Source organism: Tardiphaga sp. 172_B4_N1_3 (assembly GCF_052076035.1).
In the GTDB taxonomy this organism is placed as follows: Bacteria; Pseudomonadota; Alphaproteobacteria; order Rhizobiales; family Xanthobacteraceae; genus Tardiphaga; species Tardiphaga robiniae.
The window spans coordinates 2222333-2280003 of record NZ_CP197238.1 but is presented as its reverse complement, the minus strand read 5'-3'; the positions used below and the strand labels follow the sequence as shown (position 1 = coordinate 2280003).

The following is a 57671-nucleotide window of genomic DNA, read 5'->3' as shown; positions in this document are numbered from 1 at the left end:
CTGGCGACACTGCCGTTCCGCTCCGAGATCGCCCGTCAGCGATTCCAGAAGGCGCAATTGCGTGCCGCAGAAGAGACGCTGCGGCTTGCCGCGGACGTCAGACGTACCTACTACCGCGCCGTCGCTGCCAACGAACTTGTCGGCCTGCTAACGGACGCCAAGTCGACGGCGGAAGCCACAGCGCAACTCGCGCAGAAGCTGGGCGAGACCGGGTCGCTGAACAAGCTCGATCAAGCCCGCGAGCAGGTATTCTACGCGGAGACGACCGCCGATCTCGCAACGCTCCGCCAGGAGGCCACGAGTTCGCGCGAGCGCTTGATCCGTCTGCTCGGTCTCTGGGACATCGACATCGGCATCAGGCTGCCGCAGAAGCTGCCGGGTCTGCCGCGTCAGCCGCTGTCGCTGCCAGGGATCGAAGTCGATGCCATCGCACATCGTATTGACCTGCAGATTGCGCGCATTGAACTGGCCGCACTCGCCCGGTCGCTCAATCTGACCGAAGCAAGCCGGTTCGTGACGTTGCTCGACGTCGCCGGCATCGACCGTAAGACGCGTGATCCGGAGGGGCCGCCGTTCCGCGAGCGCGGCTTCGACGTGCAGTTTCAGATTCCGATTTTTGACGGTGGTGAAGTGCGCGTTCGACAGGAGGCGGAGACTTACAATCAGGCCTTCAACCTGTTGACCGAGAAGGCGGTGAATATCCGCTCCGAGGCGCGCGATGCCTTCAGGGTCTATCGCTCGACCTACGATGTCGCCGGTCACTACCAGCGCGAGGTGTTGCCGCTGCGCAAGATCATCTCGGAGGAGATGCAATTGCGCTTCAGCAGCATGCAGGTCGATGTATTCGCGCTGCTGACCGAGGCCCGTCAACGTATCGCAGCTTTGCGCGCCGCCATCGAGGCCAAGCGCAATTTCTGGCTCGCGCAGTCTGAACTGCAGACCGCGATCAATGGCGGCGGCCGCGGCGAACCATCATCCGAAACGAGATCCGCGACGGCCGTGCAGGCGTCCAGCGGAGGAGGGCACTGAAATGGAGAAAACCATGTTGTCCCGGCGAAACTTTCTCGGCACCACCACGGCGCTTGCCAGTGCGGCTGCGGTCACCGGCCGCGTGCAGGCCGCGAATATTCCCGAAGCGCCCATGATGGACAAGGTAACGATGCAGCCACCGCTGCATCCGCCGAGCGGGTCCGACTACAATCCGGTGGTTACGCTCAACGGCTGGACATTGCCGTGGCGTATGAATGGCGACTGGAAGGAATTCCATCTGGTCGCCGAGCCCGTCGAGCGCGAATTTGCGGACGGCATGAAAGCCTATCTGTGGGGCTACAACGGCCAGTCGCCGGGGCCGACGATCGAAACTGTCGAAGGCGACAAGGTTCGCATCTTCGTCACCAACAAGCTGCCGGAACATACGACCGTGCATTGGCACGGCGTGATCCTGCCGAGTGGCATGGACGGCGTCGGCGGCCTGAGCCAGCCGCATATTAAGCCCGGCAAGACCTTCGTCTACGAATTCGAGATGAAGCACAGTGGTACGTTCATGTATCACCCGCATTCGGACGAGATGGTTCAGATGGCGATGGGCATGATGGGGATGATGGTCGTGCATCCTCGCGACAACAGCTTCCGGCCCGTCGATCGCGATTTCGTCTTCATCATGAGCAGCTATCTCATCGATCCCGGCACCTATCTGCCGAAGGTCAACGAGATGACCGACTTCAATATGTGGGCGTGGAACAGCCGCGTCTTTCCCGGCATCGATCCGTTGCCGGTTCGTCTCGGCGATCGCGTGCGGATACGCGTCGGCAATCTCACGATGACCAACCATCCGATCCATCTGCATGGCCACAAGTTCGCGGTCAGTTGTACCGATGGCGGATGGGCGCCTGACAGCGCGCAATGGCCAGAAGTCACCACTGACGTGCCGGTAGGCGCGATCCGGGCATTCGACTTTGTCGCCGACAATCCCGGCGATTGGGCGTTCCACTGCCACAAGTCGCATCACACCATGAATGCGATGGGGCACGACGTCAGAAACCTGATCGGCGTCTCCAAAAAGGATCTGACGAAGGCAGTCGGCAAGCTCGCGCCGGATGCGATGGTGATGGGATCCACGGGCGGTGCCATGGGCGAGATGGAGATGCCGATGCCTGACAACACTCTGCCGATGATGACGGGATCAGGTCAGTTCGGTCCGATCGAGATGGGCGGCATGTTCAGCATCATGAAGGTGCGGGACGGACTCGCGCGCGACGATTACCGCGATCCGGGTCCTTACGATTTCCCGAAGGGCACGGTGGCCTATGAGATCGAAGCACCGCAGAGCGAAGCTCCACGACAGACGGGCGTGAAGGACAAAACCATCAAAGGCCAGGGATCGAAGCCGATGGACATGAAGAAGGGCATGAAAATGAAGGGAATGTAGGGCCAGGACTGCACATCGTCATCACAGACAACAATCAACACGGAAAACTGAAATGAACGAGACTCGAAAATACATTGGTCGCGGCGTCATGCTGGCCGCGATGGCTTACTCGGCCGCTGCTGTGGCCCACGACAAGCACGGAGGATATTCGGCCGGCGAACCCGGCGATCCCAAGAAGCCGGCGCGGGAGATCGTCGTCAGCATGAACGAGATGGATTATTCGCCTGCGGTCGTTGAGGTGAAGCGCGGCGAGCAGATTCGCTTCGTCATACGTAACGTGGGGACAGAAGCACATGAGTTCCTGCTGGCGACCACGGCAGAAAATCTGAAGCATGGCGAAGCGATGAAGAAAAATCCCGACATGGAGCATGACGAGCCCAATGGCCTGCGTCTTGCCGCCAAGAAGTCCGGGGAAGTCCTGTGGAAGTTCTCGAAGGCAGGGACGTTCGAATATTCATGCCTGATCCCGACGCATCGTGAATTGGGGATGACCGGCAAGGTCATCGTGAAATAGCGCGATGCAAACAGCTCAAGTTCACGCAAAGGACTGCACTATGAAGACCAATGGATCTGTCGCGCTTGTCGCGTTTGTTGCGCTCTCAATGTTCTGCGTCGCGGGTTACGCGCAGGATGCTGCGGTGCGCGGAGAAGTGAAGAAGATCGATGAAGCGGCAGGCAAGATCACGCTGAAGCACGGTCCGATCAAGAGCCTCGATATGGACGAGGGCATGACCATGGTCTTTCGCGTGAAAGACCCGGCGATGCTGAAATCGGTCAAGGTGGGCGACAAGGTGAAGTTCGATGCCGGTCGCGTCGATGGTCAGATCGTCGTGACCTCCATCCAGAAATCCAAATAGCCGCGGGAAGATGGCGTCTAGGCTGAGCCTGGAACCGCCATCTATCCCATCGCCTAATGGCTGACGAAATGACGTGGGCGGCCTCTCCCCGGGGCAAGGGCGCCCCGATATCGATGGAACTTGATCGGTGGCGCGTGATTCATTTCTTGCCCGATTCGCCGGGAGGCGCTAACCCCTCGCCATGGGAAAAAGACTGATTCCGCCGGAGCCGGCTGAAATTCACGAAGTGCAGCTGCGGGACGCGCTCGAGGAGCGCTATCTCGCTTACGCGCTCTCCACGATCATGCACCGGGCGCTGCCGGATGCGCGGGACGGCCTCAAGCCGGTGCACCGCCGCATCCTCTATGGCATGCGCCTGCTGCGGCTCGATCCGGGTACGCCGTTCAAGAAATCCGCCAAGATCGTCGGCGACGTGATGGGCTCGTTCCATCCGCATGGCGACCAGTCGATCTATGACGCGCTGGTGCGCCTCGCGCAGGATTTCTCGTCGCGCTACCCGCTGGTCGACGGCCAGGGCAATTTCGGCAATATCGACGGCGATAGCGCGGCAGCCTATCGTTATACCGAAGCCCGCATGACCGATGTTGCGCGGCTGCTGCTCGAAGGCATCGACGAAGACGCGGTCGAGCTGCGCCCGAATTACGACGGCCAGACCAAGGAGCCGGCCGTGCTGCCGGGCGGTTTCCCGAACCTGTTGGCCAATGGCGCGCAGGGCATCGCGGTCGGCATGGCCACCTCGATCCCGCCGCACAACGTCGCCGAGCTCTGCGACGCCGCGCTGCATCTGATCGACAAGCCCGACGCCAAATCGAAATCGCTGATGCGCTGGGTGAAGGGGCCGGACTTCCCGACCGGCGGCATCATCGTCGATTCCAAGGAAAGCATTGCCGAGGCCTATATGACCGGGCGCGGCTCGTTCCGCACCCGCGCCAAGTGGCATGTAGAAGAGGGCGCCCGCGGCGCCTGGAATGTCGTGGTCACCGAAATTCCATGGCTGGTGCAGAAGTCGCGTCTGATCGAGAAGATCGCCGAGCTCTTGAACGACAAGAAGCTGCCGCTGATCGGTGACATCCGCGACGAGTCCGCCGAAGACATCCGCGTCGTCATCGAGCCGAAGACGCGCAATGTCGATGCCGGCCTGGTGATGGAGTCGCTGTTCAAGCTCACCGAGCTTGAGAGCAAGATTCCGCTAAATCTCAACGTGCTGGTGAAGGGGCGCATCCCCAAGGTGCTCGGCCTTGCCGAGTGTCTGCGCGAATGGCTCGACCATCTGCGCGACGTGCTGCTGCGCCGCTCCAACTTCCGCAAGAACCAGATCGAACATCGGCTGGAAGTGCTCGGTGGTTACCTGATCGCCTATCTCAATATCGATGAAGTCATTCGGATCATCCGCACCGAGGATGAGCCGAAGCCGGCTTTGATGAAGGCGTTCAGCCTCACCGAATTGCAGGCCGAGTCGATCCTGAACATGCGGCTGCGCAGCTTGCGCAAGCTCGAAGAATTCGAGATCAGGAAAGAAGACAAGGAGCTCCGCGCGGAGCTCAAGGGCATCAACGCGATCCTGAAGTCCGAGACCGAGCAGTGGGCAAAAGTCGGCGAGCAGGTCCGCAAGGTGCGCGATATCTTCGGACCAAAGACGCCGCTCGGCAAACGCCGCACGGTGTTCGCCGATGCGCCGGAGCACGATCTCGCAGCGCTCGAAGAGTCGCTGGTCGAGCGCGAGCCCGTTACGGTGGTGATTTCGGAGAAGGGCTGGGTCCGCACGCTGAAGGGCCAGGTCGCAGATCTCTCCAACCTGACCTTCAAGACCGACGACAAGCTCGACAAGGCGTTCTTCGCCGAGACCACGTCGAAGCTGATGCTGCTGGCCACCAATGGACGGTTCTATTCGCTCGACGTGTCGAAGCTGCCGGGCGGTCGCGGCCATGGCGAGCCGATCCGCCTGTTCATCGACATGGAAGGCGATGCCGCCATCGTTTCGATGTTCGTGCATAAGGGCGGCCGCAAGTTCCTGATTGCTAGCCATGACGGTCAGGGCTTCCTCGTCAATGAGGACGACTGCGTCGGCACTACCCGCAAGGGCAAGCAGGTGCTGAATGTCGAGATGCCGAATGAAGCTCGGGCGCTGACGGTGGTCGGCGAAGGCAACGATCAGGTCGCGGTCATCGGCACCAACCACAAGATGGTGATCTTCCCGCTCGATCAGGTGCCCGAAATGGCGCGTGGCCGCGGCGTGCGTCTGCAGAAATACACCAGCGCCGGTCTGTCGGATGTTGCCACTTTCGTGGCCAAGGAAGGCCTGACCTGGAAGGATTCGTCCGATCGCGAGCATCGTCTGACCTGGAAGGAACTGGCGGACTGGCGCGGTAACCGTGCGGACGCGGGCCGTCTCGCGACCGGTCTGCCGAAGTCGAACAGGTTCGGCCGGGTGATCGAGTAACCTCGCGCGTTATGACGGTCACCATCTTCCACAATCCCTCCTGCGGGACATCGCGCAATACGCTCGCGATGATCCGACAGAGTGGGATTGAGCCGGTGGTGATCGACTATCTCAAGATGCCGCCGGATCGCGCCCGGCTAGTCGCGCTCATCGGCGCCATGGGCGGAGGCGTTCGGGCGCTGTTACGTGAGAAGGAAAGTGTCTATGGCGAGCTTGGGCTTGCTGATCCCTAGCTCGGCGATGACGCACTGATCGACGCGATCATCGCGCATCCGATCCTGATGAACCGACCCATCGTCGAGACGCCGAAGAGCACGCGATTGTGCCGGCCGGCAGATGTGGTGCTGGAGCTGCTCTAGGGGTCCAACTCGCCGATCAAACGACGGCCTCATCCTGAGGAGCCGCGCTCTTGTGCGGCGTCTCGAAGGATGGCGGCAAGGTTGGTGTCAACGAGCCCATGGTTCGAGACGAGTGCAAAAGGCGCGCTCCTCACAATGAGGGCTGCAGATCTCGGCGCCAGATGGGCCGCGGCAACTACGTCACCGGCGCGAACTTGAACAGCTTCTCTGGGTTGGTCACCAGCAGTTTGCGTTGAACCGCAGGATCCGGCGCGTAAAGCGGGATCAGATCCACCAGCGTGCCGTCATTGGGCATGATCTTGACATTCGGATGCGGCCAGTCGGTGCCCCACAACACGCGGTCCGGCGCATTGTCGATCAACTGCTTTGCGAACGGCACGGAGTCATGGAATGGCGCTGCGCCAGCCGAGGCGCGTTCGAGACCTGTAATTTTCATCCAGCACTTATCGTCGCTGGCCTGCAGATCGAGCAGTGCCTTGAATTCGGGATCGTCGAGGCCCTTGGCGGCGCTGATCGTCCCCACGTGATCGATCACGTAAGTCACCGGGAGCGCTTTCAGGATCGGCACGAACTCACGGACTGTGCCGGCTTCGAGATAAATGTCCACATGCCAGCCGATGGCGGCGACGCGGTCGACCAGCGTACGGAAGACCTTCATGTCGCCGACGCCGCCAAGTCGTTTGAGGAAGGCGAAGCGGCAGGCGCGGATGCCGCCTGTGTCGAGCGCCATGAGATCGGCTTCCGACATGCTGTTGTTCACATTGGCGACGCCCCTGTACCTGCCGCCGCTCTGCGCGATCGCGTCGATCACCACGCGGTTGTCAAACCCATGGACGGTCGCATTGACGATGACGGCGCGTTCGACGCCGATCGCTTCATGCAGCTTGCGAAACATCTCAAGCGGAGCATCAGGCGGCGAGTAGGGGCGCTTGGGCGAGAAAGGATACACCGCGGCAGGGCCAAAGATGTGTGTATGTGTATCGACGCTTCCGGCGGGCGCGCGAAATTTTGGAGGAATTGTATTGAGATCGGGGCCGGCAATGGTGGGGATTGCGGGTTCGTCGGCAGCCCGCGCTATTCGGCTTCCAATCAGATTTGTGAGGCCAAGTGATGCCATAGCGGCCAGAACGTCACGTCGGTGCATTTAATCTCCTTGCGTCTGCATGCGCTGCGGCATGCACCAGACGTGAATCATCGGTGCATGTGTCGCCGTAGAGCGGCACCTGAAAATTTGTTGGCTGTCGAAACGATATATGTCTCTGCGGGAATGCGAGCAGCGCTCATGGCCGGATGATGAATCTCTGCAGCGTTTCACTCTTAAAGTTATTTGTTGGAATCCAGAGCGCGCATGACGTGCAACGGAAACAGACCGCATCAAAACTAGTGGGGGTAAATTTATGAAACAAATGAGAAATTCGGGATAATAGCGCTATCTCATGCATATATTGCAAATCCGTAAGGTCGCCTGAATTCGAACAGCTTGCTATCGAATTGTAATAGGCGTATCGCCGCAGCCCGACGAAGCGGCGCGTCGATCGCGCGAAGAATGATAGTTCGGAGGAAATCCCATGGCGTACACCAATCGCAGGACCATCTTGCAGGCAGCTGCTGCGCTCCCAGCTCTGGCTGCAGCGGGGCGTGGTGCGTTGGCTGCGGAGCCAGCTGCCAGTGAGGCGCCGAAGAAAGTCGCATCGGTTGCTCCGCCGCATGTGACGCAGATTCTCGCGCACTACATTGTCAACGCCAAATACGATGACCTTCCGGCAAGTGTCCGTAAGGAAGGCGTGCGGACGCTGTTGAACTGGGTCGGTGTCGCCATTGGCGGTTCGCATCATCAGACGGTGGACATCGCGGCGTCGGCGCTGGCGCCATTCTCCGGTCCGGCGAAGGCCTCGCTGTTCGGGCGCAACGAACGCTTCGACATCATGAACGCCGCTTTCATCAATGGTGTCTCGAGTCACATCTTCGATTATGACGACACCCATCTGAAGACGATCATTCATCCGGCTGGTCCAGTCGCATCTGCGATTCTGGCGATTGCGGAAATGAAGTCGGTGTCCGGCAAGGATTTCCTCAATGCGCTGGTGCTCGGTATCGAGACCGAATGCCGGATCGGCAATGCCGTTTATCCGAACCACTATGACGTCGGCTGGCACATCACGGGCACCGCCGGCGTATTTGGCTCGGCCGCCGCGGCTGGCAAGCTGCTCGGTCTTAACGAACAGCGGATGATCTGGGCGCTGGGGCTCGCGGCCTCGCAGCCTGTCGGCCTGCGGGAGTCCTTCGGTTCGATGAACAAGAGCTTCAATCCTGGCCGTGCTGCCAGCAACGGCATCTTTGCCGCTATCCTTGCGTCAAAGAATTACACCAGCTCCGATGGCATGATCGAGGCCAAGCGCGGCTGGGCCAATGCCATCAGCACCAAGCAGGACTATGCCGAGATCACCGAGGGGCTCGGCAAGCGTTATGAGTCAGCGCTCAACACCTACAAGCCGTTTGCCTGCGGCATCGTCCTGCATCCGCTGATCGACGCGGCGATCCAGCTCAGGAATGAGAACAAGCTGACGCCGGATATGATCAAGCAGGTCGACGTGAAGGTTCATCCGCTGGTGCTCGAGCTTACCGGCAAGAAGACCCCCAGGGAGGGGCTCGAAGGAAAATTCAGCGTCTACCATGCGGTTGCCATCGCCTTTATCGAAGGCGCCGGCGGCGAGAAGCAGTTCAGCGATGGGGCGGTGCGCGACGCGAAGACGATCGAATTGCGCGGCAAAGTCGTTCCGACTGTCGATCAATCGATCAAGCCGGAACAGGTCGAGATGTCCGTCGAGTTGAATGACGGGCGCGTGCTCAAGAAGCGGATCGAGCACGCCATCGGCAGCCTCGAGAAGCCCATGAGCGATACCGATCTCGAACGCAAGTTCAAGGATCTCGCTGAAGGAATCTTGCCGCACAAGCAGGCGGCAAAGGTCATGGAGCTGTGCTGGAAGGTGGAGGGCTTGGCGAGCGCCGGAGATATTGCAAGGGCAGGCGCGCGATCCACTGCCTGACAGCCGTTGCCCGCGATGAAGCATTGAGGCCTTCGCGAGGTGGCCTGAACGTACGTCAATCGTCACGCCGTCAGTATTGTGAGCAGAAACCTCGCCGCATCCCTCCAGGGAGCCTTGCGGCCAACACTCCTTAAAGGATGCCATGTCCCAGCGTCGTACGCCTTCACGCCGTCGCGTTCTCCAGTCTGCCAGTGCTCTCGCCGCATTAACGCTTTCGCCGTCCATCATTCGCAAGGCTGCAGCAGCGGATGCGGATGTCACCGGGCGTCTTGCGCGCTACATGGTCTCGGCGCGCGACAAGGCGCTTCCTGATGTGGTGATGACGGAATGCAAACACCGCATCCTCGATACGTTCGGCGCGATGGTCTCTGGTGCGCGGATGCATCCGGGCAAGATGGCCCTGAAATATGTTCGCGGGCTCGGCGGCGAACAGCAGGTGTCGGTGATCGGATCCAGTTTCCGCACTACCGCCGTCAACGCCGCGCTGGCCAATGCCATGTGCGCGCATGCGGACGAGACCGATGATTTCGAGCCGGTCACCAAGGCGCATCCGGGAAGCGCTGTCGTGCCGTCCGCGCTGGCGATGGCGGAAAAGGAAGGTGGCCGGTCGGGCATCGAATTCATTCGGGCCGTAACGCTCGGATATGATCTCACTTGCCGGCTGCTGATGGCGCTTGGACCGGATCTCGTCCGTGGTTCGCACCGCAGTGCGGAGGGGACCAGCTCCACCTTCGGTTCTCTTGGTGCAGCGGCGTCGCTGGCTCGGCTGGACGAGAAGGGTATGCGTTATGCGATCTCCTATTCCTCGCAGCAGGTGGCTGGTCTGTGGAGCTGGGTGAAGGACGAGGATCACGTCGAGAAGGCTTTCGACTTCGCGGGCATGGGCGCCCGCAACGGCCTGACCGCCGTGACCATGGTTCAGGCCGGTTTGACCGGCGTTCATGACGTCCTCGATGGCACGCATAACCTGTTCATTGCGCTGTCCACGGATCCGAAGCCGGAAGAGATGCTCGCCGGTCTCGGCAGCCGGTTCTACGTCACTGAAACGGCGATCAAGACATTCTCGGTCGGCTATCCGATCCAGTCGCCTCTCGACGCCATCCTGACTCTGCGCAAGCAGAATGGCCTGACACCGGGCAATGTGAAGAGCATCCTTGTCAAGATTCCGACCGATGCGACAGGGATCGTCGGCACCAGCGCGATGCCCGACGTCAACTGCCCGCATCTGGTGGCGGTCGCGCTCGTCAAGGGTGCCGTGTCGTTCGTCGACAGCCATGACCAGGCGCTGATGAAGGATTCCAAGATCCTTGAGCAGCGCGCCAAGGTAACCGTGGTCGGCGACAAGGCTCTGATGGACCCTGCCGCGCCGCGCGGCGCCATCGTCGAAGTGACGATGATGGACGGGAAAAAGGTCGAGCACTTCACCAAGTTCCCGCCCGGCACCAAGGAAAATCCGCTGAGCACCGACGCCGTCAGTGCGAAGACCCGTGACTTGATCGCGCCGGTTCTCGGGGCCGAAAAGGCGAAGAAGCTGATCGATCAGATCAACAATCTGGAGAAGGTCAAGGATATCCGCTCGCTGCGGCCACTGTTCACGGCCTGATACCCGATACGCGAAGCGCTGGGATCAATTTACCCCAGCGCTTCTTCCTTGACGCGGCTCGCCAGCACCTTGTCGATGCGGCGGCCGTCGAGGTCCATGACCTCGAACCGCCAGGCATGCGAGACGATCTCGTCGCCGACCTCGGGAATCTTGCCGAACTCCTGCAACAGAAATCCTGCAAAGGTCTGATAGGGGCGCGACTGCGCGGGCAATTCGATGCCGAGCAGCGCGGCGAATTCCACCGCGGGCATCCAGCCGGAGATGAGGTAGGAGCCGTCCTCGCGTTTGTGGAAGGCGACCTCGGCCGGGCCTTCCTCGGTGTGAAAGGCGCCGACGATCGACTCCAGAATATCCGCTGATGTCACCACGCCCTGGAACACGCCGTATTCGTCATGTACGAGGCCGATATGGAATGGCGAGTCACGCAGGATCGCCACCACGTCGCGCGCATCGACCGTGTCGGGAATGACCGGAGCCTCGCGCACGAGCGCGCGGATGTCCGGCGTCTTGCCGCTCAAATACACATCGAGCAGATCCTTGGCCTGCACGATGCCGATGGCGGAATCGCCGCCGCCATCGAACACCGCAAAGCGCGAATGCGAGCTGCCCGCAAGTTCGGCCTGGATGGTCTCGATGGGATCGGCAAGATCGATCATCGCCACTTCATGGCGCGGTGTCATCACGGCGCCGACGGGCAGGTCACCGAGGCGCATCACGCCTGCGATCATTTCCTTTTCGCCGGGCTCAAGTACGCCGGCGGTTTCCGCTTCGGTCACGAGCGTGCGGATTTCGTCTTCGCTGACCTTCTCTTCGGCTTCACCGCGCTGCCCAAGTAGAAACAGGATCGCCTTGCCGGAACGATCAAGCAGCCATACCAGCGGAAGCGAGATTTTTGCGAGCAGCACCATGGCCGGCGCAACGCGCACGGCCACCGCTTCGGGATCGCGCAGCGCGATCTGCTTCGGCACGAGTTCGCCGATGATGAGCGAGGCGTAAGTAATGATCGATACGACGATGCCGACGCCGAGCGTATCGGCGAGGCCTTTCGATAGACCAAGGTCAAGCAACAATATCGTGAGACGCTGGCCCAGCGTCGCACCGGAGAAGGCGCCTGACAATACGCCGATCAGCGTGATGCCGATCTGCACGGTGGAGAGGAACTTGCCGGGATCGGAGGCCAGCGCCAGAGCGCGGCGAGAGCCTGTCACACCTTTTTCAACCAGAGCGGCGAGGCGGGCAGGACGGGAGGATACGATCGCCAGCTCCGACATTGCGAGCAGGCCGTTGACGACGATCAGGATCGCAACGATCCCGAGTTCGAGAGATAACACGCTTTATCCTTTTGGGTGATGTGCCCTTATTGTAGTCGATCCGCTGCTCCTGCGCCACGGTCGAGCGTGCGGCGCGACACATGGGCTCACACCCCTTGAAACGGAGATAGTTCGGCTGCGCGACAGCACCATCGCATTGATGCACTTGCTGTGACAATCAGAGATGGTATTCTGAAGCCGTCGCGGATTTGTACGCATAGACAATCGATGCGGGGCGGGTGTGCCGATGATGTCCTTTAATGGTCCGCTCCGACAATTTGATCGTAATCACGCTTGTATTTCGCACATATGCTCGAGCGTAATAAGCGGCATCGTTCTGGCTGGACTAATGTCACTGTCTGCCTTGGCTGCCGACAAGTCGCCGCTTAGCCCCGATATCCTAGCTCCGACATCGACGTCCTCCAAGATCTCGGCGATCATTGAGTTCGGTCTCGTGGCTATCGATAGTGCACTGGAACGTAAGATCCCGCGCCGGCTGGCGACGTTCGAAGATGATGGGCGCAGTTGTTGGAACAGGAGAATCCTTGGCCGCGATGTGAACATCGATTGCAGCTATGAGGGAACGATCGATCGCACCGGTCCGATCTCGCTCCGTACGGAGGCTGGCAAGCTGAATGCATCGATGCCGCTGTTCGGAAGTGTCGAAGGGCAGGGCATTGGTCGCTTCGCGCGGCTGCTGCATGGTGAGGGCGAGGGCGCGATGATGGTCTATGCCAGTGCGCGGCCGCGGCTTCGACCGGACTGGTCGGTGTCGCTGGACATGAGCGAAGGCTTCCGCTGGCAGGAGCCGCCGACGTTGCAAATCCTCGGTTTCCGGATCAACTTGTCGAGGTATGTCGAGCCCAAGATCCGCGCGCAGCTGTCGCGCGTGCAGGGCGATGTAGCGAAAAACATTGCTGCGCTGAATATTAAAGCCAAGGCGACATCCGCGTGGCAGCACGCGTTTGCGACGGTGCCGATTGTCGATCAGCCAGCGATCTGGCTGCAGACGACGCCACAGAGTGTCGCTTTCTCGGGCGTGCGCGCCGAAGGCAAGGTGCTGGAAGGCTCGCTCGAGATCGCAGGCACGACCGTTACGGGGATCGGAACGCCGCCACCGGACAATACGCCGACACCGTTGCCGGCTCTGGGCAGCGAGGTCAGCGATCCCGGCCGTTTCGAGATCATCGTGCCAGTCACCATCGACTACGCAGCGATCAAGCAGAAAGTGCAGGACGCTATCGCCGCCAACGCGGGCGGTGGGCCGAACATCAATGGCTTCGACATTTATCCGTCGGCGGGCAAACTCGTGGTCGGCCTGCGCGTCGGTGCGTCGTCCACAGACGCTGCTGGCGAATGGATCTATCTCACCGCGACGCCAAAGGTCGACGATGCGACGCAGATGGTCGCTTTTCCGGATTTGGCATTTCAGGCGGATGCGGCGGCAGCATCATCGGACATCGCCGCGATACTCGGCAATTCGGCCTTTCTGCAACAGCTGCGACAACGCCTCAGCGTCGGCTATCAGGCCGAGCGCGATCGTTTCATCGCATCGGCGAATGCGAAGCTGACGCGGCCGCTCGCCGACGGCTTTCGGAGCGAAGGACAATTGCAGTCGGCAGGTCTCGCGAACTTGCAGCTGCTATCTGACGGACTGCGGATTAACCTGCGCGCCAACGGCCGGCTGAAGTTGCTTTACGGGCTTTGATGCCGCGAAAGCGCGTTCGTTTACAACAAGAATGCTATAAATTTGACGAGGCGCCGATGACAATCCAGCTTCAACCCGCACTTCGAATAATCGCGGCATTGGCGACTGTAGGGTTCTCATTCCTCGCACAAAGCGCCTCGGCGCAAACGCCATTCTATCAGGCCTCCGCGCAGGAACTCACCGGTTCCCCCGGCACGTTGATCCGCTCCGAGCCGATGGCTTTCGCGCCGGTGGGCGCGCAAGCCTGGCGCATCCTGTATCGATCGACCGGTCTCGAAGGCCAGCCGACTGCGGTCTCTGGTGTCGCCGTCATTCCCGCAGGCGAGCCGCCGGCCGATGGACGGCCGATCGTGGCATGGGCTCATCCGACCACAGGCGTCGTCCCGCATTGTGCACCGTCGCTGGCGCTGTTCGTGTTTCAGCAAATGATGGGCCTGCGACCACTGATCGAGCGTGGCGCGGTCGTCGTCGCGACCGATTATCCGGGACTCGGCACTGCCGGACCACACCCTTACCTTGTCGGGACCAGCGAGGGCCGCGCGGTGCTCGATTCCGTGCGCGCGGCGCGGATGTTGCCGGGCTCCGGCGGCGCCCGCAGTTTTGCAGTGTGGAGCCATTCGCAGGGGGGCCACGCCGCGCTCTACACGGGCCTGCTGGCAAAGACCTATGCGCCGGAACTCAACCTGATCGGCGTTGCGGCGGCGGCGCCCGCCACCGACCTGATCACGTTGATGGGCGACGACTTCAAGACATCCGGTGGCAAGAACCTCACCGCGATGACTCTGTGGTCCTGGACGCGTGTCTTCGGGGCGCCGATTGACAAGGTAGTACTTCCGGCCGCTATTCCCACCGTCGACCGGCTAGCGAACGATTGCATCGAGTCGATCTTCGATATCATCGAACGCGGCGCTGCCGAGAAGACCCTTGAGCAGACGTTCCTCTCCGTGTCCAACATCGCCACGATCGACCCGTGGAAGACGTTGGCCGCGCGCAATACGCCGGGTGTTCTGCCAAAGACCATTCCGCTGTTTCTGGCGCAGGGTGCTAATGACGATCTCGTGCAGCCCGCGGTGACAAAAGCTTACTTCCAGCGCCAGTGCAAGGCCGGCAGCCGCGTCACCATGTTGCTGATGCCAAACGTCGGTCATGGCTTTGCCGGCCGCGATGCCGCCAATGACGCCGTTAACTGGATGAGCGAACGCTTTGCTGGCAATGCCGCGCCAAGCGACTGCTGAACGCCAACTCTGCGCAATATGTGATGTCGCTACGCGATGTCACCGTACACGCGTCATCATCGCGACGATGTGACCGCCGCGTGACGTTTGATAAGTCAACTATCCCGTCGGATAGGGCAGATACCTCCGCATCGCACTTGCGGCGGCGCGCCTTGATATTATTTCGCTTGATGTCGAATTGATATAGCGCATGATGCGGCGATATCGGATGTCGCCGCGGGGGTCTGGTTTTGAAGAATTCAATCGGTTTTTCTCGCGTTCTTTCTCGATTATATGACACTGGCAATGCCTTTGCGTCGTGTTTGTCGGTCGTAACGCCTGTTGTGGCTCTTCTCCTGCTCGCCGGCTGCGGCAAGAAGGAAGAGGCCGCTGCACCTCCGCCGCCACCGGTCACGGTCGCCAATCCCACCAAGAAGGTCACGACCGATTGGGATGAATTCACCGGCCGCTTCGATGCGATCGAACAGGTGCAGATACGCGCCCGCGTAACCGGCTTCGTTACCAAGGTTGCTTTCACGGATGGTGCCGTCGTCAAGGCCGGCGATCTGCTGTACGAAATCGATCCGCGCCAGTATCAGGCTGCAGCAGAGCAGGCGCAGGGCCAGCTCGACGATGCCAAGGCCAAGGTCGTGCTGGCGGAGAAGGAGCTGGAGCGCGCTACCACGCTGATCAAGACCCAGGCGATCTCCGAAAATATCGTCGATCAACGCAGCCAGGCAATAGCCGCCGCGCAGGCAGCGACGCTGCAGGCCGAAGGTGCACTGAAGCAAGCGCAACTCAATGTCGAATATACCAAGGTGGTTGCTCCGATCGCCGGCCGCGTCAGCCGTCATCTGGTGACAGTCGGCAACCTGGTGCAAGGCAGCGAGAGTGGCGCGACGCTGCTGACCTCGATCGTGTCGCTGAGCCCGATCTATGTCTATTTCGACACCGACGAAGCCACTTATGTCCGCAACAGCAAGCTGTGGTTTGAGGGCAAGCGGCCGAGTTCGCGCGATACGCCCAATCCCGTGCAGATCACGCTGGTCGGCGAAACCAAGCCGTCGCACGAAGGCAAGATGGATTTCCTCGACAATCGGCTCGATGTCGGCACCGGCACGCTGCGCGGCCGCGCCATTGTCGACAACAAGGACCTCTCCATCCTGCCCGGCCAGTTCGCCCGGGTCCGGGTCATTGCCAGCGGCGAATATGAAGCGCTGTTGATTCCTGATGCTGCGGTCGCCAACGACCAGTCACGCAAGATCGTGATGGTGGTGAAAGCCGATGACACGGTGGAGGCGCGGCCTGTGACACTTGGTCCGCTGGATGGCGGATTGCGGGTGATCAGGGAAGGGCTCAAACCTGACGATCGGGTAATCGTGGACGGAATTCAGCGCGCCCGTGTGGGCGCCAAGGTGGCGCCGAAGATGGCGGCCGCGACGCCCGCACCAGCAGCTGGCACAAAGCCATGAATCTGGGCAGCCTCTCCGTCAACCGGCCCATCCTGGCGATGGTGCTCTCCATCGTGCTGCTGATCGTCGGCGCGCTTGCTTACACGACCTTGCCGGTTGCGGAATATCCGCAGGTGGCGCCGCCGACCGTGGTCGTGACCACGCAATATCCCGGCGCATCGGCACAGACTGTGTCGGATACCGTCGCGACGCCGATCGAGCAGGAAATCAACGGCGTCGAGGACATGCTGTATATCTACAGCCAGGCCACCTCGAACGGCCAGCTCAACATCACCGTGACTTTCAAGCTCGGCACCGATCTGGATAAAGCCCAGGTGCTGGTGCAGAACCGCGTGGCCATCGCGCAGCCGCGGCTGCCGGAGGAGGTCCAGCGCAACGGCGTCGTCACCCGCAAGAACAGTCCCGACCTGATGATGGTCGTGTTCATGCTGTCGCCTAACGACACTTACGACCAGCTCTACATTTCGAATTACGCGCTGCGTCAGGTCCGCGATCCGCTCCTGCGCCTCGATGGCATCGGCGACATTACCATCTTCGGCGCGCGCGATTATTCGATGCGGCTGTGGCTGGATCCTGACAAGATTGCCACGCTGGGCATGACCGCAGGCGACGTGCTGACTGCCATCCGCGCGCAGAATTTGCAAATTGCGGGCGGCCAGGTCGCCGAACCGCCGATTGCAGATCGCGCGTTTCAGCCCAACCTGACCTTCACCGGTCGTCTGAAGGAGCCGAGGCAGTTCGAGGACATCGTGCTGAAAGCCGGCGACGATGGCCGTCTGGTGCGTCTCCGTGATGTCGCGCGCGTCGAGATAGGCGCGCTGTCGTCGACCACCAACGGCTTCCTGTTGCGCAAGGAAGCGGTGGCCATGCTGGTCTATCAGCGTCCGGGTTCCAACGCGCTGGCGACCGCGAAGAACATCGAAGAGGAGATGAAGAAGCTCAAGGCCGATTTCCCGAAGGGGCTGGACTACAATATCGGCTACAACCCGACCGAATTCATCGCCCAGTCGGTCTCGGAGCTGATCAAGACCATTTATGAAGCCATGGTGCTCGTGGTCATCGTCGTGCTGGTGTTCCTGCAGGGCTGGCGACCGGCGATCATTCCCATCATCGCTATTCCGGTGTCGCTGGTCGGCACATTCGCCGTGATGGCCGCGCTGGGCTTCTCGATCAACAACCTTACTCTGTTCGGGCTTGTGCTCGCGGTCGGCATTGTCGTCGACGACGCCATCGTGGTGGTGGAGAATGTCGAGCGCCATCTCGGCGACGGCATGAGCCGGCGCGACGCGGCGCTGCTGACCATGGACGAGGTCGGCGGCGCGCTGATCTCGATCGCGCTGGTGCTGTGCGCGGTGTTCGTGCCCACGGCATTTCTCGGCGGCATCTCCGGACAGTTCTTCCAGCAATTCGCCATCACGATCGCGGTCGCAACGGCGATCTCATGCTTCTGTTCGCTGACTCTGTCGCCGGCGCTGGCGTCGCTGATCCTGCAGCCGCATCACGAGAAGAAGCCGCCGGCGAGCTGGAATTTTCTGGCACGGGGATGGGCGGCGTTCACCGGCGTGTTCAATCGCGGTTTTGACCGCCTGTCGCATGCCTATGGCGGCCTCGCGGGCTTTGTCATTAAGCATTCGGCGCTGATGCTGATCCTGTATGTCGCCCTGATCGGCTCTGCCGGCTGGCTGCTTTATGCCACGCCGCAGGGCTTCATTCCGGCGCAGGACCGTGGCTATGTCATCGTGGTCGCGCAATTGCCCGGTGCCTCGTCGCTGGCGCGCACGACGGCGATCGTCAAGCAGATCGAAGGCATCGTGCTGGATACGCCCGGTGTCGCGCGCATGCCGGCGCTGGCCGGCCTGTCCGGTGCGACCTTCACCCAGGCCGGCAATGCGGCCGCCATGTTCCCCGTGTTCGAGAATCCCGAGGAGCGCGCCAAGAAGGGGCTGAGCGCGGGAGCCATTACGGCTGAATTGCGCAAGCGCCTCTCGGTGATCGAAGGCGCTTTCATCATCGTGCTGCCGCCACCCGCGGTGCCAGGCATCGGCACCGGCGGTGGTTTTGCCATGCGGATCGAGGATCGTCAGGGCAGGGGGGCGCAACTGCTGGCTGCAGCGACCGATGAGCTCGTCAATGCCGCGCGCCGGGCGCCGGGCCTGACGTCGGTGTTCTCGCCGTTCTCCGCCAACACGCCGCAGGTGTTCGTCGATATCGACCGCCAGAAGGCGCAGATGCTGGGCGTGCCCATGCAGAACGTGACCGAGGCGATCGAGACCTATTTCGGCTCAACCTATGTCAACGATTTCAACATTCTCGGCCGCACCTATCACGTCACCGCGCAGGCGGATTATCCGTTCCGCAAGGAAACGGCGGATCTGGCGCGGCTGCAGACCCGCAACAGCGCGGGCAATATGGTGATGCTGGGCAGTGTCGTGAATTTCAGCGACACGGCAGGTCCGGACCGCGTCGCGCGTTACAATCTGTATCCCTCCTCGGAACTGCAGGGCGACACGCTGCCGGGCACCAGCTCGGCCACAGCACTGGCGACCATGAAGAAGCTCGCGGACGACACGCTGCCGAGCGGCTTTGCCTTCGAATGGACCGATCTGTCCTATCAGCAGTCCACCGGCGCGAATGCGGGTCTCTATATTTTCCCGATCTGCGTGCTGTTCGTGTTCCTGGTGCTGGCCGCGCAATATGGCAGCTGGACATTGCCGTTCACGATCATCCTGATCGTGCCGATGTGCCTGCTCGCGGCCACCATCGGCGTACGCATCATGGGGCAGGACATCAACATCCTCACCCAGATAGGTTTCGTCGTACTCGTCGGCTTGGCCGCAAAAAATGCGATCCTGATCGTCGAGTTTGCCCGCGACATCGAGCAGGAAGGCCGCGATCAGCTCGAAGCTGTGATCGAAGCCTGCCGTTTGCGTATCCGCCCGATCCTGATGACGTCCTTTGCTTTCATTCTCGGCGTGCTACCACTTGTGATCTCGTCGGGCTCAGGCTCGGAGATGCGGCAGGCTGTTGGTGTCGCGGTATTCTTCGGCATGATCGGCGTCACGATCTTCGGCCTTGTTTTCACGCCGGTCTTCTACATCCTGATCCGGCGCCTGTTCCCCGGCTCTGTCGAGATCCACGCCAAGGAGCAAGGCGCGCATGGTTAAAGCGCCGCAGGATGGGTTTCGCAAAGGCTCAACCCATCCTACAAGTGTCTCATGGAAACTGCCGCACGCATTGAACTGATGAGTTGGCTGGTCGGCGAGGGTCTGACCGGCCTTCCGGAAAACGACCTGATCCGCGGCTTCTGCGAGCGCTGCCGTGCCGGCGGCATCGATGTATCCCGTGGCCTCGTCTTCATTGACACGCTGCATCCGATCTTCGAGGGCCGTGGCTTCCGCTGGAACGACACGGCCAGCAACGAGAGCGACGTGTTCGAATACGGCTCGACCGAGATCGGCGAGGCCGCCGCGAACTGGCGACGATCGGTGTTCTTCCACATGCTGGAAGAGGGGCACGACGAATTGCGGCTCGATCTGCATGCGCCCGGGATCGCCGACCGCTTCTCCATGGTCAGCAGCTTGCAGGAAGGCGGTCACCGCCACGGCGCCGTGTTCCTGCACAAGTTCGGCGAGGCTGGCTCGATGGGGCAGATGGATTGCCTCTATTCGTACTGGGCCACGCGCCATGAAGACGGGTTCGACGAGCGCCAGATGTCAGCGTTGCGCGAACTGGTGCCGATGCTCGGTCTCGCCATCAAGTCGGGAGCCCAGATGGAGATCGCGCGCACGCTTGGCCGCGTCTATCTCGGCCGCGATGCCGCCGAACAGGTTCTGCGCGGCAAGATCGCGCGAGGCGTCACCGAGCGTATCAATGCGGTGTTGTGGTTTTCCGACTTGCGCAACTCCACGGGGATCAGCGAGGCGATTGGACCGGACGAGATCATCCCGTTCCTCAATGACTATGCCGAAGCCTCGATCGCTGCGATCCATGATGTCGGCGGCGACGTGCTCAAACTTATCGGCGACGGCATTCTGGCGATGTTCACCGGCGACGACATGGTGAAGGCGAAGCGCAACGCCTTGCGCGCCGAACATCAGTTCCGCAAGAATATCGCCAAGCTGAATGCGAAACGACTAGCGGCGAACCGGCCGGTCACGACGGCCTATGTCGGTCTGCATGAGGGTGAGGTATTCTACGGCAATATCGGCAGCGACGAGCGGCTCGATTTCACCGTGGTTGGTCCCTCGGTCAATGAGGTGAGCCGCATCGCTTCCATGTGCTCGTCGGTCGATCGGCCGCTGCTGACCTCGTCCGCGTTCCAGGCCGGGCTCGACGCAGCTGGCCGCAAATATCTGGTCTCCACGGGCCGCTACGCCTTGCGTGGCATCGGCCGTGCGCAGGATCTCTACGCGCTGGATCCCGAGATCGATAGCGACGAGGTCGTGCGCGGTGGCTATGAGCGCTATCTGGCGCGTTAGCGGACCGCTGTGGTTTGCTGGCGCATCGTGTAGAGCACGATAGCGATCAGGCAGGCTGCGCCGAGGACGATGCCGAGTGCCAATGCGGCCTGCGGCACGATTGTGGCCGACAGGGATACGCCGATCGCAGCCCCCATCATCTGCCAGAATCCGAGCAGTGCCGAGGCGGCGCCGGCATGGGTGCCGAATGGCGACAGCGCCTGAGCTGTGCCGAGCGGATTGACCACGCCCATGCCCAGCAGGAACACGCAGGTCGCGGCGATGAAGGTGACGACGTTGCCGTGGAAATAGGCGGTCGCGAGCACCGCGATGCTGCCGATGAACGCGATCAGCAATCCATAGCGAATAGCCCGATCCAGCCCCAAGCGGGGAGCGAGGCGGGCGGCCAGCATGCCGGAGCCGAACACGACCAGCACGGTGCCCGCAAAGAACAACCCGAGCGCAATCGGTGTGAAGCCGTAGCCCTCAATGAGAACGCGAGGTGCTGCGGAGAAGATCGAGAACAGTCCACCCATGATCAGGCCCACTGTGGCGGCTGGGATCAGGAAATGGCGGTTCACCGAGAGCTTGAGATAGGTTGTACTGACGGCGAGCGGATTGAGCGGGATGCGCGTCGTGTTGTGGGTTTCGCCGAGCACCAGGACATAGCTGAGAGCCGACAACACAGCGAAGGCGCCGACGAATACAAATTCTGAACGCCATCCGAAAAAATAATCGAGTCCGCCACCGAGCAGCGGGGAGAAGCCGGGGGCTGCTGCCTGCGCGATCATCACCAAGGTGAGTGCGCGTGCCAGCGCTGCGCCGCTGAACAGGTCGCGGGCGATGGCGCGCGAGAGAACCGAGGTCGAACAGGCGCCCGCGGCCTGGATGGCGCGGCCGATCAGCAGCGAAGGAAGATCAGTCGAGACGCCACACCAGATGCTGCCGATAATGAAGACAGCGAAACCGGCCAGCACCGGCATGCGGCGCCCGTAACGGTCGGAGATCGGCCCGACCAGCAATTGCCCAAGCGCGAAGACCAGCAGAAACACCGTGATCGATGCCGTGACTGCGGGCGTCGTCACCTGCAACGATACCGCCATCTGTGGCAGCGATGGCAGCAGAATGTTGGTCGCCAGGGTGCCCATCGAGGCCAGCCCCGCGAGGACCGCGATCTGCAATGCTGTGGAGGATGCTTCCTGCGGCGGGGTATCTGCCATGGCGTCTGCCGTGCGGTCGGTCATATGATGGTCCTCATTTTATAAATGATGTACATCATATAAAGGGGGCTGCAAAGAGCAGGGCAGTCATGCGGTATTCCGGGAGGACGGGTGCCACCGCCGTGTTCCCGGCGGTGATTGGGGCTACTGGATCAGTTGCCGTACAGGTAATTCGGCAGCCACAGCGTCAGGCCGGGCCAGATATACATCAGCACCATGCAGATGATGACGATGAGCATATAGGGCATCATGCCGGAGAAGATCTGGTTCAGCGTCACATGCGATGGCGCGACGCCTTTCAGATAGAAGGCGGACATCGCGACCGGCGGCGACAGGAAGGCGGCCTGCAGGTTGACGAAGACGAGCACGCCCCACAGGATCGGGTCGATGCCGAAATGCTTCAGCATCGGCAGGAAGATCGGCACGAAGATCACGATGATCTCGGTCCATTCCAGCGGCCAGCCGAGAATGAAGATGATCGCCTGCGACAGGATCATGAACTGGACCGGCGTCAGGTTCAGCGACAGTACCCAGCTCTCCAGCAGCGCCTGTCCGCCGAGAATGGCGAACACCGCGGAGAACAGCGCCGATCCGACGAACAGCCAGCACACCATGGATGTGGTCTTGGCGGTCAGGAACACGGCTTCCTTGGTGCGCTTCCAGTCCAGCGTGCGCGCCTGGAAGGCGAGCAGGAACGCGCCGGCGGCGCCGACGGCGGCGGACTCCGTTGCCGTCGTGATGCCGAGCAGGATCACGGCCAGCACGATGGCAGTCAGGATGCCGAGCGGCATCACGGACGATGTCAGCAGCCGCAGCACCTCGAACTGGGCGGCGCCCATGGTCCAGTAATAATAGAACAGCATCAGTGCGATGATGGCCGCCGTGAAGGCGAAGTAGGTATAGAATTCCGGCGGCGGTCCGGCATCGACCGGCGCATTCGTCGGACTGTTTTGCAGATCGGCATTGCCCATCTGCTGGAGTACTTCCGGTTCACTCTCTTTTGCAGAGCCGGACTGGGCGGCGCCGAGCTCCTCCAGTTTTTCTTCTTCAGGTGTGGCGGTGCTGGCGTCGCCGGACTGAACCCGCTCGGTGATCGCGGCGGGTGCGGGGGCGTCGGGCTGCGGATGGATGACGACATACCACCACGCGGCCGATAGCGTGGTCAGCGCCAGGATCAGTGGCACCAATGCAAAACCGAGATTCTTCAGGATCGTCGCATAGGTGATCCGTGCGCCGTCCATGGTTAGCGCCATCGCGCGCGACGGTGCCACGGCTGCCGTCAGCAAAGCCGGCAGCATCTTGTGCGAATATGCTTGCTGCAGATCGGCGATCCACGGCCGGACAGGCACGCGTGTTTCGCTCTCGGGCAGATTCGGCGCGATCTTCGGGTTAATGAGCGCCCAGCCGATGATGTAGACGAGATAGAGGAAGGCCAGAAAGAAGCCCGGAAACATCGCAGCGGCATAGAGCTTCACGACAGACTGTCCGGCGACGGCGGCATAGACGATGATCATCACCGATGGCGGGATCAGGATGCCCAACGTGCCGCCGGCCGTGATCACGCCGGACGCCAGCTTGACGTCATAGCCGGCTTTCAGCATCGGGTTGAAGGCGATCACGCCCATTAGCACCACGACGGCGCCGACCAGACCCGACGCGATGCCCCAGAAGGTACAGACAATCAGGGTCGCGACTGCCAGCGAGGCCGGGACGCGGCGGAAGGCGAGCTGGATCGAATAGAACATTTTGTCGACCAGCGCGCCGCGTTCCATCACATAGCCCATCAACACGAAGAGCGGGATGGAGATCAGGACGTCGTTGGTCATGGCGCCATAGGTGCGCTGGACCATCAGATCGAAGATGTGGTTGTCGGCCCAGGATTCGCCTGCGCGGTAATAGGCGAAGAAGCCGAAAAACATGCCGAGGCCCATCAGCGTGAAGGCCGTGGGGAAGCCCAGCATGATTACGACGACGATGAGGACGAGCATCAGGAGGCCGAGTGCAGGATCGCTCATTTTTGCGTCTCCCCGCCCATGCCGCGCTGTCGTGCGCTCTCCTCGATCTCCTGCGCCTGGGCGATGGCATTCCTGCGCACGTCGTCATCGACGTGTTCGCTATGTGCGAGCTGTTCTTCGACGACATCGATCTCGGACACATCCTTGAGCCGGCCCGGCCACACGCCCGTCTTCAGGCAAATCGCGGCGCGGGTGATTTCGGCGATGCCTTGCAGCAGCAACAATGCGCCGGCCAGCGGGATCATCGCCTTGAAATGATAGACGGGCGGTCCGTCCGCGGTGACGTTGGAATGCTCGCGGATGCGCCAGCTGTCGCCCGCATAGTCCCAGCCCGCATAGACCAGCGCGGCAATGCCGGGCAGGAAGAACACGATGTAGAGAACGAGATCGAGCGAGGCCTGCGTACGCGGCCGCATCGAGCTGTATAGAAAGTCGCCACGGACATGACCGTTCTGCGCCAGCGTATAGGCGCCGCACAGCATGAATAGCGTGCCATAGAGCATGTTCGACGCGTCGAAGATCCATGCCGTCGGCATGTTCAGCATATAGCGCTTGAACACTTCGGCGCAGACGAGGCCCATCAATCCCAAAATGAGCCAGGCCGCGGCCTTGCCGGCGAATGTACTAATACCGTCGATAGATTGCAGGAAACGCTCGGCAGTCATGTCATTCAGGCCACTGATGCAGGAAACGTCGATGTAGATTTCGTCCGGCGCGGATGTATTGCAAGCGGCAACAGCAAAGCATCATCCGGGAAAGGGTCGTCCCGGATGATGCGAGATACGTATGCCGCGAGACGTCAGGTCTTCTTCTTCGCGTTCGGGCCGAAGTAATGGTTATAGGCCATGCGGCGATTCACGACCGTATCCTGCTCCCACTGTGTGGCGCGCTTGGCGAAGGCCTGCTGGGACTCGGAGATTTCTTTGAAGAGGGGATTTTCGGCCGACTTCTTGGCGACGACCTCGTCATAGACTTCGAGCTGCTTCTGCAGAATCGAGTCCGGCGTCTTGTAGAACTTGACCTTGTCCTTGCTCTGCATCTCCGCATAATCCTGCGAATAGCGGTCGATGGCCTTCCAGGACATTTCCTGCCCGGCCGCATCGGCGGCGCCCGCGATGATCGCCCGCAGCTTCTCGGGCAGGGCGTCATATTTGGTCTTGTTGAACAGGATTTCGAACTGCTCGGCGTTCTGGTGATAGCTTTGCAGCATGCAGGTCTTGGATACGTCGGGGAATCCAAGGATGCGGTCCGACGAAGCGTTGTTGAACTCGGCCGCATCGAGCAGGCCGCGATCCATCGCCGAGACGATTTCGCCGCCGGGCAATGCGTTCACTGCTGCACCAAGGCCGGTAAACACGTCGATGGAGATGCCGACGGTGCGGAATTTCACACCCTTGAGATCATCGGCCTTGGTCACCGGCTTTTTGAACCAGCCGAGTGGCTGGGTCGGCATCGGCCCGTAGGGAAGTGACACGACATTGGCACCGATCGACGCGTAGAGCTTGGCCAGAAGCTCCTTGCCGCCGCCAAATTTGTGCCAGGCCAGCAGCATGTTGGCGTCCATCGCATAGGCCGGGCCGGAGCCCCACAGGGCCAGCGCGGTCTGCTTGCCGTAGTGATAGACCATCACGCCGTGGCCGCCGTCGAGCGTGCCTTTGGAGACCGCATCGAGCAGGCCGAAGGCCGGGACTACGGCGCCAGCCGGAAGCACCTCGATCTTCAGGTCGCCACCGGTCATGTCGTTGACCTTCTTGGCGTAGTCGAGCGCGTATTCGTGGAAGATATCCTTGGCCGGCCAGGTGCTCTGCCAGCGCATGCTGATCGGGCCCTGCGCCTGGGCGATTGCCGGTGCGACGACGCTTGCAGCGGCACCGGCGGTGGCGACCTTCAGAAAACGGCGCCGAGACGGAGTCCTGTCCTTGGATGAAGCCATTGTGTTCTCCCCGAATGGTCGTCCTTTTGCGGACTGACCTTGTTGATTGGTGACAAGACAAAGGCTTGCTTGCAGCTTTGGCAAGAAAGTTCGCTTTGCTGCGACGCTTCGACGCGGCGCAACTACACTAACTATCCGTGCTGCGGTGCGGGGAGATTATGAGCGAGTGCGAACTACAGATGAACTACACCAAGCCTGTTAGACTTTCGTCGGAACGTATCCGGTCACATCGCCGACCATGTCCGGCTGCCGTTCCAGTGTAACCGCCGGAGAGGTCAGGATCACCACGGCCTGCCAGGCGAAACCCGCGACGGCGAGGTAGAGGCACGCCTCCGCGTGATAGAGCCCGCCGACAACGGCCGCGATCCCGGTTCCGATCGGACGGGCGCCGTAACTCAGGATGTTGATCGCGGAGACGCGTCCGAGCAGGCTCGGCGGCGTTACCGACTGTCGCAACGTCGCGGTGGAGATCACCCACAGGATCGGACCGACGCCGAGCAGGAAGAAGCTCAGGCCCGCCAAAGCCGGCGAGGGGATCCATGTGGTCAGTGCCATCACAACGGAGGCAACGAAGCCGGTGACGGGGCCAAGCGCGATCACGGTGCCGAACGGCAACCGTCTCATCACACGTGTTGCCAGCAGTGCGCCGATCACCATGCCGACGCCATACATCGCGAGTGTCACGCCGACGCCGGAGGCGGAGAGGCCGAGACGGCGAACCGCGTAAGGCACGAACACTGCCAGCACCATGAAGGATGCGGCGCTGAAGATGAACTGTGTGATGAAGACCGGTCGCAAATACTGGTGATAACAGACGAAGGACAGACCTTCGGCGATGTCCTGCACCGGATTGCGTCGCTGTACCGTCGTGCGCGTAGGCTCGTGGATGCCCGATAGCAAGGCGACAGCGATGATCGACAGCGCTGCGGCAAAGCCGAAGGCAGGCGCGGCGCCAGTGAAGCCGACAAGCGCGCCGCCGATGGCAGGACCGCTCGCAAAGGCGACGGTGCGCGCGAGTTCGATCCGTGCATTCGCCGCGCCGAGCAATTGCGGCACGACCAGCGATGGTACGAGCGACGGCGCGGCGACGCTGTAGACCACGGTGCCGCACACCGCGACGAAGCCGAGCAAAGCGAGCAGCGTCATCGTCATCGCGCCGAACCAGATCAGCCCCAGCGTCAGCAACAGCGCGATCGCACGCAGCGCCTCAGCTCCGGCCATCAGCGTGCGGCGCGACATCCGGTCGGCGAGCAGACCGGCGGGAATGGCGAACAGCACGAAGGGCAGGGTCAGCGCGGTCTGCAGCAATCCGGTCTGGCCTTCACCGACGCCGAGCGACAGCACCGCGACGATGGGCGCGGCCGCCAGCGCGATCTGCTCGGCCGACTGCGCCGCGAGGTTCGACCAAGCGAGGCGGTTGAAGGTGTCAGGCAGTCGATCAATGGGGGAGTGGGACATGGCGATTCCTGTCTGTGACAGCCACCATGGGGTCCGAACGAGCACGCAACCACCCGATTACTGAGCGCACGCCGTGACAGGCAGCGCCCACCAACCGGCTAGATGCAGTTGCAAATGAGTTGCAACAAGGGAGAGTTTGCTCTATGCAGCTCTGATGGATGCACTTTCGCCGAAAACCTCGCCCGATTCGTCAACGTCTCCAATCCCCGGCAGCGTTCCAGACGCGGCGGGCTGGCGCTCCGGCCTTGGCGGGGATTTCCGCCGCAGCCTCTCGGAGGTCAATTCGTCGATCCCGGTTCCGATCGGCGGCCACTGGTTTCGGCGGCTGCTGGCATTCGCCGGACCGGGTTACATGGTCTCGGTCGGCTATATGGACCCCGGCAACTGGGCGACCGATCTCGCAGGTGGCTCGAAATTCGGCTACACGCTGCTCTCGGTGATCCTGCTGTCGAACGTGATGGCGATCCTGCTGCAGGCACTGGCCGCGCGTCTGGGCATCGTCACCGACCGCGACCTGGCGCAGGCCTGCCGCGACAGCTTTTCCCGGCCGGTCAACATCATGCTGTGGCTGGCCTGCGAGACGGCGATCATCGCCTGCGATCTGGCGGAAGTGATCGGTACCGCGATTGCGCTGCAGCTGCTGTTCGGCATTCCGCTGATCGGGGGCGCGCTCATCACTGCGCTGGATGCCTTTCTGCTGCTGTTGCTGATGAACAAGGGTTTCCGTTTTCTGGAAGCTTTCGTGATCGCGCTGCTCATCGTCATCGCGGTCTGTTTCACGGTTCAGATTGTCGCTGCGGCGCCGCCCGTGGCTGCAGTGCTGAGCGGCTTCCTGCCGTCCACCGCGATCGTGACCAATCCCGAAATGCTCTACATTGCGATCGGCATCATCGGCGCAACCGTGATGCCGCATAACCTCTATCTGCATTCGTCGATCGTGCAGACCCGTGCCTATCCGCGCACCGATGAGGGCCGCCGCGACGCGATCAAGTGGGCGACGACGGACAGCACCATCGCGCTGATGCTGGCGCTGTTCATCAACGCGGCGATCCTCATTGTCGCCGCCGCGACGTTCCATACGTCAGGCCATGCTGATGTGGCCGAGATCGGTCAGGCTTACGAGCTGTTGTCGCCGTTGCTCGGTCTTGGCATCGCATCGACGCTTTTCGCGATCGCACTGCTGGCATCCGGCCTCAACTCGACGGTAACGGCAACGCTGGCCGGCCAGATCGTGATGGAGGGCTTTCTCCGGCTGCGTCTGCCGAACTGGGCGCGCCGGCTCCTGACTCGCGGCATCGCTATTGTCCCGGTCGTGGTCGTCACCGCGCTCTATGGCGAACGCGGCACCGGACAACTCCTCGTCTTCAGTCAGGTCATCCTGTCGATGCAATTGCCATTTGCAGTCATCCCGCTGGTGCGGTTTGTCTCGGATCGGCGAAAGATGGGTGACTTCGTAATTTCGCGGTCGGTCGCCACGGTGGCATGGATCATCGCTGGCATCATCGTGATCCTGAACTGCAAATTGCTTTACGACACCTTGCTCGGCTGAAGCCTTGAAATTTAAGGCAGCTGCTGCCACCAGACTTTGGTGAAGGGGACTGGCCTTTGTGGCTATGTGCGACGTAATCCTGCCGCGCTGGATTTCGCGATCTCCCGCGTGAGCTCCATGACAGTCCGGCATGCCAGCGTCAGGCTTCCGTGACGCGACATCGCCTGAGCAATGTGGCGCGTGACGACAGAATCGACCAGTTTCGACGATTGCAGACGGCACATCCTTCGATGCCGCGGCGACTGCATAGGGTCCCAGCAAAGCGTAGATGCTTCCTTCGGCGACAATATGCGTTTGCAGGCTGAGTGAATCGGCCTCCAAGGCGACGTTGAGCGAAATGCCTTAGCCTGCAACCTCGGAAGCCGCCGACATCAGCTCTCGCGGAGTGGGAGCTCCGAACATGCGATTGCCCCCCTCAGGAACTTCGGTAAAGCTCCAACGTACGATGCCCTCCCGGTCAAGCAGGAATTGGCCAAAGAGCTGACCCTGGCCGGTTGTCAGCATGTGCTCGTCGGCTTCGGTTATTTCGTAGCCGTCCTTCGTGTTGAGAAGATCGGCCGCCGCCATCGGGTTCATCGGCTCAGGCAGTTCGCCCGGCATGTCCATCCGCATGCTCATGACGGCGTTCATACCCAGCTTGCGCGGCCATTCGGTTTCGCTCTCCGTGAACTCGAGATTGGGCAAGCCAAACGCGCGGTGCGAGACGCGCTCGGGGTCGGACGCGGCGAGCAGATTGGGCAAGGGATGATACCGGAAATAGAGCCGCGCACGGTCGATAGGCGTGTTGACCACCACGAGACTCTCGACGCCTTTCTCGCGCAGGGCCGGGTCAAGTTGCGCCTGGGCCGCGAGATGGCGCCGGCAGAACGGGCAGTGCAGGCCTCGAAACAAGCCGACCAGTACTGGGCTGTGGCCGCGAAAGTCGTCAAGCGCGATCTTGCCGTCACGTGTGATCGCATCCAGCACAATGTTCGGTGCGCGGTCGCCCGCGTGGAGTAACCCATCGACATGATGTTCAGACATGGTCAACCTCCTCTACTTGCTAATCAAGAAATGGCAGTACGACCAGCGCTTCGGGATTAAGCCCGTGCCGGGCGCAGAGATCGTGCGCCAGAGCAAAATACCGCTCGGCCTCAGGCATGTCGCCTCGATCGAGGTTCAGCGTCGCGAGACCATCATAGCATGGAAAGAGCTGCTGGGGCTCGCCCGTTTCCTGCGCCACTTCAATTGCTTCATTGTAGCAGCGGGCGGCGAGTTCCGGCTGGCCATGGCATTGATGAATTTGCCCGAGCACAATCAATGGCACAGCGAGATGTTCGCGCTGATCAAGCGAGCGGTCGAGTTCGATCGCCTTTTCGGCCGCCGGCACGCCTTCGTCGGCACACCTGTCCGTGAAGGTGCAACAGGCGACAGCGAGATTGACAAGGAGACGCGCCTGAAAACCGAGATCGCCGATCCGGCGGGCGACATCAAGACCGCGCCGGCATACTTCCATGGCTTGCGCCGGATCGACCATCGTGTAGAGCACGCCAAGATTGGTGTAGCCGCGGCAGGCTGCGCTGAGAAGGCCAGCGGCTTCGGCAACTGCGACGCTTCGCTCCACCTCGCGAACGGCCTCCTGGCTTCGGCCCAGCCGCGCCAATGCAACCCCCTTGGTATTGAGCGCCTCCGCGGTGGCGCGAGCCGCTTCTAGTCCGGCTTGCTTGTCTACCTCCGGCGGCACGGACTGAGCGTAGCCAAGCGCATCGTCTGCCCATCTCGCGGCCGCAGCATGATCGCCGATGCGAAACGCGAGGTGGCCGCGCTCCTGTAACAGGTGCGCCCACTCGATCGGCGCGTCCGTTCCTTCGAGCAACGCAGCCGCCTCGGCGTAATGCGCCTCCGCCCCGTTTCGTTTGCCGGCGTCCCACATCAAACGGCCAAGCTTGCGAAGTATCCGCGCTCCGGCGGCGCGGTCCCCGGCCGCGCGGTGGGCCTCCAATACCGTCTGGTAATGTTCGTCGGCCGTGTCACGCCGGCCCGCCGCTCCACACAGGTCGGCAATTCGTTCGTATAGCACAAGCCGTTCCGGTCCTTGATCGCCAGCGGTCAACAAGACGGCGAGGGCCTGCTGATAGAGGCGGATGGCGTCGTCGTTGGCATAGATCGCGCGTGCGCGATCGCCGGCCGCGCTCAGGTAATGTGCACCCTTCGGCTTGCTCGCGCTGAGGCTGAAATGATGTCCCAGTAGAGAGAGGTCTTCGAGCCGCTCCGGATCATTTCCGCACAGCCGCTCCAGGGCAGCACCGATCCGCCCATGCATCTCAATGCGCCGTTGCAGAAGGAGGTTTTGGTAGATCACATCCTGAAGCATGGTTTGCGTGAAACGATAGGATTGCAGCGAAATCGAGTTTGCGCCCGCGATCTCCTCGATGATCTCGGCGTCGCACAGCAGTTCAAGCCCTGCCTCTACTTTCGCCGGGTCGGTCGCTGTGGCACCGAGAAGGGCCGCATCAAAGCGCGGCCCGATGACCGCTGCCTCCTGGGCCAACCTGCGCACGCCGTGTGGCAGTCGGTCCACTCGCGCGAGCAGCAACGCCTGAATACTCGCCGGGATGTCAGCAGCCGCTTCATCGGACTTGATCTGCCAATGCGAGCCGTCACGTTCCAAAATGCCAGCTTCGATGAGACCGCGTATGATTTCTTCCACGAACAGTGGATTCCCGCTCGCGCGTTCGAGAATTCGATTGAACAGATTGCCGGATGATCCATTCCAACCGTCACCGAAGAACGCCGCGAGCAGCTTTTGTCCGTCGGCGATGCCAAGGGGTGCCAGCCGCAGTGTTGTATGGCTAATTCGACTTGAGTCGAGCTGGTCCATTTCAAGTGTCGGCCGGTGTGTGAACAATAGCATCAGCCGCCCGCGCTCCAGCCGATCCATCACGAACCGCAGCGCCTCAAGCGATACGGCGTCGGCCCAGTGCAGGTCCTCGACAATGATCAGGAGGGGCGATAGGGCCAGACGCCGTTCGAAGACGGTGCGGATCGCGAAAAAAATCTGCCGTCGAAGCTGTTCCGGTTCAACGTGCTGCAGGGCGTCGTCGGGGTCGCCGAGACCAAGAACATAAAAATAGAGGGGCATCAGCCGCTCGACCTCTTCGGCCGCCATGCCAAGCCCCGACAACGCTTCGGCTAGCTTGGCTTGCGCCTCTGTCGCCGAAGCCTTGTGCGCGATGCCGTAGGCGCTGCGCAGCACTGCGGCAAGAGTACCGTAGGATTGCTCGCCCAGCGGCGAGCAAGCGGCCCGCCGGATCGCCACGCCTGCGAAGCGATCCTCATCGCGAGCGCGGGTAACGAATTCATCCACCAGGCGCGATTTTCCGATGCCGGCTTCGCCAACCAGCCGCATCAGCTGGGCAGCTCCGCCACACGCCAGGTCAAGGCACCCCATCATACGGGCCATCTCCGCGTCGCGCCCGATCAGCGGCGCGCTCAGGCCCAGTATCTCGAGTCCGCGTGCCGCACGCGGTGTCTCGAGCGGGCCCCTCAGACGATGGACCAGGACGCTGCCTGCCTTGCCGCGCAGCGCAACGTCGCCGAGAGATTCATACGAGAATGCATGCCGGGTGAGGCGGTAGGTCAGCGGTCCCACCAGCACGTCGCCCGGGGGGGCCATCGACTGCAAGCGTTGAGCGGTATTCACCGTGTCGCCGGTCACTGAATAGGACTTGGCAACGCCTGCGCCCAATCCACCCGCAACCACGTGCCCGGTGTTGATTCCGATATGAAGCATGAGCGGCGATCCGGCGGATATCTTCGAACGTTCGCTCAAGCACGCCGTCCGCTTGATCATGTCGAGGGCCGCGCGGAGTGCCCGCTCAGGATCGTCCTCGTGCGCGGCCGGCGCACCAAACAGAGCGAGTAGCGCATCGCCAATGAATTTGTCCACGAAGCCGCCGAAATTTTGCACGGCTGCGGTCAGTTCCTCGAATAATTCGTTCTGAAACGCCTGCATGACTTCCGGGTCAAGCCGTTCGCTCATCGTGGTGAAGCCGCTGAGGTCCGCAAACAGCACGGTGATGGTGCGGCGGTTGGCTTCGCTGTCGACCTTATGGAGCGTCCGCCGGGGTGCGCGCTCGGGCTCGACAAGCATCAGCGCCGGTGAACGAGCGCCAGTCGTGACCGTCGCCGGAATTGTTGGCGATGACGGCTCCCGCTGGTTGCCGGCCTTGGGGGCGTGATCGACGCGGGCGCCGCATTTCGGGCAATACGCAAAATCCGGTGCGCACGCGTAGCCGCAACTGGGGCATGGGTCCGGCTGCTTCGCGCCGCATTTTGGGCAGAACGCAAAGCCGCTCTGAACCTCGAAACCGCAACACGAGCAGTTCATGGATCAAGACCTCGCGGAAGCCGCGATGGCACGATCTAATCCTGGACCTCGTCGAACAGGCCCTGGATCCTTGGTAACAATGGGCTTGTGGCGCCGGAAGAGCAAGCCATGGCTGCGGCCCTGCCAGCGCGCATGCGCGACCGGGATCACCGATGCCACTGATCGGGCCTCGACTACGCGCGGCGTAGTCCTGCCGCGCTGGATTTCGCGATCTCCCGCGCGAGCTCCATGACAGTCCGGCATGCCAGCGTCAGGCTTCCATGACGCGACATCGCCAGAGCAATGTGGCGCGTGACGATCGGATCGACCAGTTTCGACGATTGCAGACGGCACTCCTTCGATGCCGCGGCGTCCTTCCATACCAGCGGTCATGCCGATGTGGCCGAGATCGGTCAGGCTTACGAGCTGTTGTCGCCGTTGCTCGGTCTTGGCATCGCATCGACGCTTTTCGCGATCGCACTGCTGGCATCCGGCCTCAACTCGACGGTAACGGCAACGCTGGCCGGCCAGATCGTGATGGAGGGCTTTCTCCGGCTGCGTCTGCCGAACTGGGCGCGCCGGCTCCTGACTCGCGGCATCGCGATCGTCCCGGTCGTGGTCGTCACCGCGCTCTATGGCGAACGCGGCACCGGACAGCTCCTCGTCTTCAGTCAGGTCATCCTGTCGATGCAATTGCCATTTGCAGTCATCCCGCTGGTGCGGTTTGTCTCGGATCGGCGAAAGATGGGTGACTTCGTAATTTCGCGGTCGGTCGCCACGGTGGCATGGATCATCGCTGGCATCATCGTGATCCTGAACTGCAAGCTGCTTTACGACACCTTTTTCGGCTGAAGACCTGAAATCCAGGACGGTCGCGGATGATGCCGAGGACGGATCGTCAGCCGGCCAGCTAATCCTGCGGCTCGGGCATCGTTTCGCCGGTCGCGTCCACGCGCAGCCATCCTGATGGCGCCAGCCGCTGCTGCGGCAGATAGCGGCCCTTGTAGTCCATCTTCTTGGAGCCTTCGATCCAGTAGCCGAGATAGACGTAAGGCAGGCCGAGCCGCCTGGCGCGGGCGATGTGGTCGAGGATCATGAAGGTGCCGAGCGAACGGCTTTCCTCACCAGGTTCGAAGAACGAATAGACCATCGACAGCCCATCGCTCAGCACGTCGGTCAGCGCGACTGCTAGCAGGTCCTCGCCGCGTCCGGTGATGCCTGTATCGGGGCCGCGGCGGCGATATTCGATGATGCGGGTCTCGACATGCGAGTCCTCGACCATCATCGCGTAATCGAGCACGGTCATATCGGCCATGCCGCCATGGCGATGGCGCTGGTCGAGATAGGCGCGGAACACCGAATACTGTTCGGAGGTCGGCACCGCGCTGCGCTGCTCGCCGATCACGTCGGCATTGCGTGCCTGGATCTTGCGGAAGTTGCGGGACGGCTTGAACTCATTGGCGATGACCCGGACGGAGACGCAGGCGCGGCACTGGTCGCAGGCCGGGCGATAGGCGATCGACTGGCTGCGCCGGAAGCCGCCATGGGTGAGCAGGTCGTTGAGATCGCCAGCCTTGTCGCCGACCAGATGGGTGAAAACTTTCCGTTCGTGCCGGCCCGGCAGGTAGGGGCAGGGCGACGGCGCCGTGAGGTAGAATTGCGGAGTGTCGCGGGAGTGCTGGGTCACGGGTTGCCGTCGGTCTCCGAAGCAGTTGGGTGTAGCATCGCGCCACCCGGGCAAACGGTCAATCGCTTTGCCCGGCCAAGTTGGCGTCCTTCGCGGCTGTTAGTAGGCACGGCCGGGCGGCTGGGCGTAAGCGGCACGGACGACGGAATTATTCACCACCACGGTTCCCAGCACGAGGTCGTGCAGCAACTGGCGGCGGCCGTTGAGTAGGCCGACCACCAGCACCAGCGGCGTGAGCAGCGACACCGAGGCCCAGAACAAGACCGCGTGTGCGGCGCCGAGTACGAAGTAGCCGGGCGTGCCTGAGAAGGTGCGCATCTGCAGATCCATCATCCGCATGCCGACGGTGGCCGAATGCGGGCCGCCCAGCGACATGCCGTAATAGACGACGGGCCAGATCACCGTCGCCGGTGAGATCAGCCAGAACAGTGCCCAGCCGAGGCCGAGGGTGACGACGCCAAACAGGAGAATGAAAACCCAAGCCAGCACGATCGGAATCGACAGCACCACGAGATCGATCAGGAAGGCAACAACGCGGCGCATCAGCACGCCGCGGAACAAATCCGGCTGCGCATAGGGATCGAAGGCATGGGCGCGGGGCGGGGTACCGGCACTGCGCCAGGTGTCGCCTTGCCAGCTTCCGTTAGGGCCGCCAGCATTCGGGCCGGTATCAGACATGACGCATCCCTCCGTTTGCATCCTCGCGATCCATCACATGGATATCACCAGACCGCGCAACAAGTGCGCGGAATCGTTACAGACTGTCCATGACGTAAATCAGGCGAGGCTTGAGCGCGGATGCGCTCAGCGCGCAGCCTTGATGCGTTCCGCGGCATGCGGCGCGAAATAGGTCAGCACGCCATCGGCGCCTGCGCGCTTGAAGCCGAGCAGACTTTCCATGATGGCACGGTCGCCGTCGATCCAGCCGTTGTTCGCGGCGGCCATGATCATCGCGTATTCGCCGGACACCTGATAGGCGAAGGTCGGAACCGCGAACGTGTCCTTCACGCGGCGCACAATATCCAGATAGGGCATGCCCGGCTTGACCATAACCATGTCGGCGCCTTCGGCCAGATCGAGTTCGACCTCGCGCAGCGCCTCGTCGGAATTGGCGCTATCCATCTGATAGGTGCGCTTGTCGCCCGTCAGCGTCTTGGCCGAGCCAATGGCGTCGCGGAACGGGCCGTAGAAGGCCGAGGCATATTTCGCGGCATAGGCCATGATCTGCACGTCCAGGAATCCGGCTTCATCCAGCGCCTCGCGGATCGCGCCGACACGGCCGTCCATCATGTCCGATGGCGCAATGATATCGCAGCCGGCCTCGGCCTGGACCAGCGCCTGCCGGACCAGCACGGCGACGGTTTCGTCGTTGAGGATCTTGCCGTTCTGGATCAGCCCGTCATGGCCGTGGCTCGTGAACGGGTCGAGTGCCACATCGCAGAGCACGCCGAGATCGGGAAATTCCTTCTTGATCGCGCGCACGGACTGGCAAACCAGATTGTTGGCGTTGCAGGCCTCGGTGCCCATCTCGTCGCGCAGCGACGGGTCGGTATAGGGGAACAGCGCGATGCAGGGGATGTCCAGCTTCATGGCGCGCTCGGCATCGCGGACCGCCTGATCGACGCTGAGGCGTTCCACGCCGGGCATCGAGGCGATCGCGGCGCGCTGGTTGTCGCCGTCGATCACGAAAAGCGGCCAGATCAGGTCGTCGGTGGTCAGCACGTTCTCGCGCACCAGCCGGCGAGCCCATTCGGACTTGCGGTTGCGGCGGGGGCGGGTGGTCAGGCCGAGGGAGGGGGCGTCATAAGCGGCCGGGCGGGGGGCGTGATCGCGCAATTCGATGGGGCGCCCGAACTTGATTGCCATAATACCGTCTCTCCCGCGGGCCTTCGTGAGGTCGAAAGCCCCTTAAATTCGACCTGTTCTAAGTCTAGCACCTCGATGTCCCGGCGTCACCGCGATCATGCACGTCATGCGCGCGTGACGTGACGGGCTGGGTCATTGATTTTGCAGGCCCAAAGGCTCACAAAAAGCCCCCATGAATCGCTCAAACCATCGCCCAAACGTCCAGTTCCCACTCGTGAGATCGCATTCGCATGTCTGAGCAGATGCCGCGCGACCTCGGGTCGAGAGACCCCACGTCGCGGGACCATGCCATGTCGGTCGCGGCGATCTCGTCCGGACGCATCGAATCTGACGAAAACATCTGGACCCGGCGCCTGGTCCTGTTCCTGCGCGTGATGGCCGTCGTCTCGATGATGCAGGGCCTCTATCACTGGGCGCAGGTCACCGGCTTTGTCGGCACCGAGGATGACGCCTTCGAGGTCCAAACCATGGGCTGGCAGACCGCCACGGTCTATTTCGCCGTCATCGAGCTGGTCAGCGCCGTCGGTCTCTGGCTCGCGACGCCATGGGGCGCCGTCGTCTGGCTGACGACCGTGGTGTCCATGGCGGTTATCGAGCTGATGTTTCCGACCATCTATGGAGGCAATCTCCTGATCGTTGGCGTGCAGGCTGCGTTTCTCGCAGGCTACCTTGCGCTGGCATGGATGGCGGCGCGCGAACGGCCGCCATAGGCTCAGGACGTCAAGCAGAGGCCTCGCAGAAGGCCCTGCATTCAGGGAGGTCATGTTGAACCAGCTTTATTCCGGCGGCACCGCCGGCAACCTCATCGTCAGCGCGATCGCCCGCTATGGCGACCAGCCCGCGCTCGCGGACGGCCATGTCCGCTGGAGCTACCGCGACTTCGGCGACGTGGTCGCGCGTTTCATCAGCCTGTTTCGCAGTCTCGGCCTCAGGAAGGGCGATGCGCTGTCCATTCTCTCCGGCAACCGCGCCGAGAGCTGGGCCGCGATATCAGCCGCCGCCGTGATGGGCCTGCGCTACACGCCGCTGCATCCGATGGCCGCCGAAGACGACCACGCCTTCATTCTCGAGGATGCCGAGATTTCCGCGCTGATCGTGGAGGCCGGCAAGTTCGCCGCGCGCGGCCTCGCGCTGCGCAGCCGCGTGCCGGGCCTGAAACATCTGCTGTCCTTCGGCGCGCTCGATGGCGCGCGCGATCTGCTGGCCGAACTGCCCAATGCGACGCCGGCGCCGCTGGTCGACGAGAGCAGTACCGGCGATATCTGCTGGCTGGCTTATACCGGCGGCACCACGGGCCGCTCCAAGGGCGTGATGCTGCCGCATCGCGTGCTGGTGGCGATGTCGCTGGCGATCTATGCGGATTGGGACTGGCCGGCCGATATCCGCTATCTCGCCGCGACGCCGATCAGCCACGCCGCCGGCATCACGCTGTTTCCGGTGATGCTGCGCGGCGGCTTCGCGCGGCTGGTGCAGGGTTTCGATGCGGAAACCTATTGCCGCGTGGTGCATGAGGAAAAGATTACCGCGACCTTCCTGGTGCCGACGCTGATCTATGCGCTGATCGACGCGCCGGAGCTGCGCGCCAAATACGACATGTCGTCATTGCAGATGATCGTTTATGGCGCGGCGCCGATGTCGCCGGACCGGCTGCGCGAGGGCGTCGGCATCTTCGGCAATGTGTTCGTGCAGCTCTACGGCCAGACCGAAGCGCCGCAGATCATCACCACCATGCGCAAGATCGATCACGACGACTCAAAGCCGGGCCGTCTCGGTTCCTGCGGCCGCGCCAATCCGATGGTCGAGGTCAAACTGTTCGATGCCGAGATGCGCGAAGTGGCGACAGGGAAGCCCGGCGAGATCTGCGTGCGCGGCTCGCTGGTGATGGATGGTTACTGGAAACGGCCGGATGCCACCGAAGACGCGTTCCGCGGCGGCTGGCTGCACACCGGCGATGTCGCCGTGAAGGACAGCGACGGCTTCTTCTATATCGTCGACCGCACCAAGGAAATGATCATCTCCGGCGGCTTCAACATCTATCCGCGTGAAGTCGAGGATGCCTTGATGGCGCATCATGCGGTGGCGTCCGCCGCCGTGATCGGAATTCCCGATGCGAAGTGGGGCGAGGCGGTGAAAGCCTTCGTGGTGCTGAAAGCCGGCGCGAATAATTCTGTGGAGGAACTTCAGGCGCATGTGAAAGACAAGCGCGGCGCGCCGTGGTCGCCGAAGACCATCGATTTCGTCAGTGAGATCCCCGTGACAGGCCTCGGCAAGATCGATCGCAAGGCTTTGCGCGCGCCTTATTGGGACGGGCGAACGCGCGGAGTTGCGTAAAATTGTCGAATTAATTTTCGGGGCGTTGGCGGTAAGACTTCGGTCACCCTAACGCCCCGGTTACGAACCTTACGCGAGTGTTTCGAATTTTAGGCAAGCTGTTCCGCTATGCGACAGATCGGGCGGACAAAGCTGGAACATGGGCTCTGCAGCGTGAATCAAACCTTGCGAAAACCCCTTGTTTCACCGGCTTAATCTCAGATTCACTGTCTCAAATTCATGATCTCTTTATTGTCTTATTTAAGCGGTTCTTCAAACGCTCCCCCTTAAGTTGGCCCTATCAGACGGGACACAAGTTTCGTCGAATAAGTCGATAAAAACGACAACAGGGGTAGTGTCATGATGAAGACCGTTGCGACGGTGGAAAGCGTCGATCTCGTTCCGGGCCAGGCGCCGGTTCAGCCGCTTTATCTGGAAGCCTTGACGTTGGTGGAGCGTCTGCATCGCCGTCTGCTCGACGTCATCAAGGATGAATTCGATCGCCGCGGCCGCGCTGATATCAATTCGGTCCAGGCACTGCTGCTCTACAATATCGGCGACAAGGAACTGACCGCCGGCGAGCTGCGCACTCGTGGTTACTATCTCGGCTCCAACGTGTCCTATAACCTGAAGAAGCTCGTCGAACTCGGCTTCCTCGATCATCAGCGCTCGCGCGTCGATCGTCGCTCGGTTCGCATTCGTCTGACGGCGCAGGGCCAGGAAATCCGCCACATCGTCGACGCGCTCTATCAGAAGCACGTCAAGACGGTCGAGCAGGTCGGCGGCATCTCCAACGAGGAATTCGCGACCCTCAACAAGTCGCTGCATCGCCTCGAGCGTTTCTGGACCGACCAGATCCTGTATCGTCTCTGAGACTTTCGACCTCCAAGTCGCCGAACCACTGCCGACGGATTGCCCTCCGAAAGCACATCGAAATGCGCGCAAGACGCATGCGACACTGAAATTGATCAAGGCGCCCTCGCAGGGCGCCTTTTTCTTTGGCGTTACGCCATCCCACCCTTGCTGAACGAAAACACCTTCAAGACAGACACAGAGATATTGGAGATGATTTCATGAAGCGCTTGTTGATCTTTCTGTTCCTCTTTCCTGCCGTTGCGACTGTCGCGTTCTACGCAGTGACGTACGTCCTGACCGGCGCAGCGGTGGATAGCGGTACAGGGCCGGTGTTCATGTATCTCGTCTTTATTGTGCCGGGGCTCCTGGTCGCCTTGCTGGACTGGCTGATTGCCAGAACATCCATGCCTGCGGTCATGACGACGACACTTCTTGCCTACGGTCTATCGGTGTTGGTGATGGCCTTGCTTCTCGGCTCCAGCAAGCAACTCGTGGCACTCGGTCTAATCGGCGCAATTCCAGCCGCCGTGTGTTCGTGGCTGTCAAATAAGCCAGAGGAAATCGTAAATGCGTGAGCGATTCGTCGCTCGTGCCAGGCCTTGATGGGTTTTGCGGAGTTTATCATCGGGCGCGCTTCGCGTGACCTGTTGGCTCACTCCATCCCGGGGTTGTCGGCGGAGAGCGCGCAGCGTTCCGTTCTGCCCGTTCGCGAAATTTCCTTCGTCTCTCGTGGAACCGGTTCCATTCTCGCGGCTTATCGCTTCGTCGGAAGGGATCAAGTCATGCTGGTCGAACGCGGTCTGAAAGTGATGAATGTCGAGGCGGTGGGCGACGCCTATGCCATCGCTGCGAACTACCTGCGCAAGTCCGGCGCGATCCCCGATACTTATCTCACCAACGATCGGCTGCTCGAAATCATCGTCCGGATGTTTCATCGCGGCGAAGACAACAAGCTTCGCCTTGCGAACAGAGCGATCGCGCAATTCCAGGCTGCACGGGCTGAAGCCGCGTAGCCGGTTTTCTGATGTCCAACGAGGAAAATGACGACATGCAGATTGCCATCGACCGCATTATGCACACCTATGACCTGATGATGAGCCGTACCCAGGCGGCATCCGACGAAGCCCGCACCAAGGTGACCGACTATGTGCAGTCGCTTTTCGACGGCGGCGAGAAGGATCCGCACCGGCTGACGGTGTTCGGCTTGACCTATCTGCGTGAGCTTGATGGCAGCAACGATCCGGTGAAGGCCGGGTTTACCGGCCTTTGAGGGAGTAGGGCGCAATAGCGCTGCGTTTAAGCGCTGGCGCCCTGTCCAGGGCTTCATCAGATTCAAATTTCAAACAGCCACGGCCCTTCAGACATGCGTCATCGCCCCCATTGTTTGCGGCGCGGGGGCGCCGTCGTCGCTTGCATTCCCGCCCCCTTGTGAGAGGGCGTGCGGAACGCCGGGTGCCCGTTGCACCCTTGGGCCTGATGCGATGCGGTCTTCCGCAATTGAGAGTGCATCAGGACTTTCGGAGGCGCCGAGCGATTGCCCGACGTTCCGCATGCGGTGTTTTTTCGGTTGCTTGCACATCTGCCATGGCGAACGGTCCCATCACCAAAATTAATGTCCCAGGGCGGAGGGACAGGGTAGCCGCAAAGCACTTGGCCGAACGCGTTTCGATTTGGTCGTCCGTCACACTGCCCAGAGAGTCTTTCCATCCGAAGGCCGGCCGTCTCCTGCCAGTGGCAGTGCTGGCGCAGATCCGTCCTGCCCGAAGACAGACGTCCCCCATGAACCGCGTGACGCCGCATCTCCGGCGTCCACCGCATCCTGCCCCGCGAACGTGACGATCGCGATCGCCCCTCTCGGTGGGGCAGGACAAAGGGGAATATAAACCTTATAGGGATGTTGTCAATGAGATATAGGAAAAAATGTTTGGACGCTGTCTTGCCGCCCAAGCTCGTCATTCCGGGGCGGGACCGGCGCCGCAGGCGACGGGACCGAACCCGGAATCCCGACATGGGAGACACCGTAGAGCCAAACACTTCGAGATTCCGGGTTCCCATTGCAGCGGCTTTGCCGCTTTCATGCGCCCCGGAATGACGAGTGTGGCGTCCGGCAAGCGCTAGTCGCGCTTCGGAATGAAGAGCGGGACGCGATGCGCTCATCGCATATGTGCTCATCGAAGCACTGTCGTCGCGGTTCTGCTACTCGAACTATCGCTCGACAAGATGCGCGCGCGAGACTGCAGGTTCAAACCGATCGGCGAAATACTGCGTTTCGTTGGCCACCCGTCCGTCGCGGAACTCCATGATGCTCACCGCGTAAGATGGTATACCGTCATAGGTCAGGATGAATTCGGTGACCCATAATTCGCCGCTGCCGATAATCCGCCGAACCGTAAAACGTTTCTCGTTTGGCTGGACAAGCCGGCTCATCTGAATGTTGTGTCGACCGCGGATGCGCTCCCCCGATTGAGGATAATAAAGCATCGCATCCTCATGGTAGATGTCATGTTCGATATTGAAATCGTTCGCGTCCGATGCAGTCCAATGACGCTCCAGGGCGGCCCGTACATCGTCCATCTCAACCTCCTGCGATAGGCCTCAGGTTGGCGGCTTGGCTTGGTGCAGAGGGGAAGGAGAGCCGAACCTCTCCACAACGACAGACAGTCGCCTTACCGGCAAACTAGCATGGAAAAGCTCGCGAAGATTTTCTTGTTCGCTGTTTCCGCGCGATAATCCTCGAAGACTTCTCTCACGCCGACGGTCTACAGATCGGGCCGAGGACAACACAAGGACACGCCCATGCTCACGCTTCATCATCTCAACGACTCCCGCTCGCAGCGGATCATCTGGCTGCTGGAAGAGCTCGGCGCGCCCTATGATCTGACAACCTATCAGCGCGATGCGCAGACGCGGCTGGCGCCGCCGGAACTCGAGGCGGTGCATCCGCTCGGCAAGTCGCCTGTCATCGTCGACGGCGATGTGACCATCGCGGAATCCGCAGCCGTCGTCGATTACGTCATCCGCCGCTACGGCAAGGGCGCGATGGGGCCGGCGGAGGGCACTCCGGAGCATGAGGCCTATCTCGAATGGCTGCATTATGCCGAGGGCTCGGCGATGTTGCCGCTGATGCTCAATCTCTACGTGTCTCGCCTGAAGGAGGCCGGTGCGCCGTTGCGGCCGCGGATCGACAGCGAGATGGCCCGGCATCTCGGTCATGCCAACCGGGCGCTGCAGGGCCGCGCGTTCTTTGTCGGCGACAGCCTGACCGGCGCGGATATCCAGATGAGTTTCGTCGCCGAGGTTGCCGGCAGCTTCGACCGGCTCAAGGCCTATCCCGATCTGGCCGCCTGGATCGGCCGGATGCATGCCCGCCCGGCGTTCCAGCGCAGCGTGGAGAAGGGCGGGGTATACCGGCTGGCGAAATAGGGACGGAGCGCTTCGGACGTTGACCGATGATTATAATGTAGCTACATTATAGTCATGAAAATCCTCTGGGACGAGCCGAAGCGTCTCGCCAACCTGGACAAGCACGGGTTGGATTTCGCCGATCTCGATGAGGCCTTTTTCGAAAGCGCTCTGGTTCTGCCGTCACAGGTGAAAGCCAAGCGTTGGATTGGCGTCGGCCGGAATATCCGCGGCGTCATTGTGGTGGTGTTCGTGGTTCTCGGAAAGGAGGCCTTGAGCGTGATTGGCATGCGTCCCGCCAGTAAGAATGAGAGGAGGCTCTACAATGACCGTTAAAAAGCGGGGTTATAGCGCCAAAGATATGCGAGAGGTCAGCGACACCCCGGAATTGACGAAGGACGACTTTGCCAAGGCTAAGCCCTTTGCTGAAGCCTTGCCGGATCTGGCCAAATCGATCCGCAAGGGGCGTGGTCCCAACAAGGCGCCCACCAAAACGCTCGTGTCGCTGCGGCTCAGTCCGGACGTCCTGACCCATTTCAAGTCTAAGGGGCCGGGCTGGCAATCGAAGATCGACGAGGTCCTGCGCAAGGCGGCGGGCGTCAAGCGATAGGGGCGGAATCGCCGTTTACTTCGGGCGGTAGGCAATCGGCATGTGCAATCGCCGCATTTGCCGCTGCTGCCTAAATATCGCGCCCTGAAGCGCAAAACCTTGGCCCCGCCAGCCAGATATGGTATTCGGGGCACCGTTTCCTGATCGCCACTCGTGACCGTCCGCACGCCGAAAGAAGGCCGCGGCGGTGGAGATATTGCCCTATGACCACTTCGGCCAAAACCGGCTCCGCGCCCGACTCGTTCTTCTCCGCCACGCTTGCCCAGGCCGATCCCGAGATTGCCGAGGCGATCAAGGGTGAACTCGGCCGCCAGCGTCACGAGATCGAGCTGATCGCGTCGGAAAACATCGTCAGCCGCGCCGTGATGGAAGCGCAGGGCTCGGTGATGACCAATAAATATGCCGAGGGCTATCCGGGCGCGCGCTATTATGGCGGCTGCGAATTCGTCGATATCGCTGAGAACCTCGCCATCGAACGCGCCAAGAAGCTGTTTGGCGCCCAGTTCGCCAATGTGCAGCCGAATTCCGGCAGCCAGATGAACCAGGCGGTGTTCCTGGCGCTGCTGCAGCCGGGCGATACCTTCATGGGTCTCGACCTCGCAGCCGGCGGCCATCTCACCCACGGCTCGCCCGTCAACATGTCCGGCAAGTGGTTCAAGCCGGTGCACTACACGGTGCGCAAGGACGACCAGATCCTCGACATGGATGCGATCGCCAAGCAGGCCGAGGAGGTGAAGCCGAAGCTGATCATCGCCGGCGGCTCGGCCTATTCGCGGTCGTGGGACTTCAAGCGCTTCCGCGAGATCGCCGACAGCGTCGGCGCGTATCTGCTGGTCGACATGGCCCACTTTGCTGGCCTCGTTGCCGGTGGCGTCCATGCCTCGCCGGTGCCGTATGCCCATGTCACCACGACGACCACGCACAAGTCGCTGCGCGGCCCGCGCGGCGGCCTGATCCTCACCAATGACGAGGCGCTGCACAAGAAGCTGAACTCGGCGATCTTCCCGGGTCTGCAGGGCGGCCCGCTGATGCATGTCATCGCGGCGAAAGCCGTGGCCTTCAAGGAAGCGCTGCAGCCGGACTTCAAGGTCTATGCCAAGAACGTTGTCGAGAATGCCAAGGCGCTGGCCGAAACGCTTCGTGCGCAGGGCTACGACATTGTCTCGGGCGGCACCGATAACCACCTGATGCTCGTCGACCTCAGGCCGAAGGGCCTGAAGGGCAACGTCTCGGAGAAGGCACTCGTTCGCGCCGGCATCACCTGTAACAAGAACGGCGTACCGTTCGATCCCGAAAAGCCGTGGATCACCTCGGGCATCCGTCTCGGCACCCCCGCCGCGACGACGCGCGGTTTCGGCATTGCCGAATTCAAGGCAACCGGCGAGATGATTGCCGAAGTGCTGAGCGCGGTGGCGCAGTCCGGCGACGGCAGTGCGCCGCTGGTCGAAGCGGCCGTGAAGGAGAAGGTCAAGGCGCTGACGGATCGTTTCCCGATCTATCAGTAAGGCCTGCTACGAGGCGGAGACCTGCGCGGTCAGAAGGTCGCGCAGGAACGAGTGTCTGGAAGGTTCTCTGGAATGCGCTGTCCGAACTGCAATAGCCTCGATACGCAGGTGAAGGACTCGCGTCCCGCGGAAGATTCCGCCGTGATCCGCAGGCGGCGCGTCTGCGTCACCTGCAACTTCCGCTTCACCACCTTCGAGCGCGTGCAACTGCGCGAACTCACGGTGATCAAGCGCAACGGCCGCCGCGTGCCGTTCGACCGCGACAAGCTGGTCCGCTCGCTGTCGATCAGCCTGCGCAAGCGCCCGGTCGATCCTGAGCGCGTCGAGACCATGGTGTCGGCCATCGTGCGAGAGCTGGAAAGCGGCGGCGAGGCGGAGATTTCGTCGGAGACCATCGGCGAGATCGTGATGGAGCATCTGCGCGGGCTCGATGACGTCGCCTATGTGCGCTTCGCCTCGGTCTATCGCAATTTTCGCGAGGCCAAGGACTTCGAGGCGGTGCTCGGCGAATTGCATGCCGACGACGACGGCCGGCCGGTGGTCGTCCGAAAATGATCTTCCGGATCCTGGAAGATCAATACGCGCAAAAATCCCAAGAGGCGAAAGCAACCGACCTGCGCTTCATGCAGCTGGCGCTGACGCTTGGCCGGCGCGGGCAGGGCCGGACATGGCCCAATCCCGCGGTCGGCGCGGTCATCGTGAAGGATGGTGTTATTATTGGCCGCGGCTGGACGCAGCCCGGCGGTCGTCCCCACGCCGAGCCTGTCGCACTTGCGCAGGCCGGCGAGGCCGCACGCGGTGCCACGCTCTATGTGACGCTGGAGCCATGCTCGCATTTCGGCAAGTCGCCGCCTTGCGCGGATGCGATCGTCGCTGCGGGCATCGCGCGCGTCGTCGCGGCGATTGAAGATCCCAATCCGGACGTGGCGGGGCAGGGTCATGCGCGGCTGCGGGCGGCGGGCATCAGGGTCGATGTCGGGCTCTGCGCAGAGCAAGCCGCGCGCGATCACGCCGGACATTTCCGCCGCGTGCGCGACAAGCGCCCGCATGTCGTGCTGAAACTCGCGGTGTCGCCGGACGACAAAATCGCGGCAGCCGGTCACAAGCCTGTCGCCGTCACCGGCGAGATGGTGCGGTCGCGCGTGCATCTGCTCCGTGCGCAATGCGATGCGGTGCTGGTCGGCATGGGCACCGTCATCGCTGATAATCCCGAACTCACATGCCGCTTGCCCGGCATGGCGAAGCGCTCACCGGTCCGCGTGGTGCTCGACCGCGCGCTGCGCATGTCCGGTAACAGCAAGCTCGTGCATTCGGCGCGCACGACGCCGCTCTGGGTGATGACCTCCAGCCTGTCGGAAGCGCCTGCCGCGATGGCGCTGGGCGCTGCCGGCACGCAGGTGCTGCGCGTGCCGACTACGACCTCGCCGCCGCCGGGGCTGGATTTGCAGGCCGTGCTGCATAGCTTGTCGGAGAAGGGCATTACGAAGCTGCTGGTGGAAGGCGGATCGAGAGTCGCGGCGTCTTTCGTGACGGCGGGACTGGTCGACGAGGTCTGGCTGTTTCGCGGGCCGAAGGAGATCGGCGAGGGTGGCATCGCCGCGCTGGATGCATTGCCGCTATCGGCGATCACCGGGTCGCCGGACTTCGTGCAGCGTGCTAGCGAGACGATCGAGAAAGATACTCTGACCATCTACGAAAGAAGCTAATGTTCACCGGCATTGTCACTGACATCGGCGAGATCGAGAGCCTTCAGCAAATCGCACAGGGCCAGCTGCACCGGCTGCGCATTCTCTGCGATTACGATCAGACCACCATCGCCGATGGCGCCTCGATTGCCTGCAATGGCGTCTGCCTCACAGTGGTCGGCTCCGGCGTGGCCAATGGCAAAACCTGGTTCGACGTTGACGCTGCCGCCGAGACGCTGGGCATAACCACGGCGAAGCACTGGAAGCTGGGCACCCGCCTCAATCTCGAACGCGCGCTGAAGATCGGTGATGAGCTCGGCGGCCATATCGTCGCCGGCCATGCTGACGGCATCGCAACCATCGTGTCGCGCGAGAACCTGCCGGACATGGCGCGGATCACCTTCCGTACCACGCGCGAACTCGCCCGGTTCATCGCCACCAAGGGCTCCATCACGCTCGATGGCGTGTCGCTGACGGTGAATACCGTCGATGACGTGCAGTTCGCCGTGTTTATCATTCCGCACACGCTGAGCGTCACCACGCTGGGCAAGGCGTGGGAAGCAGGCGCCGAGGTCAATATCGAGGTCGACCTGATGGCCCGCTATGCGGCGCGGCTGAGCGAAATGCCGGTTTAAGGCTCCGACCTCTCGGCCGTCATGGCCGGGCTTGTCCCGGCCATCCACGTCTTCGTGCTCGGCCAAGACGTGGATACCCGGCATGCGCCGGGCATGACGGCGCTAAATTGCCGAGTATTGCCCTTGGCTTCGCAGCCGCACACGACTAAAACCGCGCGATTGTTGACATACACCGTAAGCGGATGTTGTCAGCGTTTTGAACGGATTGAGAAATGGCAGACGCGCGACGCGCTCATTTGCAGGACCAGACCGACATCACGGGCGCGCGCGTCCTGATCGTCGAGGCGCGGTTCTATGACGACATTCAGGATGCGCTGCTGGAAGGCGCGATCGTTGAGCTGAAAGCAGCCGGCGTCACCCATGACGTGTTGACGGTGCCCGGCGCGCTGGAAATTCCTTCGACCATCGCGATTGCGGTCGATGCTGCCGCGAAAAGCGGCAAGCCTTATGAAGCGGCAATCGCGCTCGGCTGCGTGGTACGTGGCGAGACGTTCCATTTCGAGATCGTCTCGATGGAGTCGTCGCGCGGGCTGATGGATCTGTCCGTCGATCTGCGGCTGCCCCTCGGCAACGGGATCATTACGGTGGATACCGACGAGCAGGCCTGGGCGCGCGCGCGCGCCGGCGAGTTGAACAAGGGCGGCGATGCGGCCCGTGCGGCACTGTCCGTGCTGCGCATCAAGCGCCGTCTGGCGAAGGCTTGAGTGATGGCTGACAAGAAAGCCGACTTCAAGAAGCCCGTGCCGAAAGGCGACCGCAAGGCCAACCGCCGCGGTGCTGCGCGTCTCGCCGCGGTGCAGGCGCTGTATCAGATGGATATCGGCGGGGCGGGCATCAACGACGTCTTCGCCGAGTTCGAGAGCTTCTGGCTCGGCAGCGAGATCGAGGGCGACCAGTATCTCCCCGCCGAAGAGGCGTTCTTCCGCGACATCGTGTCCGGCGTGGTGCGCGACCAGAACAAGCTCGATCCGTTGATCGACGACGCGCTCTCCAGGGGCTGGCCGCTGCAGCGGATCGAGGCGATCCTGCGCGCGGTGATGCGCGCCGGCGCCTATGAGCTGGAACATCGCAAGGACATTCCCGGCCGTGTCGTGGTGTCGGAATATGTCGACGTCGCGCATGCCTTCGTCGAAGGCGACGAGACCGGCATGGTCAATGCGGTGCTTGACCAGATCGCCCGGCAGTTTCGCGCGGAAGAGTTTTCGCGCGCAGGACACTGATCATGTCAGCCGGGTCCAACGCATCCGGCGAAGACACCCTGATCGCGCGCTACTTCAAGCCGCTCGCGACTGATCCCGGCGCGTTCGGGCTCACCGATGACGCCGCGGTGCTCAAGGCTGACGGCGAGGATATCGTTGTCAACACCGACGCCATCGTCGAGGGCGTGCACTTTCTCGCCGACGATCCCCCGGACACCATTGCGCGCAAGGCGCTGCGGGTGAACCTCTCGGACCTCGCCGCGAAGGGCGCGCTGCCGGTCGGCTTTGTGCTGACGCTGGCGCTGCGGACACATGATGAGGCGTGGCTGGCGGAATTCGCGCGCGGTCTCGGCGAAGACATCGCAACATTCGGCTGCGTATTGCTCGGCGGCGATACGGTCTCGACGCCGGGGCCGCTGATGATCTCAGTCACCGCCTTCGGACGCGTTCCGGTGGGCAAGATGGTCCGCCGCCACGGCGCGGCGGTGGGGGATCGCGTGGTCGTGAGTGGCACGATCGGCGATGCTACGCTTGGCCTTGCGGCGCTGAAAGGCGGCGCGGTCGCGACGGCGCTGGCTGGTGACAGTAACGCGCGTGATGCGCTCGTGGCACGCTATCGCGTGCCACAGCCACGCAACGCGCTGGCATTGGCGGTACGCGATTTCGCGACGGCGTCGATGGATGTCTCCGACGGATTGGCCGGCGATCTCGCCAAGCTCTGTACGGTGTCGGGCGTCTCTGCCGTCATCGATGCATCGGCTATTCCGCTGTCGGATCCGGTGGCAGCACTGCTGGATCGCGGTGTGATTGGTCTCGAAACGGTCGTTGCCGGCGGCGACGATTACGAAGTCCTCTGCACCATCCCTGAGAATCGCACGACCGGTTTCGTGCAAGCCGCGCACCAGGCGGGCGTGCGGGTCGCGGTCATCGGGACGATTGTTGCAGGTGCGTCATCGCCCCGCTTCGTCGACCAGGCGGGCAGGGACATCGTGTTGAAGCGCCTGTCCTACAGCCACTTCTGACTAGCCTCACTGTTCCGGCAAGCGCGGACCTAACCTCTCCCCGCATCTTGCGCGGGGAGAGGTCGCCGCGTCTTCGCGGCGGGTGAGGGGCGGGGCACGCGGTTTGACCAAGTAATGCTGTTGCTGGTTCGGAACGATCTGAAGCTGCCGACCAGGGGAGGGCCATTGCCATGCCCCTCACCCGACCCGGCTTCGCTGCGCTACGCCGGATCGACCTCTCCCCGCGCAAGATACGGGGAGAGGTTAAGAGCCCCTCCAAAAATCCTGCATTAGCCCATTGGCAGCGTTGCACGCCGATACCGATTTTGCCATGCTCATCAAACGAGAGGCCGTCCTCACGTGCTGGGCAGGCCTCCTTTTTATGCGCCAACTAACAAGGCGCCGGGCAGGAAGGACTGAGGCAGATTCCATGACAGCATTGTGGGTGATCGTGCTCTGCGGGGCACTGTCGATCGTTTACGCGATCTGGGCGACGAGTTCTGTGTTGAAGGCCGATGCGGGTAACGCACGGATGCAGGAAATTGCAGAGGCTGTGCGGGAGGGCGCACAGGCCTATCTGAAGCGACAATATCTCACCATCGGCATCGTTGGCGTCGTGATCTTCGCGCTGCTGGCTTACTTCCTCGGCATGCTCGTTGCATTCGGCTTCCTGATCGGCGCCGTGCTGTCGGGTGCAGCCGGCTTCATCGGCATGAACGTGTCGGTGCGGGCCAATGTCCGCACCGCGCAGGCGGCGACCATCTCGCTGGCCGGCGGCCTCGAACTCGCCTTCAAGGCCGGTGCCATCACCGGCATGCTGGTGGCGGGTCTGGCGCTGCTCGGCGTCACCATCTACTTCGCCTATCTCACGCACTTCCTGGGCCTCGCTGCCAACAGCCGCACCGTGATCGATGCGCTGGTGGCGCTCGGCTTCGGTGCGTCGCTGATTTCGATCTTCGCGCGTCTCGGCGGCGGCATCTTCACCAAGGGCGCTGATGTCGGCGGCGATCTCGTCGGCAAGGTCGAAGCCGGGATTCCCGAAGACGATCCGCGCAACCCGGCAACGATCGCCGACAATGTGGGCGACAATGTCGGCGACTGCGCCGGCATGGCCGCCGACCTGTTCGAGACCTATGCGGTGACTGCGGTCGCCACCATGGTTCTGGCCGCGATCTTCTTCGCGAGTTCGCCACTCCTCGTGAACATGATGACACTGCCGCTCGCTATCGGCGGCATCTGCATCCTGACCTCGATTGCCGGCACGTTCTTCGTCAAGCTCGGTGCCAGCCAGTCGATCATGGGCGCGCTGTATAAGGGCCTGATTGCCACCGGCGTGTTGTCACTGTTCGGCGTTGCCGCCGTGATCTACTGGCTGATCGGTTTCGGTCCGCTGGCAGGCGTGAAATATACGGGTCTGGCGCTGTTCGAATGCGGCGTCGCCGGCCTAGTTGTCACGGCGTTGATCATCGTGATCACCGAATACTACACCGGCACCGACTATCGTCCGGTGAAGTCCATCGCGCAGTCGTCGGTCACCGGTCACGGCACCAATGTGATCCAGGGTCTGGCGATCTCGATGGAGTCGACGGCGGGCCCGGCGATCGTCATCATCGCCGGCATTCTCGTCACCTACAGCCTCGCGGGTCTGTTCGGTATCGCGATTGCCACCACGACGATGCTGGCGCTGGCCGGCATGATCGTGGCGCTCGACGCCTTCGGTCCAGTCACCGACAATGCCGGCGGCATTGCCGAAATGGCCGGATTGCCGAAGGAAGTCCGCAAGGCGACCGACGCGCTCGACGCGGTCGGCAACACCACCAAGGCGGTCACCAAGGGCTATGCCATCGGCTCGGCAGGTCTCGGCGCACTGGTGCTGTTCGCGGCTTACAATGAAGATCTCAAATTCTTCATCGCCAATGCCGCGAAGTATCCGTACTTCCAGGGCGTGTTGCCGGACTTCTCGCTGAACAATCCCTATGTGGTGGTCGGCCTGCTGTTCGGCGGTCTGCTGCCATACCTGTTCGGTGCGATGGGCATGACGGCGGTGGGCCGTGCGGCCAGCGCCATCGTCGAGGAAGTGCGGCGTCAGTTCCGTGAGAAGCCGGGCATCATGCAGGGCACCGACAAGCCGGATTACGGCCGCGCGGTGGATCTGCTGACCAAGGCCGCGATCAAGGAAATGATCATCCCGTCGCTGCTGCCGGTGCTGTCGCCGATCGTGGTGTACTTCATCATCTACGCCATTGCCGGGGGCGGCGCCGTCGGCAAGTCGGCGGCGTTCTCCGCGGTCGGCGCCATGCTGCTCGGCGTCATCGTCACCGGTCTCTTTGTGGCGATCTCGATGACCTCGGGCGGCGGCGCCTGGGACAATGCCAAGAAGTATATCGAGGACGGCCACTTCGGCGGCAAAGGCTCGGATGCGCATAAGGCAGCCGTGACCGGCGACACCGTCGGCGATCCCTACAAGGACACGGCGGGGCCAGCGGTGAATCCGATGATCAAGATCACCAACATCGTGGCGTTGCTGTTGCTGGCGATCCTGGCGCACTAGACGGCCGCGATGCCGAATGCGAAAATCCCGCGGTGCAAGCCGCGGGATTTTTCTTTCTACGTTTGATCAGGTAGGACCACATGCAGCCGTTGCCCCATGGTCGGGTTCGTTTTCGTCACTGTTTTGCAGCCATCACACTGCTTGTTGCTTGCAGCGCACCGGCCTCGGCCGCCGAGCAATGCCCGATCTCCGAGGCCGCCATCAGCAAAGCCGGCGGTCTCCACCAGGCGATCATCGCCGCGATGAAGACCGAGTTCAGCTGCGAAGGCGCATACCGGATTCTCGAACTCTGCCAGCTTGGTTCGTCCGGTGATAATGCATTTTCCAGCATCGTGCTGTCGAAATGTGAACCGCGCTTTCTCCCCAAGGCGCTCCCCGCGACCAAGGCCGCCTATGAAAAGGCGCGTGCGAAATGCGACAAGATCGCAGAGAAGAACGAGGGCTCGATGTATCAGAGCCAGGCCGCGATCTGCATTGCGCGCTCCGGGCGGGATTTCGCGCGGAAATACGGGACGAAGAGCTAGGGGTCCTGTCGGCCACGGCGCGTTAGCGTAGACGACACAGAAAAGCCCCGCGATGTGATCGCGGGGCTTTTTGTTGAGTTGGTCGGGCTTACGCCGCCTTGCTCTGCTTGCCGTCCTGGATGGCGCGCCAGATGCGCTCGGAGGTCAACGGCATGTCGATATGCGTGACGCCGTAGTCGCTGAGTGCATCGACCACCGCATTGACGATGGTGCAGAGTGAGCCGGCGCAGCCGGCTTCGCCGCAGCCTTTGGTGCCCAGCGGGTTGGTCGTCGCCGGCGAGGGATGATCGCCGACCAGCATCAGCGGAATGTCGCCGGCGCGGGGCATCGCATAGTCCATGAAGGAGCCGGTGATCGGCTGGCCCGACGCGTCATAGCTGACTTTCTCCATCAGCGCCTGGCCGATGCCCTGGGCCACGCCACCATGCAACTGGCCGGCGACGATCATCGGATTGACGATGGTGCCGAAGTCGTTGACCGCCGCGTAATTGACGATGGTCAGCACGCCGGTGTCGGGATCGATCTCGACTTCGGCGACGTGACAGCCGTTCGGGAATGTCGAGGGCACGTCCGATGAGGTGTGGTCGACGTCGAGCGAGGAGGGTACGCCGTCCGGCATCTTGCCCTCGCGCACACGCTGCGACAGTTCCATGATGTCGATGGAGCGGTCAGTGCCGGCGATGGTGAAGCGGCCGGCCTTGAACTCGATATCGGCTTCGGACGCTTCCATCAGATGTGCGGCGGCAGCCTTGCCCTTGGCAATGACGAGATCCGACGCCTCGACGATGGCCTGGCCCGAGGCGGTAATCGAACGCGAGCCGCCAGTGCCATTGCCCATGCGCACGAGGTCGCTGTCGTTCTGCTCCAGGCGAATAGCGTCGAACGGCACGCCGAGCTGCGCCGATAGCACCTGCGCGAATGGCGTGGCATGGCCCTGGCCATAATCCAGTGTGCCGGTGGTTAGCGTCACGGTGCCGTCTTCGCCGAAGGTCAGTTTGCCGAGTTCGCCTGACGGCGGCGCGGTGACTTCGAGATAGGAGCCGACGGCAATGCCGCGCAGCTTGCCGTTTTTGCGGCTGTCCTTCTTGCGCCTGGCGAAGCCGGCGTGATCGGAAATTGCCAGCGCCTTCTCAAATACGCCCTGGAAATCGCCGCTGTCATAGGTGACGCCGGAGGCGGCCGCGAAGGGCAGCTGCGACGGCTTGATGAAGTTGCGCTTGCGCAGCGTGAAGCGATCGATGCCCATCTCGTCGGCAGCGCGGTCGATCAGCCGCTCCATGAAGTAGTTGGCCTCGGGGCGCCCGGCGCCGCGATAGGCGCCCATCAGCGTGGTGTTGGTGAGCACGCATTTGATGTCCACCGACAGCAGCGGCGTCTTGTAGACGCTGGCGAGATTCTTGCCGGTGTTGAGCGACAGCGGGCTTGGCGACACGCCGGTGATATAGGCGCCGAGATTACCGTAGCCTTTCAGGCGCACCGCGAGAAACTTGCCGTCCTTGTCGAGGGCGAGTTCGGCATGGATATCCTGGGCGCGGCCCTGGCTGTCGGACAGGAAGCTAGAGGAGCGCTCGTCGAGCCACTTCACCGGCTTGCCCAGTTCCTTCGCCGCATGCAGCAGGCAGATATATTCGGGGTAGCTGATGTTCTTCATGCCGAACGATCCGCCGACATTGCCGGTGAGGATGCGGACCTTGTCGGGCGCGACGTTAAGCTGCTTGGCCAGCGTATTGCGGTTGCCGGCGACGCCCTGGGTCGGCACCTGGATCACGTAGCGGCCGCCGGATTTTTCGTAAGTCGCGAGCGCGCAGCGCGGCTCCATGGACACCACGGCGACGCGGGTGTTCTCGATGTCGAGTTTGGTGACATGCGCGGCAGACGCAAAGGCGGCCTCGATGGCGCCGGTGTCGCCATAATGATAGTCGAGCGCGACATTGTTCGGGATGTGGTCGTAGAGAACAGGCGCGCCTGGCTTCGTTGCGGCCTCGCAATCGGTGACGGCGGGCAGGGCGTCGATGTCGAGCACGACGGCTTCGGCGGCATCGCGGGCCTGCGCGACTGTTTCAGCCACCACGAAGGCGACGGGGTCGCCGACATAGCGCACCTTGTCGGTCATCAAAGCATGGCGATTGGTCTGGAACAGCGGGGTGCCGTCCTGGCTCTTCAGCGGCAGACCGCAGGTGAAGGGGCCATAATTGGCGGCTTCGAGATCCCGGCCGGTCCAGACGCCGCGGACACCCGGCATCGCCTTGGCAGCCTCGGTATCGATGCCGCGGATCACGCCATGGGCATGGGGACTGCGGACGATCCAGGCATAGAGCTGGCCGGGCAGGTTGACGTCGTCGGTATATTTGCCCTTGCCGCGGACGAGGGTGTCGTCCTCCTTGCGGCGGACAGGCTGGCCGACCCCGTATTTCTGCATGGCGATGGCGTTGTCGACGGGCGAGCCGGTAAAATCTTGCATGATGAATCCATCAAATGTGGATGATTCCAGGATTTGGCGCGGGGGCGCGCCCCTGTAAGTCCCTGAGATAAGGCAGCGTGACCTGTACGACAACGGACGATTGGGCATGGGGGTGCGCCAAGGTTGCGCTGATCCTGTGCCCTGCTAAACTTTCCGTGAAAGATATTTCCAAGAAGGTTTCCACGCCGGCCGGAACGGTCGCGGAAAGACAGATTGAATGGATGATGACACGCGGCTTCGCGGCGGCCATGGGCCGGGCGAGGGTGTGCAGGGATTGGTTGCGGCATTGGCCGACGGCGGGCGCGAAGCCGCATGCGCCAACACCTATGCCGCGCTCGATCTCGGAACCAATAATTGCCGTCTCCTGATCGCCTGTCCTACGGGCGACAGTTTTCGCGTGGTCGATTCGTTTTCACGGATCATCCGGCTGGGCGAGGGCGTCTCGACATCCGGCGTGATCAGCGACGCCGCGATTGCCCGCGCGATCTCGGCGCTCAGCATCTGCCGCGACAAGATCCGCGCGCGGGACGCACAGCGGCTGCGGCTGATCGCAACCGAAGCCTGCCGCGCGGCCTCGAATTCGGACGCGTTTCTCGACCAGGTGGCGCGCGAGACCGGCATCACGCTGGAGATCATCGATCGCGAGACCGAAGCGGCGCTGGCTGTGATTGGCTGCTCGCCGTTGATCGATCCGCAGGGCCGCGGTGCCATCCTGTTCGATATCGGCGGCGGCTCGTCGGAACTGGTGCGCATCGAGCGTGATCCCACGGATCCCTCGGGCAAACCGCTGATCAAGGCGTGGATGTCGATCCCGCTCGGCGTGGTGACGCTGGCCGAGAAGTTCGGCGGCAAGCATGTGACCCGTGAGAGCTACACGCAGATGATCGCGGAGGTCGCCAGACACGTGGCGCCGTTCGCGGCCGAACATGCCGGCGATCTTGACGGCATGCATATGCTGGGCACCTCGGGTACCGTGACCACGCTGGCCGGCGTCTATCAGGGCCTCGCGCGCTACGATCGCCGCCGCATCGACGGCATCTGGCTCAGCAATGCCGAGCTCGACGAGACCATCGCCAGGTTGCTCGACATGACCTACGCGGAACGCGCGGCCAATCAGTGTATCGGCCCCGACCGTGCCGATCTGGTGCTGTGTGGCTGTGCCATTCTGGACGCCATCCGCAACGCGTTCCCGCTGCCGCGGCTGCGCGTGGCCGATCGGGGGCTGCGCGAGGGCATGTTGGTGGAAATGATGCGCGAGGATGGCGCGATCCGCGCCTCCTGAGCCTGATTTTCCCGATTCAGGGCGAATATTCGGGTTTCCCGCCATGCCGTGCTAAGGGAAACGCGAATAGCTGAAAGCAAGCACGAGACCATGGCCAAAGACACCACCGGACGCCTGCGGATCCAGGTCAAGAGCGCCGGCAGAATGAAACTGTCGTCGAAGCTCTGGCTCGACCGCCAGCTCAATGACCCCTATGTGCAGCAGGCCAAGAAGGACGGCCTGCGGTCGCGCGCGGCCTACAAGATCATCGAAATCGACGATAAGTACCGCTTCTTGAAGCCCGGCCTGTCCGTGGTCGATCTCGGCGCTGCGCCTGGCGGCTGGAGCCAGATCGCGGCGCGGCGCGTCGGCTCGGCCGAGGGCAAGGGGCAAGTGGTGGCCATCGATCTCCTGGAAATGCCGGAGATCGTCGGCGTGACCTTCGCCCAGATGGACTTTCTCGACAATGATGCGCCCGACAGATTGAAGGCGATGATGGGCGGCCTCGCCGACGTGGTGATGTCCGACATGGCGGCCAACACCACCGGCCATCGCAAGACCGATCAGCTCCGCATCGTCGGCCTCGTCGAGGACGCGGCAGCCTTCGCCGCCGACGTGCTCAAGCCCGGCGGCACCTTCGTCGCCAAGGTGTTCCAGAGCGGTGCCGACGCCACGCTGATGACCCAGCTGAAGCGTGATTT

General features: G+C 62.2%; 47 protein-coding genes and 2 pseudogenes (2 of these 49 running past the window's edge). 35 read left to right on the top strand and 14 right to left on the bottom strand.

What is annotated here, in order from left to right:
• The 6 genes and pseudogenes from AB7783_RS10630 to arsC form a co-directional block, all read left to right on the top strand.
• A protein-coding gene (locus tag AB7783_RS10630) for a TolC family protein (RefSeq protein WP_441277597.1) crosses the window boundary here: on the top strand, positions 1-1029 show its 3' portion. Its footprint begins 438 nt before the window's first position; only the last 1029 of its 1467 coding nucleotides appear in the window; its start codon lies beyond the left edge, outside the window; it ends in the stop codon at positions 1027-1029.
• A gap of 13 nt (positions 1030-1042) precedes the next feature.
• Positions 1043-2428 (top strand): multicopper oxidase family protein, encoded by a 1386-nt coding sequence (locus AB7783_RS10625; RefSeq protein ID WP_441277596.1) that lies wholly within the window; start codon positions 1043-1045, stop codon positions 2426-2428.
• A 52-nt stretch (positions 2429-2480) separates the two neighbouring features.
• Positions 2481-2942: a cupredoxin domain-containing protein gene (locus tag AB7783_RS10620; protein ID WP_441277595.1), complete on the top strand. Its 462-nt coding sequence runs from the start codon at positions 2481-2483 to the stop codon at positions 2940-2942.
• Positions 2943-3030: 88 nt separating this feature from the next.
• Positions 3031-3285 carry a copper-binding protein gene (locus AB7783_RS10615; protein WP_244528470.1) on the top strand — a complete coding sequence of 85 codons (255 nt, stop codon included), beginning with the start codon at positions 3031-3033 and terminating at the stop codon, positions 3283-3285.
• Positions 3286-3466: 181 nt separating this feature from the next.
• The gene (parC, locus tag AB7783_RS10610) at positions 3467-5725 is read left to right on the top strand and encodes a DNA topoisomerase IV subunit A (RefSeq protein ID WP_441277594.1); all 2259 of its coding nucleotides are present in this window, start codon (positions 3467-3469) and stop codon (positions 5723-5725) included.
• Positions 5726-5736: 11 nt separating this feature from the next.
• Positions 5737-6084, top strand: a pseudogene (gene arsC, locus AB7783_RS10605) (arsenate reductase (glutaredoxin)).
• 175 nt (positions 6085-6259) lie between these two features.
• Here the strand turns inward: arsC and AB7783_RS10600 are convergent.
• Positions 6260-7228, bottom strand: coding sequence for an amidohydrolase family protein (locus tag AB7783_RS10600; protein WP_441277593.1), 969 nt, complete (start codon positions 7226-7228; stop codon positions 6260-6262).
• Positions 7229-7652: 424 nt separating this feature from the next.
• Here AB7783_RS10600 and AB7783_RS10595 point away from each other — a divergent pair, with 424 nt between their 5' ends.
• Positions 7653-9131, top strand: a complete 1479-nt coding sequence (locus AB7783_RS10595) for an MmgE/PrpD family protein (protein ID WP_441277592.1) — start codon at positions 7653-7655, stop codon at positions 9129-9131.
• A 142-nt stretch (positions 9132-9273) separates the two neighbouring features.
• Positions 9274-10734, top strand: a complete 1461-nt coding sequence (locus AB7783_RS10590; RefSeq protein ID WP_441277591.1) for an MmgE/PrpD family protein — start codon at positions 9274-9276, stop codon at positions 10732-10734.
• Between the two features lie 29 nt (positions 10735-10763).
• Here the strand turns inward: AB7783_RS10590 and AB7783_RS10585 are convergent, their stop codons facing one another.
• Positions 10764-12065 (bottom strand): hemolysin family protein, encoded by a 1302-nt coding sequence (locus AB7783_RS10585; protein ID WP_441277590.1) that lies wholly within the window; start codon positions 12063-12065, stop codon positions 10764-10766.
• A gap of 328 nt (positions 12066-12393) precedes the next feature.
• Between AB7783_RS10585 and AB7783_RS10580 the strand changes: the two genes are divergently transcribed.
• The 5 genes from AB7783_RS10580 (at position 12394) to AB7783_RS10560 (ending at position 20916) form a co-directional block, all read left to right on the top strand.
• The gene (locus AB7783_RS10580) at positions 12394-13752 is read left to right on the top strand and encodes a DUF4403 family protein (RefSeq protein ID WP_441277589.1); all 1359 of its coding nucleotides are present in this window, start codon (positions 12394-12396) and stop codon (positions 13750-13752) included.
• 56 nt (positions 13753-13808) lie between these two features.
• Positions 13809-14987, top strand: a complete 1179-nt coding sequence (locus tag AB7783_RS10575) for an alpha/beta fold hydrolase (RefSeq protein ID WP_441277588.1) — start codon at positions 13809-13811, stop codon at positions 14985-14987.
• Between the two features lie 323 nt (positions 14988-15310).
• A complete protein-coding gene (locus AB7783_RS10570; protein ID WP_244528462.1) occupies positions 15311-16438 on the top strand; it encodes an efflux RND transporter periplasmic adaptor subunit in 1128 nt (375 codons plus the stop codon).
• Positions 16435-19602: an efflux RND transporter permease subunit gene (locus AB7783_RS10565; RefSeq protein WP_441277587.1), complete on the top strand. Its 3168-nt coding sequence runs from the start codon at positions 16435-16437 to the stop codon at positions 19600-19602. The genes AB7783_RS10570 and AB7783_RS10565 overlap by 4 nt, the downstream gene beginning before the upstream one ends.
• Before the next feature lie 51 nt (positions 19603-19653).
• Positions 19654-20916 (top strand): adenylate/guanylate cyclase domain-containing protein, encoded by a 1263-nt coding sequence (locus AB7783_RS10560; protein WP_441277586.1) that lies wholly within the window; start codon positions 19654-19656, stop codon positions 20914-20916.
• Here AB7783_RS10560 and AB7783_RS10555 read toward each other — a convergent pair.
• The 5 genes from AB7783_RS10555 to AB7783_RS10535 all read right to left on the bottom strand — a co-directional run bounded on the left by AB7783_RS10555 (position 20913) and on the right by AB7783_RS10535 (position 27521).
• On the bottom strand, positions 20913-22139 hold the full coding sequence (locus AB7783_RS10555; RefSeq protein ID WP_441277585.1) for a multidrug effflux MFS transporter: 1227 nt from the start codon (positions 22137-22139) through the stop codon (positions 20913-20915). The genes AB7783_RS10560 and AB7783_RS10555 overlap by 4 nt on opposite strands.
• A gap of 128 nt (positions 22140-22267) precedes the next feature.
• Positions 22268-24130, bottom strand: a complete 1863-nt coding sequence (locus AB7783_RS10550) for a TRAP transporter large permease (protein ID WP_441277584.1) — start codon at positions 24128-24130, stop codon at positions 22268-22270.
• Positions 24127-24795, bottom strand: a complete 669-nt coding sequence (locus tag AB7783_RS10545) for a TRAP transporter small permease subunit (protein ID WP_441277583.1) — start codon at positions 24793-24795, stop codon at positions 24127-24129. The genes AB7783_RS10550 and AB7783_RS10545 overlap by 4 nt, the downstream gene beginning before the upstream one ends.
• 134 nt (positions 24796-24929) lie before the next feature.
• A complete protein-coding gene (locus AB7783_RS10540) occupies positions 24930-26063 on the bottom strand; it encodes a TRAP transporter substrate-binding protein (protein ID WP_441277582.1) in 1134 nt (377 codons plus the stop codon).
• Positions 26064-26261: 198 nt separating this feature from the next.
• A complete protein-coding gene (locus AB7783_RS10535; protein ID WP_441277581.1) occupies positions 26262-27521 on the bottom strand; it encodes an MFS transporter in 1260 nt (419 codons plus the stop codon).
• A 154-nt stretch (positions 27522-27675) separates the two neighbouring features.
• Here AB7783_RS10535 and AB7783_RS10530 point away from each other — a divergent pair, with 154 nt between their 5' ends.
• Positions 27676-29070 (top strand): Nramp family divalent metal transporter, encoded by a 1395-nt coding sequence (locus tag AB7783_RS10530; RefSeq protein WP_441277580.1) that lies wholly within the window; start codon positions 27676-27678, stop codon positions 29068-29070.
• 342 nt (positions 29071-29412) lie between these two features.
• On the opposite strand, the gene AB7783_RS10525 is transcribed toward AB7783_RS10530, so the two are convergent.
• Both AB7783_RS10525 and AB7783_RS10520 read right to left on the bottom strand, forming a co-directional pair.
• Positions 29413-30093 carry a peroxiredoxin-like family protein gene (locus AB7783_RS10525; protein ID WP_441229923.1) on the bottom strand — a complete coding sequence of 227 codons (681 nt, stop codon included), beginning with the start codon at positions 30091-30093 and terminating at the stop codon, positions 29413-29415.
• Positions 30094-30112: 19 nt separating this feature from the next.
• Entirely contained in the window at positions 30113-33439 is a 3327-nt protein-coding gene (locus AB7783_RS10520) for an adenylate/guanylate cyclase domain-containing protein (protein ID WP_441277579.1), read from the bottom strand.
• A 342-nt stretch (positions 33440-33781) separates the two neighbouring features.
• Here AB7783_RS10520 and AB7783_RS10515 point away from each other — a divergent pair.
• A pseudogene (locus AB7783_RS10515) lies at positions 33782-34270 on the top strand (divalent metal cation transporter); the annotation flags it as partial.
• Between the two features lie 58 nt (positions 34271-34328).
• Here AB7783_RS10515 and AB7783_RS10510 read toward each other — a convergent pair.
• The 3 genes from AB7783_RS10510 to hemB form a co-directional block, all read right to left on the bottom strand.
• Positions 34329-35105, bottom strand: a complete 777-nt coding sequence (locus AB7783_RS10510; RefSeq protein ID WP_089263842.1) for an arginyltransferase — start codon at positions 35103-35105, stop codon at positions 34329-34331.
• A 99-nt stretch (positions 35106-35204) separates the two neighbouring features.
• A complete protein-coding gene (locus AB7783_RS10505) occupies positions 35205-35783 on the bottom strand; it encodes an RDD family protein (RefSeq protein WP_441277578.1) in 579 nt (192 codons plus the stop codon).
• Between the two features lie 126 nt (positions 35784-35909).
• On the bottom strand, positions 35910-36971 hold the full coding sequence (gene hemB / locus AB7783_RS10500; RefSeq protein ID WP_441277577.1) for a porphobilinogen synthase: 1062 nt from the start codon (positions 36969-36971) through the stop codon (positions 35910-35912).
• A gap of 230 nt (positions 36972-37201) precedes the next feature.
• Here hemB and AB7783_RS10495 point away from each other — a divergent pair, with 230 nt between their 5' ends.
• From AB7783_RS10495 to AB7783_RS10470, 6 genes are all read left to right on the top strand, one after another.
• A complete protein-coding gene (locus AB7783_RS10495) occupies positions 37202-37681 on the top strand; it encodes a DUF6163 family protein (protein WP_089263845.1) in 480 nt (159 codons plus the stop codon).
• A gap of 55 nt (positions 37682-37736) precedes the next feature.
• The gene (locus AB7783_RS10490; RefSeq protein ID WP_441277576.1) at positions 37737-39302 is read left to right on the top strand and encodes an AMP-binding protein; all 1566 of its coding nucleotides are present in this window, start codon (positions 37737-37739) and stop codon (positions 39300-39302) included.
• Between the two features lie 339 nt (positions 39303-39641).
• Positions 39642-40154, top strand: a complete 513-nt coding sequence (gene ldtR, locus AB7783_RS10485; protein ID WP_068732529.1) for a transcriptional regulator LdtR — start codon at positions 39642-39644, stop codon at positions 40152-40154.
• A 200-nt stretch (positions 40155-40354) separates the two neighbouring features.
• Positions 40355-40711 (top strand): hypothetical protein, encoded by a 357-nt coding sequence (locus AB7783_RS10480; protein ID WP_441277575.1) that lies wholly within the window; start codon positions 40355-40357, stop codon positions 40709-40711.
• 207 nt (positions 40712-40918) lie between these two features.
• The gene (locus AB7783_RS10475) at positions 40919-41149 is read left to right on the top strand and encodes a hypothetical protein (protein WP_089263849.1); all 231 of its coding nucleotides are present in this window, start codon (positions 40919-40921) and stop codon (positions 41147-41149) included.
• A gap of 35 nt (positions 41150-41184) precedes the next feature.
• Positions 41185-41406 (top strand): hypothetical protein, encoded by a 222-nt coding sequence (locus AB7783_RS10470; RefSeq protein ID WP_068732570.1) that lies wholly within the window; start codon positions 41185-41187, stop codon positions 41404-41406.
• 935 nt (positions 41407-42341) lie between these two features.
• Here the strand turns inward: AB7783_RS10470 and AB7783_RS10465 are convergent.
• Positions 42342-42710, bottom strand: a complete 369-nt coding sequence (locus AB7783_RS10465; RefSeq protein ID WP_439064126.1) for a nuclear transport factor 2 family protein — start codon at positions 42708-42710, stop codon at positions 42342-42344.
• Between the two features lie 222 nt (positions 42711-42932).
• On the opposite strand from AB7783_RS10465, the gene AB7783_RS10460 reads away from it, so the two are divergent.
• The 12 genes from AB7783_RS10460 to AB7783_RS10405 all read left to right on the top strand — a co-directional run bounded on the left by AB7783_RS10460 (position 42933) and on the right by AB7783_RS10405 (position 53248).
• Positions 42933-43559, top strand: coding sequence for a glutathione S-transferase family protein (locus AB7783_RS10460; RefSeq protein ID WP_441277574.1), 627 nt, complete (start codon positions 42933-42935; stop codon positions 43557-43559).
• 54 nt (positions 43560-43613) lie between these two features.
• Entirely contained in the window at positions 43614-43874 is a 261-nt protein-coding gene (locus AB7783_RS10455; RefSeq protein ID WP_441277573.1) for a BrnT family toxin, read from the top strand.
• Complete coding sequence (locus AB7783_RS10450; protein ID WP_120292169.1) at positions 43864-44148, top strand: BrnA antitoxin family protein; 285 nt, start codon at positions 43864-43866, stop codon at positions 44146-44148. Before AB7783_RS10455 ends, AB7783_RS10450 begins: the two co-directional genes overlap by 11 nt.
• A 203-nt stretch (positions 44149-44351) precedes the next feature.
• On the top strand, positions 44352-45653 hold the full coding sequence (glyA, locus tag AB7783_RS10445; RefSeq protein WP_089263852.1) for a serine hydroxymethyltransferase: 1302 nt from the start codon (positions 44352-44354) through the stop codon (positions 45651-45653).
• 72 nt (positions 45654-45725) lie between these two features.
• Entirely contained in the window at positions 45726-46208 is a 483-nt protein-coding gene (gene nrdR / locus AB7783_RS10440; RefSeq protein ID WP_068732542.1) for a transcriptional regulator NrdR, read from the top strand.
• A complete protein-coding gene (gene ribD / locus AB7783_RS10435; RefSeq protein WP_441277572.1) occupies positions 46205-47359 on the top strand; it encodes a bifunctional diaminohydroxyphosphoribosylaminopyrimidine deaminase/5-amino-6-(5-phosphoribosylamino)uracil reductase RibD in 1155 nt (384 codons plus the stop codon). The genes nrdR and ribD overlap by 4 nt, the downstream gene beginning before the upstream one ends.
• Entirely contained in the window at positions 47359-47973 is a 615-nt protein-coding gene (locus AB7783_RS10430; RefSeq protein WP_441277571.1) for a riboflavin synthase, read from the top strand. The genes ribD and AB7783_RS10430 overlap by 1 nt, the downstream gene beginning before the upstream one ends.
• Positions 47974-48185: 212 nt before the next feature.
• Positions 48186-48677: a 6,7-dimethyl-8-ribityllumazine synthase gene (ribH, locus tag AB7783_RS10425; protein ID WP_089263855.1), complete on the top strand. Its 492-nt coding sequence runs from the start codon at positions 48186-48188 to the stop codon at positions 48675-48677.
• Positions 48678-48680: 3 nt separating this feature from the next.
• Positions 48681-49193 (top strand): transcription antitermination factor NusB, encoded by a 513-nt coding sequence (nusB, locus tag AB7783_RS10420; protein ID WP_089263856.1) that lies wholly within the window; start codon positions 48681-48683, stop codon positions 49191-49193.
• 2 nt (positions 49194-49195) lie between these two features.
• Entirely contained in the window at positions 49196-50194 is a 999-nt protein-coding gene (gene thiL / locus AB7783_RS10415; RefSeq protein WP_441277570.1) for a thiamine-phosphate kinase, read from the top strand.
• A gap of 409 nt (positions 50195-50603) precedes the next feature.
• Positions 50604-52724 (top strand): sodium-translocating pyrophosphatase, encoded by a 2121-nt coding sequence (locus AB7783_RS10410; protein WP_441277569.1) that lies wholly within the window; start codon positions 50604-50606, stop codon positions 52722-52724.
• A gap of 80 nt (positions 52725-52804) precedes the next feature.
• Positions 52805-53248 carry a hypothetical protein gene (locus tag AB7783_RS10405; protein ID WP_441277568.1) on the top strand — a complete coding sequence of 148 codons (444 nt, stop codon included), beginning with the start codon at positions 52805-52807 and terminating at the stop codon, positions 53246-53248.
• A gap of 88 nt (positions 53249-53336) precedes the next feature.
• Here AB7783_RS10405 and AB7783_RS10400 read toward each other — a convergent pair whose 3' ends face one another.
• On the bottom strand, positions 53337-55709 hold the full coding sequence (locus AB7783_RS10400) for a xanthine dehydrogenase family protein molybdopterin-binding subunit (protein WP_441277567.1): 2373 nt from the start codon (positions 55707-55709) through the stop codon (positions 53337-53339).
• A 217-nt stretch (positions 55710-55926) separates the two neighbouring features.
• On the opposite strand from AB7783_RS10400, the gene AB7783_RS10395 reads away from it, so the two are divergent.
• Positions 55927-56991 carry a Ppx/GppA phosphatase family protein gene (locus AB7783_RS10395; protein ID WP_441277566.1) on the top strand — a complete coding sequence of 355 codons (1065 nt, stop codon included), beginning with the start codon at positions 55927-55929 and terminating at the stop codon, positions 56989-56991.
• A 90-nt stretch (positions 56992-57081) separates the two neighbouring features.
• On the top strand, positions 57082-57671 hold the 5' portion of the coding sequence (locus AB7783_RS10390; RefSeq protein ID WP_068730972.1) for an RlmE family RNA methyltransferase. 121 nt of this gene lie beyond the right edge of the window; the window shows 590 of its 711 coding nt (coding positions 1-590); its start codon is at positions 57082-57084; its stop codon lies beyond the right edge, outside the window.

Bases quoted from the DNA above. Each gene is read 5' to 3' on its own strand.
- ldtR (WP_068732529.1), top strand. From the start codon at position 39,642: ATGATGAAGACCGTTGCGACGGTGGAAAGCGTCGATCTCGTTCCGGGC.
- AB7783_RS10480 (WP_441277575.1), top strand. From the start codon at position 40,355: ATGAAGCGCTTGTTGATCTTTCTGTTCCTCTTTCCTGCCGTTGCGACT.
- AB7783_RS10520 (WP_441277579.1), bottom strand. From the start codon at position 33,439: ATGAACTGCTCGTGTTGCGGTTTCGAGGTTCAGAGCGGCTTTGCGTTC.
- AB7783_RS10455 (WP_441277573.1), top strand. From the start codon at position 43,614: ATGAAAATCCTCTGGGACGAGCCGAAGCGTCTCGCCAACCTGGACAAG.
- AB7783_RS10450 (WP_120292169.1), top strand. From the start codon at position 43,864: ATGACCGTTAAAAAGCGGGGTTATAGCGCCAAAGATATGCGAGAGGTC.
- glyA (WP_089263852.1), top strand. From the start codon at position 44,352: ATGACCACTTCGGCCAAAACCGGCTCCGCGCCCGACTCGTTCTTCTCC.
- nrdR (WP_068732542.1), top strand. From the start codon at position 45,726: ATGCGCTGTCCGAACTGCAATAGCCTCGATACGCAGGTGAAGGACTCG.
- AB7783_RS10400 (WP_441277567.1), bottom strand. From the start codon at position 55,709: ATGCAAGATTTTACCGGCTCGCCCGTCGACAACGCCATCGCCATGCAG.
- AB7783_RS10545 (WP_441277583.1), bottom strand. From the start codon at position 24,795: ATGACTGCCGAGCGTTTCCTGCAATCTATCGACGGTATTAGTACATTC.
- AB7783_RS10525 (WP_441229923.1), bottom strand. From the start codon at position 30,093: ATGTCTGAACATCATGTCGATGGGTTACTCCACGCGGGCGACCGCGCA.
- AB7783_RS10620 (WP_441277595.1), top strand. From the start codon at position 2,481: ATGAACGAGACTCGAAAATACATTGGTCGCGGCGTCATGCTGGCCGCG.
- AB7783_RS10505 (WP_441277578.1), bottom strand. From the start codon at position 35,783: ATGTCTGATACCGGCCCGAATGCTGGCGGCCCTAACGGAAGCTGGCAA.
- AB7783_RS10540 (WP_441277582.1), bottom strand. From the start codon at position 26,063: ATGGCTTCATCCAAGGACAGGACTCCGTCTCGGCGCCGTTTTCTGAAG.
- nusB (WP_089263856.1), top strand. From the start codon at position 48,681: ATGGCTGACAAGAAAGCCGACTTCAAGAAGCCCGTGCCGAAAGGCGAC.
- AB7783_RS10595 (WP_441277592.1), top strand. From the start codon at position 7,653: ATGGCGTACACCAATCGCAGGACCATCTTGCAGGCAGCTGCTGCGCTC.
- ribH (WP_089263855.1), top strand. From the start codon at position 48,186: ATGGCAGACGCGCGACGCGCTCATTTGCAGGACCAGACCGACATCACG.
- AB7783_RS10600 (WP_441277593.1), bottom strand. From the start codon at position 7,228: ATGCACCGACGTGACGTTCTGGCCGCTATGGCATCACTTGGCCTCACA.
- AB7783_RS10550 (WP_441277584.1), bottom strand. From the start codon at position 24,130: ATGAGCGATCCTGCACTCGGCCTCCTGATGCTCGTCCTCATCGTCGTC.
- AB7783_RS10405 (WP_441277568.1), top strand. From the start codon at position 52,805: ATGCAGCCGTTGCCCCATGGTCGGGTTCGTTTTCGTCACTGTTTTGCA.
- AB7783_RS10430 (WP_441277571.1), top strand. From the start codon at position 47,359: ATGTTCACCGGCATTGTCACTGACATCGGCGAGATCGAGAGCCTTCAG.
- AB7783_RS10465 (WP_439064126.1), bottom strand. From the start codon at position 42,710: ATGGACGATGTACGGGCCGCCCTGGAGCGTCATTGGACTGCATCGGAC.
- AB7783_RS10535 (WP_441277581.1), bottom strand. From the start codon at position 27,521: ATGTCCCACTCCCCCATTGATCGACTGCCTGACACCTTCAACCGCCTC.
- AB7783_RS10555 (WP_441277585.1), bottom strand. From the start codon at position 22,139: ATGACCGACCGCACGGCAGACGCCATGGCAGATACCCCGCCGCAGGAA.
- AB7783_RS10615 (WP_244528470.1), top strand. From the start codon at position 3,031: ATGTTCTGCGTCGCGGGTTACGCGCAGGATGCTGCGGTGCGCGGAGAA.
- AB7783_RS10530 (WP_441277580.1), top strand. From the start codon at position 27,676: ATGGATGCACTTTCGCCGAAAACCTCGCCCGATTCGTCAACGTCTCCA.
- AB7783_RS10580 (WP_441277589.1), top strand. From the start codon at position 12,394: ATGTCACTGTCTGCCTTGGCTGCCGACAAGTCGCCGCTTAGCCCCGAT.
- AB7783_RS10575 (WP_441277588.1), top strand. From the start codon at position 13,809: ATGACAATCCAGCTTCAACCCGCACTTCGAATAATCGCGGCATTGGCG.
- hemB (WP_441277577.1), bottom strand. From the start codon at position 36,971: ATGGCAATCAAGTTCGGGCGCCCCATCGAATTGCGCGATCACGCCCCC.
- AB7783_RS10560 (WP_441277586.1), top strand. From the start codon at position 19,654: ATGGAAACTGCCGCACGCATTGAACTGATGAGTTGGCTGGTCGGCGAG.
- AB7783_RS10410 (WP_441277569.1), top strand. From the start codon at position 50,604: ATGACAGCATTGTGGGTGATCGTGCTCTGCGGGGCACTGTCGATCGTT.
- AB7783_RS10565 (WP_441277587.1), top strand. From the start codon at position 16,435: ATGAATCTGGGCAGCCTCTCCGTCAACCGGCCCATCCTGGCGATGGTG.
- parC (WP_441277594.1), top strand. From the start codon at position 3,467: ATGGGAAAAAGACTGATTCCGCCGGAGCCGGCTGAAATTCACGAAGTG.
- AB7783_RS10625 (WP_441277596.1), top strand. From the start codon at position 1,043: ATGTTGTCCCGGCGAAACTTTCTCGGCACCACCACGGCGCTTGCCAGT.
- thiL (WP_441277570.1), top strand. From the start codon at position 49,196: ATGTCAGCCGGGTCCAACGCATCCGGCGAAGACACCCTGATCGCGCGC.
- ribD (WP_441277572.1), top strand. From the start codon at position 46,205: ATGATCTTCCGGATCCTGGAAGATCAATACGCGCAAAAATCCCAAGAG.
- AB7783_RS10395 (WP_441277566.1), top strand. From the start codon at position 55,927: ATGGATGATGACACGCGGCTTCGCGGCGGCCATGGGCCGGGCGAGGGT.
- AB7783_RS10460 (WP_441277574.1), top strand. From the start codon at position 42,933: ATGCTCACGCTTCATCATCTCAACGACTCCCGCTCGCAGCGGATCATC.
- AB7783_RS10470 (WP_068732570.1), top strand. From the start codon at position 41,185: ATGCAGATTGCCATCGACCGCATTATGCACACCTATGACCTGATGATG.
- AB7783_RS10590 (WP_441277591.1), top strand. From the start codon at position 9,274: ATGTCCCAGCGTCGTACGCCTTCACGCCGTCGCGTTCTCCAGTCTGCC.
- AB7783_RS10495 (WP_089263845.1), top strand. From the start codon at position 37,202: ATGTCTGAGCAGATGCCGCGCGACCTCGGGTCGAGAGACCCCACGTCG.
- AB7783_RS10475 (WP_089263849.1), top strand. From the start codon at position 40,919: ATGCTGGTCGAACGCGGTCTGAAAGTGATGAATGTCGAGGCGGTGGGC.